This window comes from Undibacterium pigrum, assembly GCF_003201815.1.
In the GTDB taxonomy this organism is placed as follows: Bacteria; Pseudomonadota; Gammaproteobacteria; order Burkholderiales; family Burkholderiaceae_D; genus Undibacterium; species Undibacterium pigrum.
In genome coordinates this window covers 1-47485 of sequence record NZ_QJKB01000022.1, presented here as the reverse complement: position 1 = coordinate 47485, position 47485 = coordinate 1, and the positions used below count along the sequence as shown (strand labels likewise).

The 47485-nt window shown below is 48.9% G+C and carries 43 protein-coding genes, 1 tRNA gene and 2 pseudogenes; 25 read left to right on the top strand and 21 right to left on the bottom strand.

The annotated features are described in order from the left end of the window. Positions 1 to 247: 247 nt before the first annotated feature. Together alkB and DFR42_RS27835 are read left to right on the top strand one after the other, a co-directional pair. Positions 248 to 901 (top strand): DNA oxidative demethylase AlkB, encoded by a 654-nt coding sequence (gene alkB, locus DFR42_RS27840; RefSeq protein ID WP_110258339.1) that lies wholly within the window; start codon positions 248 to 250, stop codon positions 899 to 901. A gap of 48 nt (positions 902 to 949) precedes the next feature. After that, entirely contained in the window at positions 950 to 1855 is a 906-nt protein-coding gene (locus DFR42_RS27835) for a 5'-nucleotidase (protein WP_110258338.1), read from the top strand. Between the two features lie 64 nt (positions 1856 to 1919). On the opposite strand, the gene DFR42_RS27830 is transcribed toward DFR42_RS27835, so the two are convergent. Beyond that, complete coding sequence (locus DFR42_RS27830) at positions 1920 to 4229, bottom strand: NADP-dependent malic enzyme (protein ID WP_110258337.1); 2310 nt, start codon at positions 4227 to 4229, stop codon at positions 1920 to 1922. Positions 4230 to 4500: 271 nt separating this feature from the next. On the opposite strand from DFR42_RS27830, the gene DFR42_RS27825 reads away from it, so the two are divergent. The 5 genes from DFR42_RS27825 to DFR42_RS27805 all read left to right on the top strand — a co-directional run bounded on the left by DFR42_RS27825 (position 4501) and on the right by DFR42_RS27805 (position 7943). Next, a complete protein-coding gene (locus DFR42_RS27825; protein ID WP_110258336.1) occupies positions 4501 to 4980 on the top strand; it encodes a rubrerythrin family protein in 480 nt (159 codons plus the stop codon). A gap of 39 nt (positions 4981 to 5019) precedes the next feature. After that, on the top strand, positions 5020 to 5184 hold the full coding sequence (locus tag DFR42_RS27820) for a rubredoxin (RefSeq protein ID WP_110258335.1): 165 nt from the start codon (positions 5020 to 5022) through the stop codon (positions 5182 to 5184). Positions 5185 to 5191: 7 nt separating this feature from the next. Then, positions 5192 to 6379 (top strand): NAD(P)/FAD-dependent oxidoreductase, encoded by a 1188-nt coding sequence (locus DFR42_RS27815; RefSeq protein ID WP_110258334.1) that lies wholly within the window; start codon positions 5192 to 5194, stop codon positions 6377 to 6379. Between the two features lie 74 nt (positions 6380 to 6453). Then, the gene (gene thiL / locus DFR42_RS27810) at positions 6454 to 7422 is read left to right on the top strand and encodes a thiamine-phosphate kinase (protein ID WP_110258333.1); all 969 of its coding nucleotides are present in this window, start codon (positions 6454 to 6456) and stop codon (positions 7420 to 7422) included. Further along, entirely contained in the window at positions 7419 to 7943 is a 525-nt protein-coding gene (locus tag DFR42_RS27805) for a phosphatidylglycerophosphatase A family protein (RefSeq protein ID WP_245937118.1), read from the top strand. The genes thiL and DFR42_RS27805 overlap by 4 nt, the downstream gene beginning before the upstream one ends. A 62-nt stretch (positions 7944 to 8005) precedes the next feature. Here the strand turns inward: DFR42_RS27805 and ntrC are convergent, their stop codons facing one another. The 4 genes from ntrC to glnA form a co-directional block, all read right to left on the bottom strand. Continuing rightward, the gene (gene ntrC / locus DFR42_RS27800) at positions 8006 to 9520 is read right to left on the bottom strand and encodes a nitrogen regulation protein NR(I) (protein ID WP_110258332.1); all 1515 of its coding nucleotides are present in this window, start codon (positions 9518 to 9520) and stop codon (positions 8006 to 8008) included. A gap of 77 nt (positions 9521 to 9597) precedes the next feature. Beyond that, a complete protein-coding gene (gene glnL / locus DFR42_RS27795; RefSeq protein WP_110258331.1) occupies positions 9598 to 10671 on the bottom strand; it encodes a nitrogen regulation protein NR(II) in 1074 nt (357 codons plus the stop codon). Between the two features lie 86 nt (positions 10672 to 10757). After that, a complete protein-coding gene (locus tag DFR42_RS27790) occupies positions 10758 to 11249 on the bottom strand; it encodes a DUF4124 domain-containing protein (protein ID WP_110258330.1) in 492 nt (163 codons plus the stop codon). 128 nt (positions 11250 to 11377) lie between these two features. Beyond that, the gene (gene glnA / locus DFR42_RS27785; protein ID WP_110258329.1) at positions 11378 to 12793 is read right to left on the bottom strand and encodes a type I glutamate--ammonia ligase; all 1416 of its coding nucleotides are present in this window, start codon (positions 12791 to 12793) and stop codon (positions 11378 to 11380) included. 604 nt (positions 12794 to 13397) lie between these two features. On the opposite strand from glnA, the gene DFR42_RS27780 reads away from it, so the two are divergent. The 9 genes and pseudogenes from DFR42_RS27780 (at position 13398) to DFR42_RS27735 (ending at position 23140) form a co-directional block, all read left to right on the top strand. Next, the gene (locus DFR42_RS27780) at positions 13398 to 16322 is read left to right on the top strand and encodes an EAL domain-containing protein (protein ID WP_110258328.1); all 2925 of its coding nucleotides are present in this window, start codon (positions 13398 to 13400) and stop codon (positions 16320 to 16322) included. 68 nt (positions 16323 to 16390) lie between these two features. Further along, positions 16391 to 16855, top strand: a complete 465-nt coding sequence (locus DFR42_RS27775) for a rhodanese-like domain-containing protein (protein WP_110258327.1) — start codon at positions 16391 to 16393, stop codon at positions 16853 to 16855. A gap of 108 nt (positions 16856 to 16963) precedes the next feature. Beyond that, positions 16964 to 17053, top strand: a tRNA-Ser gene (locus DFR42_RS27770). Positions 17054 to 17655: 602 nt separating this feature from the next. Beyond that, a complete protein-coding gene (locus DFR42_RS27765) occupies positions 17656 to 19149 on the top strand; it encodes a PIN-like domain-containing protein (RefSeq protein WP_110258326.1) in 1494 nt (497 codons plus the stop codon). 29 nt (positions 19150 to 19178) lie between these two features. Further along, positions 19179 to 19409: pseudogene (locus tag DFR42_RS30045) on the top strand (DUF2716 domain-containing protein); the annotation flags it as partial. Positions 19410 to 19892: 483 nt separating this feature from the next. Next, positions 19893 to 20060, top strand: a complete 168-nt coding sequence (locus DFR42_RS29410) for a hypothetical protein (protein ID WP_170133722.1) — start codon at positions 19893 to 19895, stop codon at positions 20058 to 20060. A gap of 104 nt (positions 20061 to 20164) precedes the next feature. After that, positions 20165 to 20284, top strand: a pseudogene (locus DFR42_RS30040) (DUF4113 domain-containing protein); the annotation flags it as partial. Between the two features lie 258 nt (positions 20285 to 20542). Beyond that, on the top strand, positions 20543 to 22537 hold the full coding sequence (locus DFR42_RS27740) for an NACHT domain-containing protein (RefSeq protein WP_110258322.1): 1995 nt from the start codon (positions 20543 to 20545) through the stop codon (positions 22535 to 22537). 303 nt (positions 22538 to 22840) lie between these two features. After that, the gene (locus DFR42_RS27735; protein WP_110258321.1) at positions 22841 to 23140 is read left to right on the top strand and encodes a hypothetical protein; all 300 of its coding nucleotides are present in this window, start codon (positions 22841 to 22843) and stop codon (positions 23138 to 23140) included. Positions 23141 to 23232: 92 nt separating this feature from the next. Here the strand turns inward: DFR42_RS27735 and DFR42_RS27730 are convergent, their stop codons facing one another. The 3 genes from DFR42_RS27730 to DFR42_RS27720 are packed head-to-tail and all read right to left on the bottom strand — an operon-like array spanning position 23233 to position 25305. Beyond that, positions 23233 to 23667, bottom strand: a complete 435-nt coding sequence (locus tag DFR42_RS27730; RefSeq protein WP_110258320.1) for a riboflavin biosynthesis intermediates N-glycosidase — start codon at positions 23665 to 23667, stop codon at positions 23233 to 23235. 31 nt (positions 23668 to 23698) lie between these two features. Beyond that, positions 23699 to 24664, bottom strand: a complete 966-nt coding sequence (locus tag DFR42_RS27725) for a threo-3-hydroxy-L-aspartate ammonia-lyase (protein WP_110258319.1) — start codon at positions 24662 to 24664, stop codon at positions 23699 to 23701. Then, the gene (locus DFR42_RS27720; protein WP_110258344.1) at positions 24661 to 25305 is read right to left on the bottom strand and encodes a helix-turn-helix transcriptional regulator; all 645 of its coding nucleotides are present in this window, start codon (positions 25303 to 25305) and stop codon (positions 24661 to 24663) included. The genes DFR42_RS27725 and DFR42_RS27720 overlap by 4 nt, the downstream gene beginning before the upstream one ends. 156 nt (positions 25306 to 25461) lie before the next feature. Here DFR42_RS27720 and DFR42_RS27715 point away from each other — a divergent pair, with 156 nt between their 5' ends. Continuing rightward, positions 25462 to 26412: an amino acid ABC transporter substrate-binding protein gene (locus DFR42_RS27715; RefSeq protein ID WP_110258318.1), complete on the top strand. Its 951-nt coding sequence runs from the start codon at positions 25462 to 25464 to the stop codon at positions 26410 to 26412. 53 nt (positions 26413 to 26465) lie between these two features. On the opposite strand, the gene DFR42_RS27710 is transcribed toward DFR42_RS27715, so the two are convergent. Beyond that, positions 26466 to 26900, bottom strand: coding sequence for a hypothetical protein (locus tag DFR42_RS27710; protein ID WP_110258317.1), 435 nt, complete (start codon positions 26898 to 26900; stop codon positions 26466 to 26468). 291 nt (positions 26901 to 27191) lie between these two features. On the opposite strand from DFR42_RS27710, the gene DFR42_RS27705 reads away from it, so the two are divergent. Continuing rightward, positions 27192 to 28907, top strand: coding sequence for a cation:proton antiporter (locus DFR42_RS27705; RefSeq protein WP_110258316.1), 1716 nt, complete (start codon positions 27192 to 27194; stop codon positions 28905 to 28907). A 92-nt stretch (positions 28908 to 28999) separates the two neighbouring features. Here DFR42_RS27705 and DFR42_RS27700 read toward each other — a convergent pair whose 3' ends face one another. The 7 genes from DFR42_RS27700 to DFR42_RS27670 form a co-directional block, all read right to left on the bottom strand. Further along, positions 29000 to 30097: an alpha/beta hydrolase family protein gene (locus tag DFR42_RS27700; RefSeq protein WP_110258315.1), complete on the bottom strand. Its 1098-nt coding sequence runs from the start codon at positions 30095 to 30097 to the stop codon at positions 29000 to 29002. A gap of 100 nt (positions 30098 to 30197) precedes the next feature. After that, positions 30198 to 31148 (bottom strand): AraC family transcriptional regulator, encoded by a 951-nt coding sequence (locus DFR42_RS27695; RefSeq protein WP_110258314.1) that lies wholly within the window; start codon positions 31146 to 31148, stop codon positions 30198 to 30200. A 2-nt stretch (positions 31149 to 31150) separates the two neighbouring features. Next, complete coding sequence (locus DFR42_RS27690) at positions 31151 to 31630, bottom strand: GNAT family N-acetyltransferase (RefSeq protein ID WP_110258313.1); 480 nt, start codon at positions 31628 to 31630, stop codon at positions 31151 to 31153. Between the two features lie 95 nt (positions 31631 to 31725). Then, positions 31726 to 32043, bottom strand: coding sequence for a 4Fe-4S dicluster domain-containing protein (locus DFR42_RS27685; protein ID WP_245937117.1), 318 nt, complete (start codon positions 32041 to 32043; stop codon positions 31726 to 31728). After that, the gene (locus DFR42_RS27680; RefSeq protein WP_245937116.1) at positions 32024 to 32425 is read right to left on the bottom strand and encodes a hypothetical protein; all 402 of its coding nucleotides are present in this window, start codon (positions 32423 to 32425) and stop codon (positions 32024 to 32026) included. Before DFR42_RS27680 ends, DFR42_RS27685 begins: the two co-directional genes overlap by 20 nt. A 12-nt stretch (positions 32426 to 32437) precedes the next feature. Then, on the bottom strand, positions 32438 to 33010 hold the full coding sequence (locus DFR42_RS27675; protein ID WP_110258312.1) for an RNA polymerase sigma factor: 573 nt from the start codon (positions 33008 to 33010) through the stop codon (positions 32438 to 32440). Between the two features lie 136 nt (positions 33011 to 33146). Beyond that, the gene (locus tag DFR42_RS27670; RefSeq protein WP_110258311.1) at positions 33147 to 35894 is read right to left on the bottom strand and encodes a PAS domain S-box protein; all 2748 of its coding nucleotides are present in this window, start codon (positions 35892 to 35894) and stop codon (positions 33147 to 33149) included. A 254-nt stretch (positions 35895 to 36148) separates the two neighbouring features. On the opposite strand from DFR42_RS27670, the gene DFR42_RS27665 reads away from it, so the two are divergent. Continuing rightward, positions 36149 to 36799: a response regulator gene (locus DFR42_RS27665; RefSeq protein WP_146218995.1), complete on the top strand. Its 651-nt coding sequence runs from the start codon at positions 36149 to 36151 to the stop codon at positions 36797 to 36799. 149 nt (positions 36800 to 36948) lie between these two features. Here the strand turns inward: DFR42_RS27665 and maiA are convergent, their stop codons facing one another. Together maiA and DFR42_RS27655 are read right to left on the bottom strand one after the other, a co-directional pair. Next, a complete protein-coding gene (maiA, locus tag DFR42_RS27660) occupies positions 36949 to 37605 on the bottom strand; it encodes a maleylacetoacetate isomerase (RefSeq protein ID WP_110258342.1) in 657 nt (218 codons plus the stop codon). A gap of 8 nt (positions 37606 to 37613) precedes the next feature. Beyond that, positions 37614 to 38309 (bottom strand): fumarylacetoacetate hydrolase family protein, encoded by a 696-nt coding sequence (locus DFR42_RS27655; protein ID WP_110258309.1) that lies wholly within the window; start codon positions 38307 to 38309, stop codon positions 37614 to 37616. Between the two features lie 147 nt (positions 38310 to 38456). Between DFR42_RS27655 and DFR42_RS27650 the strand changes: the two genes are divergently transcribed. From DFR42_RS27650 to DFR42_RS27640, 3 genes are all read left to right on the top strand, one after another. Beyond that, positions 38457 to 39764, top strand: a complete 1308-nt coding sequence (locus tag DFR42_RS27650; protein WP_110258308.1) for a TRZ/ATZ family hydrolase — start codon at positions 38457 to 38459, stop codon at positions 39762 to 39764. A 37-nt stretch (positions 39765 to 39801) separates the two neighbouring features. After that, the gene (locus tag DFR42_RS27645; protein ID WP_245937115.1) at positions 39802 to 41601 is read left to right on the top strand and encodes a M14 family metallopeptidase; all 1800 of its coding nucleotides are present in this window, start codon (positions 39802 to 39804) and stop codon (positions 41599 to 41601) included. Between the two features lie 244 nt (positions 41602 to 41845). Continuing rightward, a complete protein-coding gene (locus DFR42_RS27640) occupies positions 41846 to 42292 on the top strand; it encodes a hypothetical protein (RefSeq protein ID WP_110258306.1) in 447 nt (148 codons plus the stop codon). On the opposite strand, the gene DFR42_RS27635 is transcribed toward DFR42_RS27640, so the two are convergent. After that, positions 42289 to 42903 carry a DUF1345 domain-containing protein gene (locus tag DFR42_RS27635; RefSeq protein WP_245937114.1) on the bottom strand — a complete coding sequence of 205 codons (615 nt, stop codon included), beginning with the start codon at positions 42901 to 42903 and terminating at the stop codon, positions 42289 to 42291. The two genes, DFR42_RS27640 and DFR42_RS27635, sit on opposite strands and share 4 nt — an antisense overlap. Before the next feature lie 341 nt (positions 42904 to 43244). On the opposite strand from DFR42_RS27635, the gene DFR42_RS27630 reads away from it, so the two are divergent. Genes DFR42_RS27630 through DFR42_RS27620 form a run of 3 tightly spaced genes read left to right on the top strand, consistent with a single transcriptional unit; the run spans position 43245 to position 45440 of the window. Next, a complete protein-coding gene (locus tag DFR42_RS27630; RefSeq protein ID WP_110258304.1) occupies positions 43245 to 43565 on the top strand; it encodes a hypothetical protein in 321 nt (106 codons plus the stop codon). Next, positions 43562 to 44416 (top strand): HDOD domain-containing protein, encoded by an 855-nt coding sequence (locus DFR42_RS27625; protein WP_110258303.1) that lies wholly within the window; start codon positions 43562 to 43564, stop codon positions 44414 to 44416. Before DFR42_RS27630 ends, DFR42_RS27625 begins: the two co-directional genes overlap by 4 nt. A 19-nt stretch (positions 44417 to 44435) precedes the next feature. Further along, a complete protein-coding gene (locus DFR42_RS27620; RefSeq protein ID WP_245937113.1) occupies positions 44436 to 45440 on the top strand; it encodes a GGDEF domain-containing protein in 1005 nt (334 codons plus the stop codon). Positions 45441 to 45532: 92 nt separating this feature from the next. Here the strand turns inward: DFR42_RS27620 and DFR42_RS27615 are convergent, their stop codons facing one another. After that, on the bottom strand, positions 45533 to 46786 hold the full coding sequence (locus DFR42_RS27615; RefSeq protein WP_110258302.1) for a tetratricopeptide repeat protein: 1254 nt from the start codon (positions 46784 to 46786) through the stop codon (positions 45533 to 45535). A 170-nt stretch (positions 46787 to 46956) separates the two neighbouring features. Continuing rightward, a complete protein-coding gene (locus tag DFR42_RS27610) occupies positions 46957 to 47385 on the bottom strand; it encodes an ExbD/TolR family protein (RefSeq protein ID WP_211324440.1) in 429 nt (142 codons plus the stop codon). Positions 47386 to 47485: the final 100 nt, after the last annotated feature.

Below are 47485 nucleotides of genomic sequence, written 5' to 3'. Positions count from 1 at the left end.
TGTTGTTCGGTGTTCACAGTTGCCAGTTTTTTCTGCAATTTGTTCAATCGCGCATTTCACCAGCTTTGTTACTTTGCTTCCATTCTCTTCCCGCTCTTCAGCGGGAGGCGAACTATAGCAAATTTACGGGGGGCTTTGCAAGAGAAATTTACTTAGGCCGCCAAACTTATAAAAAATGAATTAGGCTTATATATAAATATTAATCATGAATCTATAAAATGAAGATACGTAAGAAAAAAGCCTCGCAATGAACTATTCACTCTTTGATGATGCAAGTGACGTACAGCCCTGGACGGAAGCCATCTGCGAAGGCGCGCTGATACTGAGGCATTTTTCAATACCTCACGAAACTGCATTGCTGGATGGCATACAGCAAATATCAAGCAAACACCCTTTCCGGCATTTGCGTACCCCCAATGGCCATCGCATGTCAGTCGCAATGACTTGCTGTGGTGAAGTGGGCTGGGTTTCTGATAGTGAAGGTTATCGCTATAGCGCATACGACCCGGAAAATGGTGAGCACTGGCCAACCATGCCTGACAGTTTTTATTCGCTAGCGGTGCAAGCAGCAGACGAAGCTGGCTTTCCCGGCTTCAAGCCTGATAGCTGCCTGATCAATCAATATCAGGAAAGGTCACGCCTTAGCCTTCATCAGGATAAGGATGAAAAAAATTTGGGGGCACCTATCGTGTCGTTCTCATTAGGGATACCAGCGACATTTCTTTTTGGAGGCATGCAGCGCACCGATCCCGTCCAGCGTTACTATCTTGCACATGGTGATGTGGTGGTCTGGGGTGGCCCGGCGAGATTGCGTTACCATGGTGTCGCACTAATCAAAGAAGCAGCGCATCCATTACTGGGACCGCAAAGAATTAATCTGACATTTCGCCAGGCTACATAAACAGAGCACGGATTTTCAATCGCCAAATAACAAGACAAGCAATTCACTATGCCATTTTCGCTAGACAATCTTTTAGTTATAGGAATTTCTTCCCGCGCCCTGTTTGATCTGGAAGCGGAAGAAGCAATTTTTCAGGAACAAGGCCTGGATGCCTATCGCCAGCATCAGCTTAAGGAAGAAACCAGCATATTAAAACCAGGGGCAGCTTTTGCCCTGGTCAAGGCTTTATTGAAACTCAATGATCTGACGCCTGGTCACAGACTGGTAGAAGTAGTCATCATGTCGCGCAATTCATCCGAGACTTCTCTGCGTATATTTAACTCGATTGCGCATTATGGTCTGGATATTACGCGTGCGGCCTTGTCTGGCGGCTCGCCATTGGCGCCCTACTTGCTGGCTTTTAATGTCAGCCTGTTTTTATCGCTGCATGAAGATGATGTGCAAGCGGCCATCAATTCTGGTGTGGCATCGGCGATGTTATATCGCCTGCCAGAAAATGCCGCAGACCCCGAACAAATCCGCATTGCCTTTGATGGCGATGCAGTCATTTTCTCCGATGAATCAGAACGAATTTACCAGGAACAAGGTGTGGAAGCCTTTGAGCAGCATGAAAGAGAAAATGCCTTGAAGCCTCTACCAGAAGGACCTTTTGCGAGACTGTTGCTTGCATTATCTTATTTGCAGAATAATTTCAAAACTCCGGATGGTCGCGCCTTCCCTTTACGTACCGCCCTGGTGACAGCAAGAGCTTCACCAGCACACGAGCGAGTGATACGTACACTACGCGCCTGGAATATCGCGATTGATGAAACCTTCTTCATGGGTGGCGTCAACAAGTCGGCTGTACTGGCCGCTTTCAAACCGCATATGTTTTTTGATGACCAGCATGGCCATTGCCTGCATGCGTCGAATGTCGTGCCAACTGGCCGCGTGCCAGTCAAACAAGGAAAATAAATCGACGCAAAATAAAAAAAGCCAGCCTGATTTATCAGGCTGGCTTTTTACATCTGATGGCAGATTAACGCTGCGCTACCGCGTCAACTACACACAAAGCAGTCATATTGACGATACGGCGCACCGTTGCCGATGGTGTCAAAATATGTACAGGCTTGGCGCAACCCAACAAGATAGGGCCAATCGCAACATTATTGCCTGCAGTTGTTTTCAACAGGTTATACGCGATATTTGCTGCGTCGATATTTGGCATGACGAGCAAATTGGCATCACTCTTCAATGTCGAATCCGGCATCATTTTCTTGCGGTAAGCGGTATCGAGCGCGGTGTCACCATGCATTTCACCATCGACTTCAAGGTCAGGCGCATCGCGCTGGATAAGCGCCAGAGCAGCACGCATTTTTTGTGCCGATTCGCTATTGCTGGAACCAAAATTTGAATGCGACAACAAGGCAGCTTTAGGCATCAAACCAAAGCGGCGCATTTCTTCTGCCGCCAGAATCGTGATCTCGGCGATTTGTTCTGCCGTCGGGTTCTCATTGACATGTGTATCGACCAGCACAACCTGACGGTCAGGCAAGACCAGACCATTCATGGCGGCATAGACATTCACGCCTTCGCGCTTGCCCAACACTTGATTGATGTAATTCAGATGCAGGCCAGTTGTACCAAAAGTGCCGCAGATCATGCCATCTGCATCACCTTTATGGATCATCATGGCACCGATCAAGGAATGACGGCGGCGCATTTCCAGTTTTGCATATTGCTCGGTAACACCTTTGCGGGCAGTCATCTGATGATAAGTCTGCCAGTAATCGCGATAGCGGTCATCTTGCTCAGGGTTGATCACCTGGAAGTCTTGACCCGCCTTGAGACGCAAGCCAAATTTTTCTATGCGCTGGTCAAGAATGTGTGGACGGCCCACCAGGATAGGTGTCGCCAGTTTTTCATCAACGATGACCTGTACCGCACGCAAGACTTTTTCTTCTTCGCCTTCCGCATAGACAATACGTTTGCGATCATCCGGTGCTTTTTTGGCGATCTGGAACAGTGGCTTCATGAAAGTACCACTGTGGTAAACGAATTGCTGCAGCTTTTCTACGTAAGCCTGCATATCCTGAATAGGACGTGCAGCCACACCACACTGCTCTGCTGCTCTTGCCACTGCCGGAGCAATCTTGATCATCAAGCGCGGATCAAAAGGTTTAGGTATCAGGTACTCAGGACCAAAAGACAGATTACTGATGCCATAGGCAGAAGCAACGACGTCTGATTGCTCAGCTTGCGCCAGGTCAGCAATTGCATGCACAACCGCGATTTCCATTTCACGTGTGATGGTGGTTGCACCGCAATCCAGAGCGCCACGGAAAATATACGGGAAGCACAAAACATTATTGACTTGATTCGGGAAGTCGGAGCGGCCAGTCGCCATGATGGCGTCATTGCGCACAGCCTTGACTTCTTCAGGCAGGATTTCTGGTGTAGGGTTAGCCAAAGCCAGAATCAAGGGATTTGGCGCCATCAGCTTGACCATATCCTGCTTGAGCACACCGGCAGCCGACAAGCCGAGGAAAATATCGGCGTCAGGCATAACATCACGCAGGCTACGAGCTGAAGTTTCTTGCGCAAAACGCTCTTTGTCCGGGTCCATTAATTCGACGCGGCCTTTATAGACCACGCCAGCCAGATCGGTGACGAAAATATTTTCCAGCGGGAAGCCAAGGTCCACGATCAAATCCAGGCAAGCCAAGGCCGCAGCGCCAGCGCCAGAAACAACCAGCTTGGTGTTCCTGATTGTTTTACCGACGACTTTCAAACCATTCAGGATGGCTGCACCAACGATGATTGCAGTACCGTGCTGGTCATCATGGAAGACCGGTATCTTCATGCGCTCACGCAGTTTGCGTTCTATATAGAAGCATTCCGGTGCTTTGATATCTTCGAGATTGATACCGCCAAATGTAGGCTCCAGAGAAGCGATGATATCAACCAGCTTGTCGGGGTCAGATTCACTGATTTCGATATCGAATACATCAATACCGGCGAATTTCTTGAAAAGAACGCCCTTGCCTTCCATGACTGGCTTAGATGCCAGTGGTCCAATATTACCCAGACCCAGCACCGCAGTGCCGTTGGTAATGACACCCACGAGGTTGCCGCGGGCAGTGTATTTAAATGCCGCAGTCGGATCGGCGACGATTTCTTCACAAGGGGCAGCGACACCAGGGGAATACGCCAAAGCCAGATCACGTTGATTCGTCAATTGCTTGGTTGCAGTGACACTGATTTTGCCTGGCGTTGGGAATTCATGATATTCCAGCGCAGCCTGGCGCAATTGTTGACGTATTTGCTCTTTTTGATCTGACGAATCCATGTGCTTGGCCTTCTTTCTATTTTTGCTTACGGAAATCTTACTGGTAGAGATTCTAGCAGAGGGAACCCTCTAACTTTATACGTATTTGTACGACTCTTATGCTTTTCTAGCATAACCAAATGCAATTTATTCTGCTAAGCAAGATTCCATAGCCTTTAACTATTGAATTAATAAAATCAATTGTCTTTGAATGTTGATTATTAAAATCTATTATAGATCCCACGTTGATAGCAAATGCAAACAACATCCGCAAATAACCAAGGAGAGCATTATGAGCACCCAGGCAAACCCATCCGTCACCATCCAGAACCTTGAATCCGCTTTTGCTGGCGAATCCATGGCCCATATCAAATACCGCTATTTCGCCAAACTGGCGCGTGAAGCAGGGGCGATCGACATTGCAGAAGCATTTGAAGCAACCGCTGATCAAGAAGTCATGCATGCCTTTGGCCATCTGGATTTGCTCTACCCCAAAAGCCAGTTGACACCACAGCGTGCCCTGGAAATTGCTATTGAAGGTGAGACCTATGAATATACCGAAATGTACCCAAAATTCCGCCATCTCGCTGTGGAAGAAGGCAACCATGCTGCTGTCGCTGAGTACGATGAGCAAATCACAGAATCTAAGGAACACGCTGAAAACTTTAAGCGGACTTTAGAAATTGCAGCGAAGCGCTTTGCCGCGCTGGCAAAAGTGGAAGAGCGCCACGCCAATCATTACCGCGCCGTGCTGGAAGCCAATCAGGCCTGAGCCCCAAAAAACATTTCATTAAAAAATACAGAGGACACCATGAAAACTTACCAATGCATCGTATGCGGTTTTATCTATGAAGAATCCAAAGGCTTGCCAGAAGAAGGCATCGCCGCTGGTACACGCTGGGATGATATTCCAGCAGACTGGGAATGCCCAGATTGCGGCGTCGCCAAAGCTGATTTTGATATGATAGAAATCTGAGGCAGTCATGAAACCCATCGCCATCATCGGTTCGGGCCTGGCTGGTTATACAGTCGCCAGAGAATTCCGCAAGCTTGATAAAACCACGCCCTTGCTGATCTTCACTGGCGATGATGGTAGCTTTTACTCCAAGCCCATGCTATCGAATGCTTTTGCCATGAGCAAGCAGCCACAGCAATTGCAAAGTAAAACGGCAGATCAGATGGCGGCAGAGCTGAATGCCACTATCCTGACTAAAACTCAGGTAAGTGGCATCAATACTGCAACGCAGACCATACAAACCAGGACGGGTGATTTTGAGTATGCCCAACTGGTGCTGGCGCTTGGTGCACAAGCCATACGACTGCCTATCGCTGGCAACGCAGCTGATAAGGTCTTGTCCGTCAACAACCTGGATGATTATGCAGTCTTTCGCGACAAACTGGCGCAAGCCGGTGACAAGGCCAGAGTCACTATACTGGGCGCAGGTTTGATAGGTTGTGAATTCAGCGATGATCTGGCCAGCGCAGGGCATGAAGTCACCTTGATAGACCCGAACGCACTGCCACTTGCAGCTCTGGCACCAACTGCTATTTCACAAGGCTTGCATGCAGCCTTGAGTGAAAAAGGTGTACGACTCAAACTGGGCACCACTGCCAGCCAGATTGATGTGCTGGGGAATGCCTTACAGGTAAGACTGTCCAATGGCGAGAGCTTTGATGCCGATGTCGTCTTGTCAGCAGTCGGCCTGCGTGCAGATATACGCCTCGCGCAGGCAGCACAATTGCAAACGGATCGCGGCATTATTATCAATGAATATGGCCAGACCAGTGTGCCCGGCATATTTGCACTTGGTGATTGCGCGCAGTACAAACAAGCAGATGGCAGCCATAGCCTGATGCCCTATGTCGCCCCCATCATGACTGCTGCGCGGGCGATTGCACTGAGCCTGAGCGGTCAGTTGACGACTATAGACATGAAACTGGCTGCGGTTCTGGTCAAAACGCCCAGTTACCCGGTTGCGCTGATACCACCTGCGTTTGCTGTCAGCAAATCAGGTGTCTGGGAGTCGGACCATGTGGACGGCATCACCACCAGCCGCTACTTTGACGAGGGCAAAAAATTACGTGGCTTTGCAATCGCCCCGCACGATGCCAAATCGAGAAATGCACTGCTTGCGGAATTAACAGAAGCACAAGCAGCACGCATTATCTGAATCAGCCAGACACGCAGTACCGAGGGTGCAGGGGTTTATCTTGAATCCTGAGCTACCTTAGGTACAATGCGCGCATGCTTTCCGAATTCGATCTCATCAAGCGCTACTTTGCGCAACACAGTATTCAAGACAGCCGCGTCGCCCTGGGCATAGGGGATGACTGCGCCCTGCTCAACCCCAGCGCTGGCATGCAGATGGCCATTTCCAGTGACATGCTGGTATCTGGCCATCACTTTTTCCCGGATGCTGATCCTTACAAGCTGGGTCATAAATGCCTGGCCGTAAATTTATCAGACCTTGCAGCCATGGGCGCAGAACCGCTGGGCTTTACCCTGGCGTTGTCACTCCCTGAAGCCAATCCAGACTGGCTGGCAGCGTTTTCACGCGGCTTGCTGACACTGGCAAATGAATATGGCTGTCACCTGATTGGTGGCGATACCACCAAGGGGCCGCTGAATATCTGCATCACTATCTTTGGCGAACTACCACCGGGCACCGCCCTGCGCCGTGATGCTGCAAAAATTGGTGACGATATCTGGGTGTCCGGTACTTTGGGCGATGCACGGCTGGCATTGGCAAACTACTGGAAAGAAGTCACGCTCACAGAAACTGATCACGAACTGGCCGCAACCCGCATGCATCAGCCCAGTCCACGTATTGCATTGGGTGCAGCTCTGCGTGGCATTGCCCATGCAGCACTGGATATTTCTGATGGCCTGGCTGGCGATCTTGGCCACATCCTGGAAAAATCAGCCGTTGGTGCCACTATTTTTATTGATCGCCTGCCTGCTGGCCCTGTATTGCAAACGCAATCGCCAGATTTACGCAGACAATTTACTTTGAATGGCGGTGACGATTATGAATTGTGTTTCACTGCACCGGCAAGTCGCAGGCAAGATGTACTGGCAGCAGCTGCAAAAGCCAATACCGCCATCACACATATAGGCCAGATCGTGGCAGAGACTGGCTTGCGCTTGCTGGATGAACGGGGCCAGGCAGTCTCCCTGCAATATAAATCCTTTGATCATTTCGCCCATCCATGACTACCATAGAAAACAAGCAGACGGCCATCATCCACAAACCGGACTGGCGCTTCATGTTGCGCCACCCTGCGCATATATTGTCGCAAGGCTTTGGCAGTGGCTTGTCGCCTGTCATGCCAGGCACGTCCGGCACCTTGTTTGCGTGGTTAAGTTTTTATGTATTTTCCAGCCGCTGGCCAGATGTATTTACGACGACCACCTGGGCCGTCATCATCGTGATTGGTTTTGCTATTGGTGTCTGGGCTTGTGATGTCACGGGTAAAAACCTGGGTGTCGCTGACCATGGCAGCATGGTCTGGGATGAAATCATCGCCTTCTGGCTGGTATTGATTTTTATCGTACCAGCAAACTGGCAAACCCAGTTGTGGGCATTTATAGGCTTTCGATTTTTTGACATGGTCAAGCCACCGCCGATAGGTTATTTTGACCGCCACCTCAAAGGCGGCTTTGGCGTTATGTGGGATGATATTGTTGCGGCTTTCTTTTGCCTGTTGGCCTTTGCCTTATGGCGTAGCTTTTAAAAAGTAATGGCTGCTCATTTATATTAAGCAGCCATTATTCTTTTACTTCTTTATTTTAAAAACTACTCGTCCTTCACTCCATCTATCCCCAGCTCCTGAATCTTGCGGGTGATGGTATTCCGGCCTATACCCAGGCGTATTGCCGCATCATTCTTGCGGCCATGGGTATGGCGCAATGCCGCCTTGATGACGACAGACTCAAAACAACGCCCCAGCTTGTCAATCACTTCAGACTGACCTTCTGCCAGCATGGCAGTTGCCTCAGCTTCAAGCAAAGAAACCCAGCTTTCACCGCTGCGGTACACGGTCTTTTCAGTAAACGCGTTCCCATTGATTTGTGCTGGCGCGCCAGATAAATACTCGCTACTTCTATTGATCTGATCATTTGAATTAGCTGCCGCCTGTGCCTGAACCGCTACGGCAGCAATAGGTATCAAGTCTTGCGGCAAATCTGGTATCTCTACCGTTTGTCCGGGCGCCATGACGGTGATCCAGTTACACAGGTTTTCCAGCTGTCTGACATTGCCAGGAAAATCCAGGCTGGACAGAAATTGCAGCGCCGGTTCTGACATGCGTTTGACATCCACGCCCAGTTGCTTGGCACTCTGGTTCAGGAAGTATTTTGTCAGCAGCGGGATATCTTCTCGGCGCTCACGCAAGCTTGGCAGGCGCAGGCGGATAACGTTCAGGCGATGATACAAGTCTTCGCGGAACAAGCCATCTTTAACACGGGTTTCAAGATTCTGGTGAGTCGCGGCGATGACGCGTACATTCGCCTTCATGGGCTGGTGCCCGCCAACACGATAGAAATGCCCGTCTGACAAAACCCGCAACAAGCGTGTTTGCAAATCAAAAGGCATGTCACCAATTTCATCGAGGAACAACGTACCGCCCTCAGCCTGCTCGAAGCGGCCACGGCGCGTGGTCTGCGCGCCAGTAAAGGCACCGCGCTCATGACCGAATAATTCTGATTCCAGCAAATCCTTGGGGATAGCCGCCGTATTCAAGGCGATGAAAGGCTGTGATGCACGTGGGCTATGCTTGTGCAAGGCACGCGCCACTAACTCTTTACCGCTGCCTGATTCACCGGTAATCAACACCGTCACGTTCGATTGCGATAAACGACCAATGGCGCGAAACACATCTTGCATGGCAGGTGCCTGGCCCAGTATCTCCGGTGTTTCAGAGATGCTTTGCTCAACACTGGATTCGCGCAGGCTTTCATCCAGCGCGCGTCGTATCAACTCAACTGCCTTGTCGAGATCAAAAGGCTTGGCCATATATTCAAAAGCCCCGCCCTGAAAAGCAGCCACTGCAGATTCCAGATCAGAAAACGCTGTCATGATAATCACAGGCAAGCCAGGATATTTGGCTTTGACGGTTTGCAAGAGTTCAAGGCCGGATGCTCCGTGCATGCGTATGTCAGACACCAGCACTTGCGGCGTATCACTTTGCAAGGCATTCATCGCATCTCTTGCATTGGTGAAGCTGCGGGTTGCCAGGTTTTCTCTCGCCAGCGCTTTTTCCAGCACCCAGCGAATTGAATCATCGTCGTCCACTATCCAGATTGGTTTCATATTGTCGTTTTGCAGTCTGTGTTAAGCATATCGATAGAAGGAGCACTTTTGGTGCAGCCACTTTGCCACACCTTTATTTAAGGGAGTGGTATCAGTATCCGGAAATCCGTACATCCCGGCCGGCTCTCACATTCGATGACACCCATATGTTGTTCAACGAAAGTTTGTGCCAGCGTCAGACCCAGACCGCTACCGCCTTCCTTGCCCGACACCAGGGGATAGAAAATGCGATTGCGAATCTCAGGTGGGATGCCCGGACCGTTATCAATGATATGCAAGTCTAATGCCAGCCTGTAACGTACCTTGGCCAAAGTGATCTGGCGCACCACGCGCGACTTGAAAGTCAGCACGGCATCGCCCTGCCGGATACGCTCGCTCAGTGCTTGCGCCGCATTGTGGGCAATGTTCAGGACTGTCTGTATCAGCTGTTCTTTGTCGCCACGAAATTCTGGTATCGATAAATCATAGTCGCGCTTGATACTCAGACCCTGCGGGAATTCAGCGACGATCAGGCTGCGCACGCGCTCACAAACCTCATGGATATTGACGTCACCAACTATATGCGGCAGGCGATGAGGTGCCAGCAAACGGTCCACCAGAGTCTGCAACCTGTCGGCCTCCTTGATGATGACCTGGGTATATTCGCGCAATTCACGCAAGTGCCGCTCGGGCAACTCCAGCTCCAGCAATTGTGCTGCGCCACGTATGCCACCCAGGGGATTCTTGATTTCATGCGCCAGATTACGTATCAGCTCCTTGTTGGCCTTGCTCTGGTCGAGCATGCGCTCTTCCCTGTCGAGCTTGAGTTGCTGTACGTTCTCGCGCAACTCTATCAGGACGGGCGTATCAGGGTTATCCAGTGCCGTAACTATGCTGTGTACATGCAAGGGCTCACGCCCTGCCCGCTCCAGTGTCAGGTCCTGTCGTTTGTCGGCAAACTGATGGGCTACTGCCTGATGGAAAACGGCGGTCAATTCCTGGCCGTTCAGGAAAAGATCGGTCAGTTTCAAATGCGTCAGTGATTTGAAGGAAGAATCGAGCAGGTTTTCAGCAGCTGCGTTGGCAAATAAAATGCTGCCCTCAGCATCCAGCACGATCACTGCTGAAGTCAGCAAATCCAGGCCAGCAAATAAGGTAAGTGGAGTTTTCAAAACTTGTCCATAAAAAAAGGCCGCACAGAGCGACCTTTACGCAAGCATCATGCCCGAACAGCATTTTGCATTTTCACACTGGCAACTTATTTTGCGTTGGCAATTTCACGTTTTAGTGCTTCTATGTTCTTTTCGGTGCGCGCGATCTCTTCTTTCATCAAATTGGTGCGTTCCTGATATTTGGCGAAATTTCTTTCATCACCACGACGCTCAGGCTCACCATTATTGTATTCTTTCTTCAGATTGGCGAGCTTTTGCTCTTCTGTCTTCAACTCATCCTGCAAAATCTGCTTGCGGTCAGAATCCCTGGCTTTTTGTGTGCTGTCATCCACCTTGGGAAAATCACTAGGGCTGCTAGCCGGTTTGCCGCCTTGCGGCTTTTTACCTGGTGCCGGTAAAGTTGGCGCAGGAACAACGGTAATGCCTTGCAATTCTACTTTTTTGCAACCTTTGACAGCGCCTGTGTTTTTGTATTCTTTTTTACCATTATCGTCCACACACAGGAAGACATCGCCCTGCGCATAGGCAAGCGTCTGCACACCAATAAAGAGAATAAGGCCTGACAAGAGACGGTTCATAGGAAAGCAATAGTCATTAACAGACTGATAGTGTATGTCATGCAGCGCTGCAACACAATTACAGACAAATTAGCATTTGTAACAAAAAAAGCGAGGTTACCCTCGCTTTTTTTGTCTATTTGCTCAGATTACAGAGAGTAATACATGTCAAATTCCACTGGATGCGTGGTCATGCGGAAGCGTTGTACTTCTTGCATTTTCAAGTCGATGTAGGCGTCGATCATGCTGTCGCTGAATACACCACCGCGTGTCAGGAACTCGCGGTCTTTGTTCAATGCTTCCAGAGCTTCTTCCAGAGATGCGCAAACTGTTGGGATCAATGCATCTTCTTCTGGTGGCAAATGGTACAGATCTTTGCTGGCTGCTTCGCCAGGATGGATCTTGTTCTGTACGCCGTCCAGACCTGCCATCATCAATGCAGCAAAGCACAGGTATGGGTTAGCCAGTGGATCAGGGAAACGTGTTTCGATACGACGGCCTTTTGGATTGGCAACGTAAGGAATACGGATGGAAGCAGAACGGTTACGTGCAGAGTAAGCCAGTTTAACCGGAGCTTCATAACCTGGAACCAGACGCTTGTAGGAGTTGGTACCTGGGTTAGTGATCGCATTCAATGCTTTTGCATGCTTGATGATACCGCCGATGTAGTACAGGGCGAAATCAGACAAACCAGCATAGCCGTCGCCAGCAAACAGGTTTTTGCCATCTTTCCAGATGGATTGATGCACGTGCATGCCAGAACCGTTGTCGCCAACGATAGGTTTAGGCATGAAAGTGGCTGTCTTGCCATAGGTGTGAGCAACATTCCAGACCACGTATTTCAGGTTTTGTGTCCAGTCAGCGCGCTCTACCAGAGTAGAGAACTTGGTGCCGATTTCATTTTGACCAGCGCCAGCCACTTCATGGTGATGCACTTCAACCGGGATACCCAGGGATTCCAGGATCAGGCACATTTCAGAACGCATGTCCTGGAAGCTGTCGACCGGAGGGACTGGGAAGTAACCGCCCTTAACCGTTGGACGGTGGCCAGTATTGCCGCCTTCCAGTTTTTCGCCTGTCGTCCAGGAAGCTTCGTCAGAATCAATCTTGACGAAACAGCCAGACATATCCACTTTCCAGCGTACGCTGTCAAAAATGAAGAATTCTGGTTCTGGACCAAAGTAAGCTGTATCACCAATGCCAGAGGATTTCAGGTAAGCTTCAGCACGTTTCGCGATGGAACGTGGGTCACGGTCATAGCCCTTGCCGTCAGATGGCTCGATTACGTCACATTGCATGAACAATGTGGTTTCTTCAAAGAATGGATCAATATTGGCAGTAGATGGATCTGGCATCAGCAACATGTCAGATGCTTCAATACCTTTCCAGCCAGCGATGGACGAGCCGTCAAATGCGTGGCCAGATTCGAATTTATCGATGTCGAACTGGGAAATTGGAACAGTTACGTGCTGTTCTTTGCCTCGGGTATCAGCAAAGCGAAAATCAACGAATTTGACTTCGTTATCTTTCGCCATTTTCAAGACTTCTGCGGCTGTCATTGCCATGTGAAACTCCTCTGAGAGCTAAAAAATAAATTCGGAAATTGCTGAGTGTTGCGCCTGCCAGTTTTGTGCAATATTGACCAATAGACAAACCTTGTCTTATTGCCCTGATATACAACTTACCTATCACATCCACCCGGCGGCTCAACTCACCGGGGATAATAGCAGAAACCATGCCATCATCCAGATCGTGTATATATAAATACGAAAATTGTTAAATGCTTGTTTTTGTGGCGTTTTCTTGTTCAAAACGAGAACTGCACGGGATGGTGCAAAAGTACAGCGTCGCACTAAAATGATGCAAACCTCTTAAAAATTACCATTTTGGTGCATTTTTCTAAAAATGGCATCATCACGCTGCATTTTGGTGCGCCAATAAAATCCCTTTCCGCATCCTTAGCCAGGTGCTCGCCATCAAAGTAGACACAGCTTAAAAAAATGCAAAATTAACAATATTGATCAAAATCAACAAGCCTTGGTTTTGTGCTGCGCCCGGCTCGCTGTCATTTAGACTGTTTTGTATTTTCCAGACACCAATGCCCCTCCCGTCTATCTTGCCCTGATTGAACTCAAGCATGGGTGTTGGCAGCTACATCTATAGTTAACTATGTCGCCACCCCCTTATTTGCCCAGATATCTGCCCAGGCCCATTCTGTTTGCCACACTGACTTTTGTGCTGGCAATGCTGGCCAGCACTGTCATCATAATGAAACTGGATGACAGCGCCATTAAAGAAGAAAACCTGCTTGCCTACGACCTGGCCCGCGCGCAGGCCAATGCCTTGCAAAACAATATGCACAAGGCGATATCTTCTACCTATGCCCTTGCAGGCATGGTGGCAGACAATAGTGGCCGCATCCGTAACTTTGAACGCTTTGCCGACAAGATACTGCAATATCACCCGCAGATCGCCGCCCTGTACCTGGCACCGCAAGGCATTACTACTGAAGTCGCACCGGCAGAATGGCGCGATCATGGCCTGGGCATCAATTTACTGACTGATCCTGTTCGCAAGACCGAAGCCTTGCTGGCGCGTGACAGCCACCAACTGACGCTGGCAGGGCCACTACCGCTGACCCGTGGCGGTACAGGCATCATCGCCCGCCTGCCGGTTTATCTGGATGACGCTATTGATGCCAGCAAACCCGCAGAATTCTGGGGCCTGATCTCAGCAGTCATTGATTTGCAAGGCGTGCTGAAGGATGCAGAATTATCCAAGCTGGTCGCCCGTGGTTATGAATACCAATTGTGGCGCATCGATCCCAATACCAGTGCTCAGCTCATCATACAAAAATCCCCTGGCTTCAAGTCTGGCCGCAACATCCTTTATGCCTTCAAATTACCCAATGTTGAGTGGACACTGGAACTGGTCCCCAAGCATACAAACGTCTTTAGCAAAACCCATTTACTCAATTGCACTATCGGCTTTTTATTCAGCCTGATGCTGGCCTACCTGGTCAGGCTCTTGCTGGAAGCAAGTGAACAAAGAAAAAACCTGAAAAACATCATCAGCAAAAGAACTGCTGAACTAAGCCAGCGCGAAACCGACTTGCGACGCGCCCAAAGAATTTCAAAAACCGGCAGCTGGAGCACAGGCGACGACGGGCAAACATGGCGCTACTCTGAAGAAGCAAGCCGCATACTTGGTTACCCACCAGACAGCAAGCTCGATTGCCCCAGCTTGCTGCAACGCATACACCCTGATGACGTGGAAGCCGTACAAAATTTCTGGAGCCAGGTACAAGCCTGCACCGATGCCAGCATAGAACACCGCATACTTATCCAGGGAGAAGTGCGCTGGTTGCATTCGCAATATGATGCGCAAAGCGCAAGGCATATGGGCACGGTGCAAGACATTACAGAACGCAAGCGTGCAGAAGAAGATTTGCGTATCGCCGCCATCGCCTTTGAAGGCCAGGAAGGCATGGTCATCACCGACGAGCACCGCAGTATCTTGCGCGTCAACCAGGCATTTACCCGCATCACCGGTTACAGCCGTGAAGAAGCGCTAGGCAAGCAAACCAGCCTGCTCAAATCCGGCCTGCATGGTGCCAGCTATTATGAAGACATGGGCAAACAGCTTGCCGCCAACGCCTACTGGCAAGGCGAAATCTGGAACCGCAGAAAAAATGGCGAAGTCTATCCAGAATGGCTAACCATCACTGCAGTCAAAAACACCAGCGGCAAAGTCGTCAACTATGTCGCCACCATGCTTGACATCACACAGAGGAAAGCGACAGAGGCCAAGCTCGAACACCTGGCCTACCACGACCCGCTGACTGGCCTCGCCAACCGTCGCCTGTTAATTGATCGCCTGCAACACAGCCTGCTGGCAAAAAGCCGCAGCAATCACTATGGTGCGGTACTCTTCCTTGATCTTGATGACTTCAAAACCATCAATGACAGCAGTGGCCACGGCAGGGGCGACATGCTCTTGCAAGTCGTCGCGAAACGCCTGGAACACAGCATACGCAAAGGCGATACCCTGGCCCGTTATGGCGGCGATGAATTTGTCTTGCTGCTTGAAGAACTCAGCGACAACATCCGCGAAACCGCCATAGAAACCCAGATGATCGCCACCAAGATACTGGCCGACCTGCGTGCGCCCTATGACCTTGAACACATTGAATATCACAGCAGCGCCAGCATAGGCATCACCCTGTTCGACAAACAAAATACCTCGGCAGAAGAATTATTGAAACAGGTGGAAGTTGCCATGTATGAAGCCAAGGCCAGCGGTGGCAACAGTTTCCGCTTCTTTGATAAAGACATGCTCGACATCGTCAACACCCGCGCAGCCCTTGAAGCAGATATGCGCCACGGCCTGCAACAGGAACAATTCGTTTTATATTATCAGCCGCAGGTCAATAGCGCGGGCGTGGTCACAGGTGCAGAGGCGCTGGTGCGCTGGCAGCATCCACAAAAAGGCCTGGTGCCACCATCCGACTTCATCCCACTGGCAGAAGAATCTGGCCTCATCCTCAGCCTGGGTGCCTGGATACTGGATACCGCCTGCGCCAAACTGGCAGAATGGCAAAGCAGCGAAGATACAAAAAACCGCACCCTGGCCGTCAATGTCAGCGCTCGCCAGTTCAGGCAAAATGATTTTGTCGCGCAAGTGCTGGACAACATCGCCCGCCATCATATCGATGCCAGCAAACTCAAACTGGAATTAACCGAAAGCCTGCTGGTCGACAATGTAGAAGCCACCATAGATAAGATGAACCAGCTAAAAACCAGAGGCGTAGGATTTTCACTGGATGACTTTGGCACCGGCTATTCATCCCTCTCTTACCTCAAACGCCTGCCGCTGGACCAGCTCAAGATAGACCAGTCCTTTGTGCGCGACATCCTCAGCAATAACAATGACGCCGTCATCACCAGAACCATCATCGCCCTGGGTCAAAGCCTTGGCCTGGCCGTGATTGCCGAGGGCGTGGAAACCATAGGCCAGCGCGATTTCCTGCAGCAGCAAGGCTGCCTTTCCTATCAGGGTTATCTGTATGGCAAACCCAGCGCCGATTTGCGATAAACTACTGGACAAGTTTCACGTACTATTCACTTACTATGCTGCCAACGATACCAAGCCCAGGAGCCGCCATGTCTACCGATCAAACCCTGCAAACAGCCCGCCAGCGCGGCCAGGAACAAGCACTGCCCTATGCCGGCGCAGTCACCCCGCAAGAAGCCTATGCCCTCCTGCAAAATGATAGCAAGGTAGTACTCATCGACGTGCGCACCAATGCTGAACGCGACTGGGTAGGCAGAGTCAACATCAATCCAGAACAACACCTGGCCGTACAATGGAGCCTCTACCCCGGCGGCACACCCAACCCAGACTTCCTGGCACAACTGCAAGCCAGTGCAGCAGACAAGGACAGCATCATCCTCTTTCTCTGCCGCTCAGGCGTACGCTCCCGCCACGGCGCCAAGCTGGCAACAGAAAACGGCTACGCCAACTGCTTTGACATCCTGCAAGGTTTTGAAGGCGACAAGGACGAGCAAGGCCACAGAAAAACCCTAGGTGGCTGGTGCCAGCACGGCCTGCCCTGGCTGGGCGCTTAACTTAATGCAAAAGCAAGATTTACAAAAAACAAGAAAAAAGCTTCCATATTGAAGTTTGCTTTGCTAGAATAGCGGACTTCGCTGTTACGGCAAGTTAAAGCGAATGCAGGAGAGGTGGATGAGTGGTTTAAGTCACACGCCTGGAAAGCGTGCGTAGGTTTATCCCTACCGGGGGTTCGAATCCCCCCTTCTCCGCCATGAATATAAAAGCCCTTGGATGATTCCAAGGGCTTTTTTTTTGGTGCACTTGTTACGAAACACGGGCTAAATGACACAAAAAATGTCCTATAAATAAATGCTGAACGCCCCACCATCAAATAAGCTGGTACTCCGCTACGTATCGCAGGCAAGTCATTCCATGCCAGACAATACCGACACAACCTACATGCAACACTACAAATGCAACAACCTGCTTGCAAAATAACAGGTACATTCCAAACTACACAGACGATGCAAGGCGACGTTACCGCGCAAGCAACGCAAAAGAGACAACGTGCAGGAAATAGGTTTTTCTATGACCGCTTAACCTGTATTGCGCAGCTGCATCTAGAGTAGCTACGGGACAAGGTTGTCTCGGGTCGTGTCATCTTTTTTAGAAAAAGAACCTCAGTCGGATAAACAAAAGTGCATACCAAAATCGTAATTCACATACTGCAACTACGCACGCATAGCTAGTTTAATAGTTAGTCACCAGCATATTTTTCAAAATTAAAGGCTGACAGTTGTTTTATTTGCAGTTAATACTTAAGATTGTTGAAGTCAATAAATAATTGCGAATTTAATACATCAAGCGAATTCAAATGAAAAAATCCTTTTCAGGTTTCTACGCGCCAAGCCAAGCAGAATTTGAGAAGCTTTGGGATGAAGGCACGATCATTTTTGATGCAAATGTTTTACTTGATCTATACAGGTATCCGAAAAATGCACGAGATGAATTTATAGCTGTTTTGGAGAAGTTGAGCGCCAGATTCTGGATTCCACATCATGTTGCGCTTGAATTTCAACGTAACCGCCTGACAGTCATCGCAGGCGAAAAAAAATCAACAGAAGATGCCTACAAATTCGCTAGTACTTTAATTGCCAACGTTAAATCGAAAATAGATGAACTTCAGATTGATAAGCGCGGTTTAAATATTTCTGCTGAAAGGCTAATAAATAGTCTAAATGAAGCAAACATTCAATTTATTGAAGCTGCAAAAGCCGCCCATGATCAGCAGTTAGAAGTTTCGTCTTCTGATCCAATCAGAGAAAAAATTGACGACTTATTTGCGGAGAAAGTTGGACCATGCCCTGCAAATCAAGAAGAATTAATTAGATTAACGCATGATGGAGAAGGTCGATACGCTTCGAAAATTCCGCCAGGCTATAAGGATGATGCCAAAGGGAAAAATCCAAGCGACGCAACATTCATTTTTAATAAATTGAAATACGAGCGAAAATTTGGTGATCTTATTTTCTGGCGACAGTTGATCAACTACGCAAAAGAAAATAACGTGAAAAGCATAATGCTCGTTACTGCTGACGGTAAAGATGATTGGTGGCAAAATGAATTTGGTCGAACCATTGGCCCACACCCAGAATTGACACATGAAATCATGAGCGAAGCGAATGTGGAAATTTTTTGGATGTACTCACCCTCCCAATTTTTCAAGCATGCTAGCACACGCCTTGATGCAAAAGTCTCCGATTCCTCGGTCAAAGAAATTGAAGATATCTCGTTAACTGCTGTTGAAAACCTATCAAACATACCCACTGCGACAATTAGCCCCCAAGAAATGTTGAAATTCAGCGGCGATCTTTCTAAATGGATGTGGAAAACGAGAAAAACTGTTACTCAGAATCCGAAGCGAGAACAACTGCATTGGTATCATGAAGATGATTTGACAGATAGTATTGTCACTACGAACAGTGAGAAAATAAGTCACTTTAAAACATACATGTTTCTAGAAAAAATATTTGGAAACATTAGATTTAATGAAGAGCCTTTTCCAAAATTTGTTTCCTTTAATAAATCAAGAGACCTCGGCATTGAAATTATTTTAAAAGACGATCTATTTGGACTTTTGTATGATGAAGATACGCATAATCAAATCAATACTATGAGAAAGCAATTTTGGGGAGACAAATTATCTATTGTTTTTCTTGCGGAAAAAAACCATGCTGAGTATCGCAATAAAAGTTTTCTATCGCTTTTAGAAGAAGAGATAAATTCAATCGCAGAAAGACATGACTATGCGTCCATTCTGGTCGCAATTAAGTATGATAGCCAAATAGAGTTACTTGCAAGCACTTGAAAATGACTGGATAAAATAGTTTTTCTGATGGAGACTACGCGATATTTTTATCGAAAGATATGCGCATTAGCAATTTTAAAGACCCGTGGGAATATAGCATTTGTATTTTTGGCGAGATTTTTGCAAAAACCATCATTAAACGAAAACCCGCGATGCTTGAGAAAGTCATCAGAAACGCTGTTGGTTATGGATTTGAAAAGCTAAAACGAAGTATTTGTAAATGTGGAGATGAGAATTGCGCAGCACAGGGAGTGGCTTAAAAATGAATCTGATCCGCCATTGATTTATGCAGCTGCGATGGGAGACTTGAAATGCTAGGCAGAAGCTAATAAAAAAGAATATCCGCCGCCAGCAGTGGAGGTCATACAAGATATCGAAAGCCTTTTAATATATGCGCACCAATTAGCGTATAACATTAAATCAAAACAAGGTTTCAACAGACATAGGCACGACATCGTCGTCTTTAACACAGGTAAGCGCACCAGTTTATACCCTGAAGTCTCATCCATGAATTGGTATGGAGATGTTCCGGAGGATGGAAGCGCTGAGTAAATATATAACAGAGAATCAGACACCATCCAGCCAGGGTAGCCGTTTACTCAAGCCAGCGCAGATGCGAATAGCCCACGTATTCGCACACAAAATTTTAAGGTGGATATCGATATCTTTCGGTCTCGACATGCGTGCGATTACGTTACACTAATCGCACCTACGCGTTGGCCCACTTTGTCAGCATGCTGCAGGTGTTTATCCAAACCAATCGCTTCAGAACCAAGCTGCCGCAATATAACCCGGCAATTACGATCCCTCTGATACAGGCCACCTCAAACACCATCACCCTGCAGCGCTATGCAGTGGCCGGGCTGGAACAGATGTTCAGGCCAGGGTACGAGTACAAAAGGCTGGCGTGATCCTGAGCGAGATCTACCTGGCATCGATGCACCAGGGAGACATGTTTTCTGGTCACGTTGAGAAGCCGGCGCTGAAGGATGTGCTTGACTAGGTCAATAAGCGCTATGGAAAGGACACGCTGAAGCTAAGCCAGGATAGGAGCCGGCACTCCTGGAAGATGCAAATGGAAGCGAAGTCACCGTGCTACAAGACTGACTGGGATGAATTACCCGTTTGCAGGTAATTTACAAAGAGAGAAATTCGGCCAACCACGCAAATCAGGCAGTCGATGCAACAGGCAATAAAGGCCGCCAGTTTTTTTGTCATGCAAGTCCTAACATGACATTAAAAGAATTATGAAACTCTCTAAATGATATCAGTCCTGTCGTAACTCCCTCAGTTATACATTGCAAATTAAATAAAAAACAACACACCGATTTGCCTTTAGATTTAGCAACTATACTAACATGACAATATACCAATTACTCATGTAAGGCATTTTATGATTGACCCTATTTCAGCGGCACTGGCGACTGTAGCGGCAAAAGAAATTACAAGCGCCATAATTAAGCCAATATTCAATTTGGCATTTCAAGGGAGTAAGAAACTCACCGAAAATGTTCGGGATATCTTTGCAAATAAGTTTGCTGATTATGTTGGTAGGCAAATCGATCGTCATTCACATCTCAACACATTGGTATTTCAAAATCCAATGTCGCTGGAAGAGCTTTACTTGCCATTAACGCTTTCGCCTAGTATGAAAAATTCTGACATGAAGGAAATATTGGTCAACAAATTTCCGGAAAAGTTACTTCAAGAAACAAAAAGAATACTAATTACAGATACTGCAGGAATGGGAAAATCCACCCTCATGAAATACATGCTCATTCACTGTATTCGCTCAAATTTTTCCGTTCCAATTTTCGTCGAACTCCGCCATCTATCACGCGCCAGGACACTCAAAGTACTTCTAGAGGAAGAACTAAACGGTTTAGATTCGGATAATGATCACAAATTCGAACAAGATGATTTAAATAGCGTATTAAAAAAAGGGCAATTTGTGTTCTTTTTGGATGGCTATGACGAAATTTCGTTTGTTGACCGTGAGGAGGTCACTAAAAGCATTAAGACATTCATCGACTCGTTCCCAAACAATTATTTCATAATAACGTCCCGTCCAGAGACGGCGTTAGTATCGTTTTCATCATTTGAAAAATATCATATTCGCCCTCTGAAAAAGGCAGAGTCGTTCGAGCTAATTCGGAGATATGACAGAAATGGGCAAAGAGCAGAAACTTTGATTGCTCGACTTATGGGAAAAGAGTTACGATCAGTTCATGAATTCTTAGTTAATCCGTTATTAACAACCTTGTTATACCGATGTTTTGAATATAAACAAAGCCTACCGGAAAAGAAACACGTTTTTTATCGCCAAGTATTTGATGCCTTATATGACTGGCACGATGCTAGTAAAGACGGTTACAACACACGAGAAAAAAAATCTAAACTTGACTTAGATAGTTTTCATCGTGTTCTAAAAGTGATGGGCTTTATTTCGACGATGTCTGGCGAAATCGAGGGCGACAAAGACAAAGTTTTGAAATGGATCAACGATGCGAAAAATCTTTGTTACGGGCTGACCTTTTCAGAAAATGCTTTCTTAGAAGATATTACTCAGGCTGTGCCAGTGTTTGCAAGAGATGGGCTCGCGTACAAATGGGCTCATAAATCTCTCGCAGAATATTTTGCAGCACAATACATCTGCACAGAAGGAAAATATCAGCAAGAAGACATCTTTAAGCATATTACCCAAGTTTTTCAGATCGCGAAGTTTGTTAACGTTCTGGATCAGATATATGACGTCGACCAAGCGGCATTTAGAAAGTATATTTCACTTCCTTTTGCAAGATCATTCATTATCCATCGCGAGCATAGTTACAAAAATATGAGTCCATTGATCCCCGCCGAAGAGCTGGAATTACGACGTTCAATTACGTTCGGTAGCTCGTACTTTCTGGCACGGGATGTGAATGTTGCTTCGAATAATTCGCCTGCGGTAGAACCTTACGTCGTGGCTTCGGTAGATGATGATACTGATTTACAACATCAACGTATTTCCATCGCAAAAATATCAAATTTAAAAGGTAGTATATTTGTAATTAAAGTCCTTACCACGAATGGCATTATCGGCGCTATATTAAAAAGCAAACGAGATCCTCTAGTACGTGCAGCAAATATAGCTGACAACACAAAAAAACCAATAGCGATATATGGTCTCAAAACAAAGAAGACTATAAAAATAGATGACAGAACAGATGACATTACAAACAACAACAGAAATTTCTCAAACATCACGCGTTTGTTGATTCGAGAGATGGAACCCACATCAGTGTCATTTGAAAACTGTCAAGCTTTCTGCAATTCGTTCGATGACGATCAGTCGAGAACAAGTTTCACAGAGAAGATTATGGCGATTACTAAAGAAGCAAATAAATGATTTCGGAAAAAAAATGCCCCTCAATAGAAGTAGCTCAACACGAAATTCAAGTCGTATTTTTATAAAATTTCATTTCGAAGAAAGGTTGAGTCAACAACCTCTCTAAATGCCTACTGGTTTTGGTAAAGTATTTTCACCAAACGAAACTCCCAGTCTTAATGCTGATCAGGCATATGAGACACAGCACTATGCAAGTGCGAATAATCCCGAGTATTCGCACTTACGATTTTACGTGCCAAGAACGATTGAAAATAAAGCAATTCCATGCCACTATCCTCGCTCGATTATTTTCAGGAATGCAGCATGAGTAATATTATTGAGACCATCCAGGTATCAGGTTTCGACGCTGAAGGTGAGCCAGAGATTCATATCCACGAAGATAAAACCATACTTCTTGAATTTTCTTTTATGCCGCCTTCAGATGTGGAAACTGAAGAGGATGAAGCTCTATACGAAGATTTTGATGAACAGATCGAAGCAGCTATCTATACGCCCGTCATCTGGGAAGATCGTGAGCGGTTCATCATTGAATCACCAGCTGAAAATACCGTTGAGTTATTACAGAAATTTCTTGCCACTTATCGTGCGAATAAAGATCAGTAATAAACTTTGGAATTCAAAACACAAATTGAAAACACATACGGCGGGAGCTTAGGAATGTTCGCGGCTAAAACAGCTCCTACAACAGCGCTTTCCTACCTGCTTTCATCCCTTACCTGCATCAACAAATGCCCCAGGCGATTCTTGCCTTTGCCGTTGGGGCCTATGCCCCAGTAGCTATCGTAAGGGGAATTTTCTACCAGCAGTTTTTTGGCTGTGCCCAGCAGCAATTGCTTTAATTCCGGATTTTGAAATTTTGCGCGCAGGCCGGTGAGCATGATGGATTCTTTGACTTCATCCCAGTCTCTTCTTATGGGGATGTCTCTGTTTTGGCCAAGGTCTTTGGCTTGTTTGGGTGAGCCGCAATTCAGTATCTTTTCGAAATGAGATGTTCCCTCGAATTTCTTTGCCTGGAAATAATGCTCCATCGTGCGCCAGTGGTGGCCATCAAGCTCGAAACCAAATCCGGCAAAATTTGAGAGTTCGTAATACTGATCATCGCGGTCAAAGAAGAATATTATTTTCGCCATACGTTTGATTCAATTAATTTCTGCTGGTTTATTACATGCTGATCAGTGAAGCAAAGCGTGCCAGGTCAACATTGCCGCCAGAAATGACGACACCGACTTTTTTACCCTGCAAATTAAGTTGCCCGCCAAACAGGGCAGCGGCGCTGAGGCAGCCGGTGGGTTCTACGACGAGTTTCATACGGTTGGCGTAGAACTTCATTGCTTCTATCAGTTGTGCATCTTCGACGGCGAGTATGTCATCGACCTTGTCTTTGATGACGGCGAAAGGCTGCACGCCCAGGTACTGGGATTGCGCGCCATCGGCGATGGTGTCAGGTGTGCTGATATGAACGATTTCGCCAGAGCGCAGGCTTTGCTGGCCATCGTTGCCTGCCTGTGGTTCTACACCATAGACGCGGCAATTTGGCTGCATGGCTTTGGCAGCGGTGACGCAGCCGGATAGCAAGCCACCACCACCCAGCGGCACCAGCAAGACATCAAGGCTGCCCACTTCTTCTATCAATTCTTTGGCGAGTGTGCCCTGCCCGGCCATGATATGGGGATGATCAAAAGGCGGGATGAAGGTGAGGCCACGTTCTTCGCTGAGTTGGCGACCTATGGCTGCGCGGTCTTCTTTGTAGCGGTCATACAAAATGACTTCTGCACCGTAGGCACGGGTGGCAGAGATTTTGACGGCAGGCGCATCACTGGGCATGACGACGACGGCTGGCATGTTCAACAGGGAGGCCGACAGGGCTATGCCTTGGGCATGATTGCCAGAAGAAAAGGTAACGACACCGCGCTGACGTTGCTCAGCATTAAACTGCAACAAGGCATTGTAGGCACCACGAAACTTGAAGGAGCCTGAACGCTGGAAGTTTTCGCATTTGAAAAAAACCTGGGCACCTGTCAGCACATTGGCCATGCGCGAAGTCAGCACTGGTGTGCGCTGCGCAACAGCAGAGATGCGGCCATGGGCGGCTGCAATATCTTCAAAACTGATGGGCAACTGGCTCATGTCGCGCTCCCTTTCTGTGGCAGATAGGTGTACACGGTCGAGCGGGCAATGCCCAGGGTATTAGCAACGATGGTCTGGGCATTTTTTAAGTCCATCAGCCCTGCCTGCGACAACTTAAGTATGGCAGCGCGCCTTTGCGCTGGTGTCAGCATACGTGGCGTTGTGTTGAGACTGGAGGCGTACTGCTCCAGCGTGCTGCGTATGACGTCAAGGCTGGGTGAGACAAGATTCTCTCTGATGTCGACCGGTGGCGATTCAGTTTGTACCAGTTGCTGCAGGCTGGACGCAGCTGCACTCAGTAAAGACACATCGATATTGAGGCAAATCGCCATGACATATTCGCCATCGCCATTTTTTATACCTATCGAAGTGCTCTTGGCGGGCCGTCCATCAGGGAATTGATTTGGGTAGCTTTGCAAGACTTCAGGGAAACTGGGATCGCTGATGCGCGCCAGGCCAATTTCAGTCGTGCTGGCACCGACACTGCGGCCAGACAAGTTGTTGGAAATGGCAACCACATGATGCTCATCAACGGTGAGATCGTGCAGCACGACCTCTACCAGCGGGAAGAAAGTCTTGCCCAGCGCATCAACGATTTTTTTGCCTTCTCTCAGCAGTAATTGATTTTCAGTAAGCTTCATGACTGACATTATGTCACATTACAACAAGTTGTCAATATTTGACATTTGTGGTTAGAATGGCGCTCTTTTTTCAAAAGCCGGGGAAATTTCTACAAAATTTCAACCCGTTTTTGATACTTTTTTTAAACAAGTACGCAAAGTACATCAGGAGACAGCGTGAAATTATTGGTAGCGACAGCATGGCTGCTAGGCAGCATCGTCATCAGCACTGGCAGCACACAGGCCGAAGAATTAACTGGCACTTTAAAGAAAATCAAGGAGAGTGGCGTAATTACCCTGGGGGTACGCGATTCATCCGTGCCCTTCTCTTTTATCGACGACAAGCAGGTATATCAGGGTTACTCGGTAGACTTGTGCAAGAAAGTCGTCATTGCTGTGCAAAAGCATTTGGGCCTTGCCAGTCTCAAGACTGAGTTCAACCCCGTTACTTCAGCCAGCAGATTGCCCTTGATGGCAAATGGGACGATAGATCTGGAATGTGGATCAACGACAAACAATCTGGAACGCCAGAAGCAAGTGGCATTTGCTCCTACCATGTTCCTGGCTGCTGGCCGTTTGATGTACAAGAAATCGTCAGCCATACAAAGCCTGGCAGACTTGCGCGGAAAAACCGTAGTCTCGACGGCGGGCACAGCCAATCTCAAGCAATTGACGATCATGAATGGCGAACAAAACCTGGGCCTGAATATAGTTGCGGCGGCAGACCATGCAGAAGCATTTCTGATGCTGGAAACCGGACGTGCAAGCGCCTTTGCACTGGATGACATACTGATGGCCAGCCTGGCAGCAAGTTCAAAAAACCCTGCTGACTATGAAATGAGCAAAGAGCCACTGTCGCTGGAGCCTTATGGCATCATGTTGCGCCGTGAAGATGCCGCTTTCAAAAAAGTGGTGGATACTGCCATCAGCACGATCTATACCTCTGGTGAAATCAATGGCATCTATGCGAAATGGTTTAACAGCAGCATAGCCCCTAAAGGCATCAACCTGCGCTTCCCGGTGTCGCCACAATTGCAAATCGCTTTTGCAAAACCGTCTGACTCAGGTGGCCCAGCCACTTATGCTGCAGTACCTGAAGCACAGAAAAATCTGCTCAAGAAAAAATAAATCTCTCTTTATGTTGGCCTGTCATTGACGCACGTTGACGCCGATGGCATGACTTATTTCAACAGATCAGCATACTCAGCCCAGGCAAATTGATGTGGTGTATCTGCCCTGACTACTTCAGCGCGCACAACCTGCATCGCCTGCACCAGTTTGGCTCGCTTGCGTGGCGCTTTCAAGGCGGCGGGCAAGCGGCTCAGCCAATGGCCATTGGGGCCGACAGGTGCATTGCGCAGGTTCGATAAATATCGCGTGGTCGGCAATGGTTTGCTGGCCAGCACGGCAATAAAATGATCAAGTTGCGCCGGTGAGCTGAAGAGCAGCTCATGCTTCTCAAATTCCACATGCAAAAATACATAACCCCTGTGCGGTATGCAGGGTGGCGATGGTGGGTCCCATACATCTGGCTGATCTGGCACGGGCAAGTGCACCCAGTATGCAAGCGGGCTGCGCCAATGATCTTCAAAACTAAAATGATAGCTTGTCGTCATGCTGGTTTGCTTTGAGTGTTATCCGTTTTTAATGTGTTTTTAACGTACTTGTAGCTGCGAAAATAGCATAAGAAATGCGCTGCCATTACGCAGCATGCTGAATTACTATCATGCTGCATCAATTTCTGGACGGGCTTGATTTTCATCAGCACTGGCGATACCGGCTACGGCTATCTTGATGGGCCAGCCAGGCAAATTCCCCCTAAAAAGAGATACGCATCTTTGGTGTATTGAGGGCGTTTTGATGTTATATGTAATGCTTACAGGTATAGTTTACACTCAGGGAGCCGAATGGACCACAGCATTTCTTTGATCACCACTGTCGCAACCGCTTTTGCCGGAGCACTCGTCTTCGGCTTCATTGCCGAAAAAATTAAAATCCCCGCGCTAGTTGGTTACTTACTGGCCGGCATCGTCATCGGCCCAACTACCCCGGGCTTTGTGGCGGATGTACATATTGCATCGCAGTTGTCAGAAATAGGCGTGATGCTGCTGATGTTTGGCGTAGGTTTGCATTTCTCCCCCAGTGACTTGCTGGCAGTGAGGCGGATTGCCGTACCTGGCGCTGTTTTGCAGATGGGTATAACTACTGCGATTGGGATGGCCGTTGCATCCTGGTGGACATGGAGTATAGGCGGCTCTTTGATTTTTGGCTTGTCACTGGCCTGTGCCAGTACGGTAGTGCTGCTGAAATCACTGGAAGCACGCAATCTCCTGAACAGCATGAATGGCCGCATTGCAGTAGGCTGGCTGGTGGTGCAGGACCTGGTCACTGTACTGGTACTGGTTTTACTGCCACCGCTGGCGGGCGTGTTAGGCAGCACGACAGCCGTTGTTGCAAGCACGACACCGCTGTGGATTACCATAGGTAAGACCTTGTTGCAGGTATCTGCATTTATTGTCTTGATGCTGGTGGTTGGTCGCCGCGCCCTGCCCTGGTTGCTGTGGCAGGTGGCGCGCACTGGTTCGCGCGAACTGTTCACCTTGTCGGTGGTAGCATCGGCGATTGGTATTGCGTATGGCGCTTCACTGGTATTCAGTGTTTCATTTGCACTGGGTGCCTTCTTTGCGGGTACGGTGATGCGTGAATCTGAATTCAGCCATCGTGCAGCGGAAGAATCATTGCCTTTACGGGATGCGTTTTCAGTTTTGTTTTTTGTATCAGTGGGCATGGTGTTTGACCCTGCGATTTTGATCGCACAACCTTTGCGTGTGCTTGGCGTGGTCGCTATTGTCATCGTTGGTAACTTTTTTACCTCTTCTGCCCTGGTGCTTATCTTGCGCTACCCGCTTAATACTGCGCTCTCCATAGGTGCCAGCCTGGGGCAAATTGGTGAGTTCTCTATCATCCTGGCAGGCCTGGGCTTGTCGCTGGGCTTGTTGCCGCAAGAAGGTATGAGCCTGATACTTGCTGGTGTATTGATTTCGATAGGCTTGAATTCTTTCCTGTTCACGCTGATAGGGCCAATCAGGAAATGGGCCTTGTCGCATTCTGACCTGGCGCGGGAACTGGACCAGAGACAAGACCCGTATGCAGAACTGCCTATGAGTACCGATAGAAAATATCTGGAGGGCCAGGTCGTCCTGATTGGTTATGGTAGGGTTGGCCGCCGCATTGCACAGGCCATGGATGAACGCGGCATACCCTATGTCATCGCTGAACAAAATCGCGAAATAGTAGAAGACATGCGCAAGCGTGGCATAGCCGCGGTATCGGGCAATGCGGCAGATCCTGCGGTATTGATACAGGCGCATATAGCCAACGCTGCCATGCTGGTGGTTGCCACGCCAGATACACTTAACGTCAGGCATATGGCGGAAACCGCCAGGGCGCTCAATCCCAATATCGAAATTTTACTGCGCACGCATAGTGAAGATGAATCCATCATGTTGCGCAAGGAAGAAATTGGCGATGTCTTTTATGGGGAAGAAGAACTGGCAAAAGGCATGGCCAGCCATGTATTGAATCGTTTTAAGCCTGATGATGATAAACACCCGCATGCATAATGCGTGAGCATGGTATTGCATGAAAGATTCGCTGTGTCTTGCCAAAGCAAAGGCACAACGAATCTCAATATGCTGACTATTCAATGCAAATGTCAACGCAAATGAACTGCAAAAAATTTCAGAGCATCTGCCACCACCTGCTGGTGCAATGCTCTACGATCCACACCTGCCGGGTCTGCGCAAATCTGAGGCACAGCCATTTTACCGAACGCAGTACACTCAGCCAAAAAACCATAGTGCGTGACTGCTGGTAATATCTGCATCGTGCTGCCAGCGATGTTTGCAGCATATATCCGGGCATTAAACTCGGGTATGGCCTGATCATCATCAGCACCCACCACAATGCGCACCGGCGCCTTGATATTTTGCATGCTGTCTTTTGTCACTACCCTGCCCATGACGGGTGCAATGGAATAAGCAGCGCGTATGCGGGCATCACTATATGATGCGCCGGATACCGCTATGGCATCCTTGACGCGCTGGTTTTCCTTGAGCAGTGTCTGTAATTCTGCCTGGCTGAATTTGGCTTCTGGCGGCAATACGCAATTTGGATTGCTGGCATGTTTGCCGCAAAATTCTTCCCATTGCGCATAGCTGATGCGGGCACCCACGCTTGCCAGTGCAGTGTATCCACCTATGGAAAAACCGGCCACGGCAATACGCTGCGCATCTATCCTGCTGCCAAAGACAGGATCAGCCAGCAGTCTGTCTATCACTATGGAGATATCCCTGGGCCTGTCCCACCAGACCACAAAAGCTTCAAGACGGGTCTTTTCCTCATAGCCTGTATTGCCATGATGATTGACTGCCGCCACGATGTATCCATGTGCTGCCAGGCTTTCAGCCAGCCAGGCCATGGATGCCGCAGAACCGCCCGTGCCATGGGACAATAAAATCAGGGGCAGCTTTTGGGGTGTTGATGACATGACGGCCCCCATCGCATTCGAGCCTGCTTTAAATATGGAAACATTCCATTCTTTTTCTACTGTGCCAGCCTGGGCTGGATACCAGATGGTAGTTGCCAGTGGGCGTGGTTTGCTGGCCGTCCAGTCGAGGCGACTGGCATCTTCATACTGCAGCATCTGCATGCCTACCGGATGTGGTCTGTCTGCCGTCTCAGCAGATACGGCACAATTTGCCAGCGCCAACAAACTGGCAGACATAATCAAATTGCGAATAATAGAAATCATGGAAGCCTACTCTTTAAAATGATGGGCGCTAGCAGGCAATGGCGCGGCGTATGCCTGCGCGCATGTCCATGCAAGTAAGATTTAAATTAGAACTATGTGTTCAGAGAGGTACGACGGGAATGCAGATGTCGCAATCAAAGACGCCAGTCTCAGGATCAAAGCAGGAATTGGTTGAGTAATATTCAAAGCAGGGCCGGGCATCGAGTTGATAGCCGCTGGAAGGTAACCAGTCGCGCAAGATGGCTGTCCAGGCTGCCCCTATTTCTGCGTTGGTCCCTTCAAAACTGAGGGCAGCGTATTCACCACCCGGTATGCTGGTCAGCAAAGCATTGCCAGGGACATCGGCATTACCTGGCAACTCAACCGCGGCATCATAACGGCATAGCGCAGGTTCGGTGATACTGGGGTCATCATGGCTGATGCCGTAGCGCGCCCTGCCAAAGAGATCATGCATGGCCATCCAGGGTACAACAGTGTCGGCCCAGAACTGGCCTACTGATGCACCATAGGGGCCGATGTGGCACAGATAGGCGATCCTGACTTCAGCTCTGTGTATTAATTTAACGTCCATGCTGTTAACCTGTTTCAAGTTGGCAGAGATTCCATTATGGAAGGAAGCATAGGATAGCAATTGATCATTCTTGCTCAAGACTTGATTAATCTTGCTATTTGCGCGGTGCAGCTCTACTTGATATTGCCGCCAGGCAGCAGGTGTATAGGCAAACCTGTCCTTGAATGCCCTGGTAAAGGCTTCTGCTGAACCAAAACCGACAGACAAGGCAATGTCCAGCACTGGCGTGCCAGCTTGCGCAAACAAACGAAATGCGGCCACTTCAAGACGCCGGCGGCGCACATAGTCGCCCAAGCGCTCGCCCATCCAGGCAGCAAACAGTCGATGAAAATGAAATGGAGAAAAATGCGCGACCCCGGCCAGCACCTCCAGATCAAGTGACTGATCGAGATGGCGGTCTATATGCTCCAGCACCCTGTGCATACGGGCCTGGTAGTGGGATTGGTACTGTGAAGGCTTGTCCGGTCTGAGGTCGCTCATGCCTATACCCCTGGGTTGACTTCCCATTCCATGTACTGACTGGATGGCTCAAAACCTTCAGACGCATATAGGGCCTGACCGTCTTCAGTCGCATGCAACCAGATTTTTGCAAAACCTTGCTCATGCGCATAACGCATGGCGTGCTGCAATATCTGTCTGGCCAGGCCTTGCTTACGGTATTCTGCCAGCGTATACATATTGAGCAAATAGGCATCCCTGCCTGCTACATTACCCGGATACGGAGGGCGCACAAAGATCGCGAGCGAACCGCAGGCGACGATGTGTTCCCCGGTTTGCGCTACCCAGGTTTTGCACGCGCCGTTTTGAAAAGCTTCACGGAAATAAGTGCGCGTAGACTGCAACAGATCATCATCTACAGCCTTGCCATGATTAAAATCGACAAGCTTGTCGAACAGGCGCATGCGCAGTTGCACGATTTGTTCAAGATCATCTGACACTGCCTCACGAACTACGATAGTCATCAATGCTCCTTTGCGGGTAACAGTGCTCACAATATGAGCGCAAATGACTATTTTAAAACATCAACATAATATCCATGTAAATAAGCATGGAGTTCTTATGTTGAGCGCCGTAAGCTGATGGCCTTTTCTGGACAGGCTGTCACGCACAAACCACAAGCCCGGCAGGCATCTGCCAGCGGGGTGTAGGCCACCTTCATGCCATGGACTCGCAGTTTGAGTTGCGCCAGCAAGCCCAGTTGCTTATAGTCTTTGTCGTCGATACGACGAACTTCAAAGACGTTTTCCGGGCAAACTGGCACGCAATCGGCCTTACCTTCGCATTTGCTGAAGTTGACGAAAGGGATGATGACGCCAGCTTCCTCTTTGCATAACACCTCTTTTGCTGGCGACATATCAGGCTCGCTCTTGCTCATTACTTTGATGATTGCTTTGATGATTACTCTGGTGATTATCATGGCTGCCATGGTGATGGCCATGCTTTTCATCCCTGTGCCTTCTGCGGCCAAACATGCCATGCTTGAATTTCTCACGCTCTTCTGGCGTCAGTTTTTCCCAGCGACGATGGTGGCAATGATGATCATGGTGCCTGTGCCAGCCGCCATGACCGCGCATGCCGCCAAACAGGATTTTACTCAACACCAGCAAGCCCAGTGACTGTAAAAAATCTATGCTGCGGGCACCGACAAACAAGGCAGGCATGAGCCAGTTCCACAGCATCATGACTACCCAGCTCAAGGCGCTGATGCCAGCAACGACCAATACCATTATTTTCAATACTCTCAATCTCATTAACATATGAAACTCCACTTAATTAAATTCATCCAGTAAGTCTTGCAGGCGGGTTCGCAAGTGCAAGACTGCATAGCGTTTGCGCGCCAGCAGGGTGTTCACACCCAGGCCAGTGGCGGCAGACATTTCTTTAAAACTCAGGCCTTCGATTTCATGGCCTATGAAGGCATCGCGCTGCTCTTCTGGCAATTCATCGAGTGCCTCATACAATTCTTCCAGCATGACATTGCGGGCGTAGGCAGCTTCTGGCCCCTCATCACTGGATGGCAAGACTTTATCCAGCCATGCTTCATCTTCACTACCCTCCTCCAGATCAGGCAGGGCAACTTCCTTTTTCTTGCGGAAGCGGTCTATGATGCGGTTGCGTGCCACCCTGAACAGCCAGGCACCGACCTGTTCTATAGGTTCGGGCAGGCGGTAAGCTTCGACCAGCTCATAAAACACATCTTGCAATATGTCCTCCGCCTCGCTGGCATCGGCGACACGCTTGCGTATGAAACTACCCAGCCGCCCGCGTTCGCGCCTGACCGTTTCGGTGATGTGATTATCCTGATCAGTCATCAGCTCGTGTGGGTTATGTGTAGTCTCCATACCTGTGTAGACGCACAGTCACAGAGAATATTGCATCTGAATGGAAAATAATTGTGGCAGCTTGCCGTATTATTTTGATGCAGGCTGATATTGCCATAAAATCATTGGCTAGTGCCAAGATACCGGCCAGGCAATGTCATGCCTTCTTGCTATTGTCGGCCTGCAATTGTGGCGCTACCAGCGGGATGATGAGCGTGAAGCTGGTCCCATCGCCTGGTTTGCTATCCAGTTGTATGCTGCCGCCCAACACACCAGTCACCAGGTTATAGACGATATTCATGCCCAGGCCAGACCCGCCCTGCCCCAGCTTGGTGGTGAAGAAAGGATCAAATACCCGCTTTTGTATTTGCTCGCTCATGCCTGAGCCATTGTCAGTAAACACGATTTGTACCTGGTCCCCCTCCAGCAACTGCGTATTCAGGCGCATCTCACCGCTGTCATGGTGTTCAAATGCATGGGTCAGTGCATTGGTCATGAAGTTGGTGATGATTTGCCCTATCGGTCCCGGGTAACTGTCCATCATGATGCCAGGAGCAAGTTCAGTCACCAGTGCATAGGGCGTGCTTTTATACATGGGTGCCAGGGTAACGATGAGTTCTTCCAGCGCTATCCGCAAATCAAATTGCCGCCTGTGGCTGCTGGACTGATCGACAGCTACCTGCTTGAAGCTGCGTATCAATTCACGCGCCATGCCGAGGGTGCGCATCAGCAGGGCTGTTCCTGCTTCTGCATTTTCAAGATAGCTTTCCAGGGCAGATCGCTTGAGCTTGCCTTCCTTAAAATCCCGCAGCATATCCGTGGTCTTGTCTTGCAGGGTACTCGCCACCGTGACGCTATTACCTATCGGGGTATTGAGTTCATGCGCCACGCCAGCCACGAGTGAACCCAGTGCTGCCATTTTTTCAGAACGTACCAGTTCATCCTGGGTATGACGCAAGGATTCCATTGCCGCAGCCAGTTCAGCATTGGCTTGTTGCAGGTTCAAAGTACGCAATCTGACACGCTCTTCAAGCTGTGTCGTCATCTCGCGAATTTCCTGCTCTATTTGTACCTGCCGGGTGACGTTCAGCAAAGAGAAAATGCACATGGGCTTGCCATGCATTCTGATCAGCCTGGCCGACAACAGGAAAATCATTTCCTGGCCAGTTGATGCCTTGATGCGAACCTCAAGCTGGTCGACTTTCTTGTCGCGCCCAAGGTCGTCATTAAATTTTTGCCTTTCCTCGGCTTGAGCAACAAATCCCATTTCCATGGTGGTGCGGCCAAGAATATCTTCGCGTTGATAGGAAAATTCCTTGAGCCAGACATCATTGACTTCTACCATGGTATCCGTCTGCACATCCACCAGACCCAAAGGTATGGGGGATAACTGGAACAAGGTGGAATATTTTTGTTCATTTTCGCGCAGCAGGGATTCAACTTGCAAGCGCGCAGCTTCTGCACTGAGTTCCTGATCTATATTGTGCGAAGACAGCAGCAGATAGGATTCATTGCCTGCCTCGAACTGTGATCCCGAAACCATGCACTGACTGATATAACCCTGCTTGTGCCGGAATGCGATTTGCATATTATGGACTTCACCATCCTGACGTATGCGGCTGATGAGTTCATCACGTTGTTCAGGCTGATGCCACAATTTGATATCGTTGGAAGTACGGCCCAGGACTTCGTCGCGGGTGTAGCCGGAAATAGGTTCCCAGTTGCGGTTGACTTCAATATATTCACCGGTGCTCATTTTGGTGATGGTCAGAGTATCGGGAACAAGCTGAAAGACAGTTGACAATAATTTTTCGCGCTCCTGCAACTCACGCTCTGCCTGCTCCTGCAATTGCTCTACCTTGCGCAATGCCGAGATGTCTTGCATGGCATAGGCAATATACGGTTCACCACCAACATCAAAACGCGTGCCAGAAATCAGTACATTGTAGGTATGGCCTTGCTTATGTCTGTAGACGCCCTCAAAATTATTGACTTCACCATCGCGTCCTAATATCTCCAGCATTTCTGCGCGCAGATCGACATCCACCCATAAGTTTAATTCCAGTGAATAACGCCCCAGAGTTTCATCCCTGGCATAACCTGTAATGGTTTCCCAATGGCGATTCACTTCCAGGTAGCGTCCATCCTTTTCACGGCAGATAGTCAGCACATCTGGCACCATCTGAAATACTTTTTCGAACAGGGTTTCCCGCTCTTTGGAGAGGCGCTCTATGTTTTTGCGCTCTTCCATCTCCTGCTTCAGGTCGTGGTTAACGCGCTCGACATCATCCTGTTGCCGCAACAAGGCAGCTACCAAAAAAAGCATGCCTATGGCAAGGTCAAGGAAGGCACTTATTTCATAACCGAGCGCTGCATATTCAGGGCGCTCACGCAAAAAGGGCAAGTCCAGCAAATGCAGGCCACGCAAAAATAGCAGCGTCCCCAGCAAGATAAAACCCAGCTTATGCTTTTCATTGCGAACGCGCCAAAAGCAGCTTGCCGCCCACATCAGGACAACACCTGAAACGACATACACTGGCAGCATGCGCCACAATGGCTGCACCGCCGTCAGGAAAGCCATCAACAGCCACAGGGCAGCAATCGCAAAACCCAGCATGACGGGCATCACATACACAGTCACGCCATGGAATATCCTAATACCCGCCCACAGGTAACAGATATAAGCCAGCAAAAAAATGTCTGCGATGAGATTCAATACCGGTGCCTGGATATCACCAAGAAAAATGCAGGCCTGTTTCAATACCAGACAAGCATAAGCCAGTGCCCAGCAACGCGTTGCTCTTGCGTGCACGTGTAAATGCTGTACATAAAACAGCACCAGCATGGTCAGGAAAGAAGTGACCAGAGAAGAGATAATGGCAGCAGGAAGATAGACAGTAGGCATTGACTATAACTTGGACGACCGCACAGAAAAAGCTTGCAGCAACTCACCTGCCCCTGATTCAGGTTTGCTGTTCCTGATGAATAGTAGCATTGAAAATCGAGGCAATTAGCGACATATATCAATAATCATAGAGAGTAAGTGTTGCAATAATCATTATTTAACACTTTCCAAATTTTTTGGTCTTGATTATGCTGTCTGCTTCACATAAGATTGAATTGAAGCTAGGCAAAATTCAAGCAACAGGGAGCACACTGATGAAGAACCAACACAGTAGGATACCCGGCTTGTTACAAAGTGATCTTTACGTTGGCAAAATGGCTGTTGAAATTTTGTCAAAAAACGAACGATCACCGGGTTTGGGAAGATACTCTTATTGGGGTAATGCAGCTATTTCTGACGGCGTATTAGGTGCTGACCAGGATGATGACATCATCGACTTTATAGAAGAAGATGAAGACAGCCTGCAACCAAAACTGGATTTACATCCCTGGAAAATATTGATTGCTGACGACGACAGCAATGTCCATGACACTACACTCCTTGCTTTGAGCGGCGTAAAAATTCATGACCGCCCACTGGAATTCATACACGCCTATTCTGCCAAAGAAGCGCGCGCTGTCATCAGCGCCAACCCTGATATTGCACTGGTCTTGCTGGATGTGGTGATGGAAACCGTTGATGCAGGTTTGAAACTGGTGAATATCATCCGCAATGAAATGGCACTGACCAATCTGCGCATCGTATTACGTACCGGACAACCAGGCTATGCACCTGAACAGCAAGTCAGTGAAGAGTTCGCCATTGACGGTTATACGACCAAATCAAAATTGACACGCTCTCTGCTGATTTCTGTGCTCAACGATACGCTGGCAAGTAGCCACGACAATACTGATCTGCCGAATTGAGAAATTTTAAGACTTACGATATGAAGACTTAGCGATATTTTTGCTTATGCAGCGGGAAATGCCAGGGGCCAGTTTTCGGGCCCCTTTTTTTGTCTGTCGCATGCTATGGATAATCGAATGCCATCGCATGCAGACAATTTAACGAACAGCTATTCTGCGTCAGGCTGATTGGCAGGTGCTGCCTTGATGAAGGCCGGGTGCTCAATGCAAGCCTGATTAATACGCATGAGCGTAGGCATACCGCTCAAATCGCACTTAAAACGCTGGGCATTGTAAATTTGCGGGACCAGAAAGCAATCGGCAAAACCTGGTGTATCACCAAAACAAAAACGTCCGGTGCGCTTATCAGTTGCCAGCTTTTGCTCCAGTATAGCCAGGCCAGTTTCACACCAGTGACGATACCAGGCATTTTTTTGTTCATCCGTGACTTGCAGAGTAGCTGACAGATACTTCAGCACCCGCAGATTATTGACGGGATGGATTTCGCAGGCAATAGACAGCGCCAAAGACCTGACGTAAGCACGATCTATAGCTTGCGCTGGCAATAAGGCAACGTCTGGATAAACTTCATCGAGGTATTCGATAATTGCCATCGACTGTGTGAGTGTCGCCGCTTCCCCATCGAGCTCATCCTGAAGAACAGGCACCAGCGCATCCGGATTAAGCGCCCGAAAAGCCGGGGCAAGTTGTTCGCCGCCGTTTTTTACCAGATGTACTGATGTCTGCTCATAGTCCAGGCCCTTGAGATTGAGGGCTAACCTGACCCGGTAAGAAGCCGAACTGCGGAAATAACCATAAAGTTTCATCATTGCGCTTACACCATTTTTATTTTCAAATCACTCAAACCAGAGATCGACGCCTCAAGCACATCGCCACGCTGCACTGCGGCCACACCGGCTGGTGTACCTGTAAAAATCAGGTCACCAGGCTGCAAAGTATACAGCTCGGACAAACAGGCAATGATCTCGGCCAGGCTCCAGATCAATTTGCTGGTGTCGCTGTCTTGCCTGCTTTGGCCATTCACATGCAGACTGATACTGGCTTGCCCTATGCCTTGCACAGTGTCAGCCCTGTGGATTTGCCCTATAGGTGCAGAAAAATCAAAGCCCTTGGCGGTACACCATGGCCGGCCCTGGTCCTTGGCTTCGGCCTGCAAGTCGCGACGCGTCATGTCCAGGCCCACGGCATAACCCCAGATATAGCTGAGTGCTTCTTCACTTGTTATATTCTTGCCGCCCCTGCCTATGGCAACCACCAGTTCGACTTCGTGATGCAAATTGACTGTCATTGGTGGATAAGGCATTTCACCTACAGTACCAGCCAGCACGGGCAATACCGCATCTGCAGGTTTCATGAAGAAAAATGGTGGCTCACGGCCTGTCCATCCCATTTCTTTGGCATGTTCAACATAATTGCGACCTACACAGTAAATCCTGTGTACCGGGAAATAAGCAGTCCCGCCAGCGATGGGGACAGCGGCCTGCTGTAGCGGGGGGAACAGGTAATCCATATTTACTCCTGAAATTCTGATGCCAGGCCCTATTATGGCACTTTCAAATATGCTCTGTCATACACTCTCATCACTTGATTGTGAGCGATGGACTCATGATTTAATTTCACTGGTTATAATGCCAGATCAATTGCGGAGCCAAAAAAAATGAAAACTTGCCTACATCCCAAATATCTTATCCCTATCGAGCCACGCGCTACCGTGCTTGGCGATCATGCCCTGGTCATGCAGGATGAAAAAATTCTCGCCATCCTGAGCAGTGCAGAGGCACGTCAGCAGCACCCGGATGCACAGCATATAGAGCTGCCTGAACACGCGGTAATGCCCGGCATGATCAATCTGCACGGTCACTCTGCCATGACATTGTTGCGTGGCCTGGCAGATGACCTGAGCCTGATGGACTGGCTGCACAATCATATCTGGCCAGCGGAAAAACAGCATGTATCAGAAGAATTTGTTTTCGATGGCAGTGTCTATGCAATGGCAGAAATGCTGCGCGGTGGTACTACCACCATCAATGACATGTATTTCTACAACGACGATGTGGCACGCGCTGGCTTGCATACCGGCATGCGTACTGTCGTCGGTTGCAGTGTGCTGGAATTTCCTACCGGTTATGCGGCAGATGCTGATGGTTACTTACAGAAAGCACTGGCATCGCACCAGGCATTTCAGGGGCAAAGCGGGGTTTCTTTCCGCCTGGCCCCGCATGCGCCTTACACTGTCTCTGATGCGACTTTCAAGAAGATAGTCGCTTTGGCAGAAAAACATGACATGGGCATACACTGCCACATCCATGAAACTATGGATGAAGTCAATGACAGTATCAGGGACCATGGCATGCGCCCCTTGCAGCGCCTGCACAATTTGGGCTTGTTATCACCTCGCCTGATTGCCGCGCACATGGTGCATGCGAATGAAGAAGAAATCGCACTACTGGCACAACAAGGCGTGCATATTGCGCATAATCCGGCCAGCAATCTCAAGTTGGCCTCCGGCTTTGCCCCGATTCACGCCATGCAAACCGCCGGTGTGAATGTGGGCATAGGTACGGATGGTGCGGCCAGTAATAACAAGCTTGATTTACTGGGTGACTTGCGCATGGCAGCCTTGCTGGCAAAAGCTGTCTCCAGCAATCCGACAGCACTGAATGCTGGTAATGCGCTGGAAATGGCCACCCTCGCTGGTGCCAAAGCTCTGGGCATGGATCAGCAAATCGGCAGTCTGGTTGCAGGCAAATTTGCGGACGTGATTGCGATTGATCTGTCAGCACTGGAAACCCTGCCCTTGTTTGATCCCGCTTCACAAATCGTGTATGCCGCCGGACGTGAGCAAGTCAGTCATGTCTGGGTACATGGCCGCTGCCTGATGGCAGAACGCAAATTGCAGACTTTGGATGAAGCACAGCTCAAGGACAAGGCAACCTGGTGGCATCAAAAGATTGCTGCAGCTTAATCCACTCTCGTCAACTCATTCAACTCAATACTCCATCATGCGTATGAAACCAGCATACTCACTATCCAGATTAAGTCTTATCAGTGCATTGATTGCCAGCAGCAGCCTGCTGTTGGTTCCGGCTCAGGCGGCAAGCGACTTAAGCACGATCGCCGAGCAAAGTGGTTTTAAGAAAACGGGGCGCTATGATGAAGTCGAAAAACTGTGTCTGGTCTTTCAAAAAAATTACCCCAAAGAAGTGCGTTGCCTGGAATTTGGACGTACACCTGAAAACCGCCCCATGCTGGCCTTGCTGGTGACACGTAGCGGCCTGTTCACACCGGCGCAACTGGTAGAAAAGCAGTTGCCTGTGACATTGATACAGGGTGGTATTCATGCTGGTGAAATTGATGGCAAGGATGCTGGTTTTCAGGCCATACGGGACATCCTTGAGAACAAGGCGGCGTCACATGCGCTGGACAAGCAAGCACTATTGTTTGTGCCGGTTTTCAATGTTGACGGGCATGAGCGTTTTCGCGCCTGGAACCGGCCAAACCAGCGCGGTCCGGAAGAAATGGGCTGGCGCACCACCGCACAAAATTTCAATCTGAACCGTGATTATGTGAAAGCTGATGCGCCAGAAATGCAGGCAATGTTGAAGCTGTTCAACACCTGGGACCCGCTGGCAGTGATCGATTTGCATGTGACCGATGGTGCCAAATTCGAGCATGATATTTCTATACAGGTTGAGCCTGTCAATTCTGGCGATGCTGCCTTACGTGAAGCAGGCAAAACCTTGCGTGACAATGTCATTGCTGACCTGGCCAAACAAGGCTCGCTACCGCAAGCATTCTATATGTCATTTGTAGTCGAGGATGACCCAATGTCAGGCTTTGTTGACAGTGTCCCTACACCACGTTTTTCCAGTGGTTACCCGGTACTGCGCAACCGATTTGGCATGCTGGTAGAAACTCATTCGTGGAAAGATTATGCCACCCGTGTACGCATCACCCGCAACACGGTTATTTCGGTACTGGAGCAAGTGGCTACTCATGGCGAGCAATGGCTGAAAGCGGTCAAAGCTGCAGACCAACGCGCCATGCAACTGGCTGGACAGTCTCTGCCCTTGACTTATAAGACTACGGAAAAATCCAGGGAGATAAACTTCAGAGGCTATGCCTATACACGTAGCATGTCGGATATTTCTGGTGCACTGATGACGCGCTATGATGAACGCAAGCCGCAGATCTGGACAGTCAAACTGCGCGACGAAATCGTCCCTGATGCACAAGTCAGCTTGCCCAAAGGGGGATATCTGGTTCCTGCCGCTTATAGCAAGGCTGTCGCAGAAAAATTGCAGCAACATGGCATCTTGTTCCGTGCTATTCATGCTGATTTGAATGCTGCCACAACCGACCAGTTTCTCGCCACTGCGATGACATCGCAGGCAAAATCATTTGAAGGACGGCAAGCCATGAAGCTGCAAGGTCAATGGCAGAACCAGAAGCAAAATGTGCGTAAGGGCGCTTTATTCATCCCTATTAACCAGCCCAAGGCACGCCTGGTAGCAGGCTTGTTTGAACCACAAGCGCCAGATGCCCTGGTCAACTGGGGCTGGTTCAACGGTGCATTTGAACGCAAGGAATACATGGAAGCCTATGTGGCTGAAGAAGTAGCCCGTGAACAATTGGCGAGTGACCCGCAATTAAGAGCCGTCTTTGACAAGAAAATTGCAGAAGACCCGGAGTTTGCTAAAAGCCCTTCGGCACGTCTGGATTTTTTTGCACAACGTCATGCATCGTGGGATCAGCGTCATCAAATCTATCCGGTCTTGCGCCTGGATTTTATTCCCAAATAGTTTGGCATATATGCGGGATAAATGGCGTCGCCTGATATGAGTGTTCAGGCGACGCTCTCCATTTCAATAGATATACATATGGGCTGACATCTTGGCTGCTGGCAAGCCTGCTGCCATAGAGCAATAGTCTGCTGTAACATCTGCTTGCAGATTGATATGTGTTTATACAAACTCATGTCAGCCTGTCCTTGCCGGGCTGCGTTATAGAGATATCAAAACGACGAATTGCGAAGGAATTGATATCATGAAACCCAGTCAACTTCTCAAAGGCCTGTTGGCAGCCCTGCTGATTTGCAGCGCCAGCGCAAGTACGGTGTTTGCCCATGATAGCTACGTCAGGGACCATCGCTGGCACCCAGCACCACCAGTCCATCATGTCACACGTAACTACAATTACGTCTACTACCCTTCGCATCAGGTGTATTACGCACCTGCGCAAGGTAACTGGTACTGGGCCAATGGACGTGGCTGGGAAGTTGGCAGCCGCCTGCCCTATGGTGTGAATATTGATATGCGCGTGGGTGGCGTGCCTATCGTCTTAAGCTCGCCAAGACCATATGTTGAACACGTGTATGTTGAACAAAATTATGGCCGTCCATGGCGCGACCGCCACGACTGGCGTCATGACAGACGCCATGAGAGAGAGTGGCGCGAACGTCATCATGGTCACCATGGATATTACGGGCGTTAATTTCCTACCAGGCCCGCTGCAATATTGATGGAAAAACCAACGACGGCCACGTTGAAAAAGAAACTGAGTATGGATTGCGCAAGCACAGTCTTGCGCACCTGCCGGTTCATCACCATGACGTCCGAGGTTTGCGCAGCGACGGCGATAGTGAACGAAAAATACAAAAAATCCCAGAAGTCAGGCATGTCTTCCTCTTCAGGAAAGCGCAAGGCAGGCTTGCCTGAGGGTGAGTTATAAAATAGCAAGGCATAGTGAAAACAAAAAATCACTCCCAGCAATAACCACGACCCCAGTACCGTGCTGGCGGCAAACAGGTATTTCATGGCCCGGGCTTCACTGGTAGCGTTCGCCAAGCCAGACAGTTCATGAATGATGGCCAGCACACTGAGAGCTGCTGCCAGCGACAGCAAGACCAATACCGCCACCGCACTTTCATCCTCTTGCTGCGCCATCTTGCGTACAGCATGCTTATCTGCCAGCAGCATCAGCCAGGCCATCAATAAAAGATAGGTCCAGACAGCCACATTCCAGCCGCATAGAGCACGGGTAATCAGAGAGGTCGATTCGGGCAAGGCAATCGCAGTTAACAGCCCCAGGCCCAGGGTTAGCAAGAGACGTGGGCGGCGTTGAATTATTTGTTTGATGATGCAACCTGATTAAATAATAAAGCGGTTAATAATGCTTAATAAATTTGCACTAATGCTGGTTTTGCCACTATAAATTGTGGCTGTTTTGTGACTGACAACAGAATCAAACTACAGATACGAACAGGTGTAGTATATTCAATATCAATTGATATTCTGTCATAGCCAGCTCTCTATGAACAGCTTAGCAGTCTCACTGGAATTTAGCATCTTAATGAAAAGCAATTTTCTTTTACGTAATTTTTTATTACACTGAAACCACCCAATGCTGCGAGTTCTGGTGTGGTGTCATTCAGCGAGGCAGTGCCATGAACAAACATTACCGCTATTTGCCCCTTTCCAAGGTCACGCCAGGTACTGTGCTGGCTGATGACTTGCTGGATAAAGTCGGCCATGTATTACTACCTGCAGGCACTACTCTGACTGAGCGCATGCTACAGGCCATCGCCCATCACGACATACATCAATTGCCAGTTGAAAGCGATATGTCTGACGCAGAGGATGACACTGAAAATCTGGCGACCCGTCTGGAGCGCATAGAGAAAATTTTCCGCGATATTGGCGACAGCGAACCAGCCTGCATGTTGAAGTCCTATGTCATTAATTACCGCAAAGGTGAATACAAATGACTGATAACACTGAGTTCAAGGTCCAGCTGGACGACATCGTGAAAAAGATCAAGGACTTGCCCACCCTGCCTGAAGTAGCCATGGAAATGCTGCAAAATCTTGAAGATGAAGAAAGCAGTCTCGACATGGTCACTGAAAAGATCGCCATGGATCACTCCATTACGGCAAAACTACTGAGGCTGGCCAATTCATCTTACTATGGCAACAACTCCAAAGTGGTCACCCTGCAGCAGGCGACTGCCATGCTGGGCGTCAAGAATGTCAAGAACCTCATCCGCCTGACAACCCTGGCCAACAAATTCCCCACGGCTAACTGCCCCGCATTTAATTTCAAGGCATTCTGGCGTCACAGCATCGCCACGGCCGTCTGTGCAGAGCAGATATCCCGCACTTTGCACATGAAGCATGATTTTGCTTTTACCGCAGGTCTGTTACATGACATCGGTCGCCTGGTGCTGGTAACCTGTTACCCGGCAAATTACGATAAAGTCTTGCGTTATCAGGCAAATACCGATTGCCACTTGCTTGATGCCGAACGCAGCATCATGCATATTGATCATGTGGACGCAGGCCTGACACTGGCGATACACTGGAATTTTTCTGAGGCAGTCTGTGATGCCATACGCGGTCATCATCACCCAGAGCAGGAAAACCTCAATGCCCTGGCCTCTGTTGTTCATATTGCCAATGCCATTGTGCACGCACTTGACCTGTCTCAGGATGAAAAAGACAGGCTACCCTTGCTGTCGCAGGCAGCTTGGGATACGCTAGGGCTCGATGAAGCTGACTATGTGAGCATTTTTCACGAAACTGAAATGCGCTTCGATGCTTTGAATCAGATCGTACTTTGACATTTTTTATTTTTGCCTCATGTATCTGGATAAAACGATTTTGGAACAACTGACGCTTTTCAGGGCAACAAACTACCGTCTGGAAAATATTCATCTTTTCCGCGACATTACAGAGGAAAACCGGGCACTGATTGCCGACATTATCAAGGATTGCCTGGTCGTCAGGGCGCGCGCTGGCCAAGTTGTTCTGGATGCCAATAGCTCAGGTGCCAGATTATTTGTAGTGCTGCAAGGTGCTCTCGGCGTCACCCGCCTGACTGAAGAAAGCAATCAGCTGGAAAATACCATCACCCAGTATTTACCAGGTGAGTGTGTTGGTGAAATCTCAGTGCTGGATGAAGAAATCCATTCCGCCACTATCTCGGCCATCAGTGACAGCGAATTACTCTTGATAGAAGCTGAGACCCTGTGGCGACTGATCGATGAATCGAATGGCGTAGCCCGCAATCTTTTGCAGCTATTGTCTTTCCGTATCCGCGCGGCCAATGCACAAATACGCAGCCGTCAAAAAGTCGGGGAATTTTACCGGCAACTATCCATGGTCGATGGCCTGACCGGCCTGCACAATCGCGCCTGGCTGAATGCGCAGCTACCCGGCATGGTGCAACATGCCCAGGCCACTGGTGCCGCCCTGAGCATCATCATGGTGGACCTGGACCATTTCAAACGTTTTAATGATGAGCATGGCCATTTGCTAGGGGACGATGCCCTGCAAACTGCCGCAAAAGTGTTGAACGCAGGCTTGCGGCCCAGCGACTTTGCTGCACGCTATGGCGGTGAAGAAATGATGGTCATACTCCCCGGTGCCAATCATAAGTCAGCAATGGGTGTGGCACAAAGACTATGTAATCGCCTGGCCAAAACCAAGGTCTTCGTTGACCGGCATAAGCCTTTGCCACATATCACAGGCTCATTTGGTGTTGCCACTTTAAGTGATGAACAGGATAGCAATGCATTGATCAGCGCTGCCGATGCGGCACTGTATCGCGCCAAAGACAATGGACGCAACCAGGTCGCTAGCTGAACAAATCCTGTCAATCAAAAAACACAAGGGCGCTTTATGCGCCCTTGTGTTTTACATTTACAACTGACTCAGCAAAATCTAACTGCGGTCAATTACTTGCCTGACTGATTTGCATAGATGATCCAGTAACGCGCCAGATCGGCAGTACCGTCAGTGCCACGTACTGTTTTCAGAGTCTTGATGGCATTGGCTTTCTTGCCAGCTTGCAATTGAGCGACGCCCAGATGCAATTTGGCATCTTCTTCCTGCTTGAGGCCGCCTTTGGCAATACCTTCTTCCATCATGGCCAGACCTTTATCAACCTGACCGCCAGTCACATAGCCATAACCGATATTAACCAGACCATTACCATCCTTGGCTGCCTTGGCTTCTGCCTCACTTGCTGCCAGGCCACTTTGGGTTTCTGTCTGTGTTTTGTTGGCCATGTCACGCAAACGCTTGTGGCGGTCTGCGTCTTTGCCTTCACCCAAGGCACCTGCCTTATAGCCGGCATCGATCACTTTGATCGCTTCAGCTGGATAACCAGCCTGGATGGCGAACAAGGACATGTCCATGTAATCAGAAGTTTTGGTGATTTGGCCCAGGGCCAATTTCAGGCGCATCAGATCCAGTTTCAAACGCTCGGAATAACCAGGTTTTCTCTCGATATTATTCAGCAGATTGACCCAGAATTCTTTTTTGCCGTGGAAAGACACCATCTTTTCCAGCGCACTGGAATAGGTTGCCATGTCTTTGCGCTTCAAGGCATCATTGGCCAGGTATTCCAGATTAGTCAGGCTGGGTGTACGGCCAGATTTTTCATCTGCGGCCAGCTCAGCATTAATCTCTTTCATTGCCTTGGCACTGTCACCACTTTGTGACATAGCCTGTATCAGATAAGGGCGCAGGGACTGATCAGTACCGCCATCAGCATAGTAACGGTTATACCATTGTGCAGCTTTGCCGAAGTTACCTGCCTTGAAATAGGCATTCGCCAGAACCTGTATCATTTGCAACTGCTCTTTACCACCCAGTTTATTTGCAGAAACAATGGTTTCAGCAGAGCGGATCACGGTGTCGTTGTCGCCAGCAGCAGAGGCGATGGACAGGCGCATGCGCTCTATCGTGAAATTTTCATTGACTGTCTTGCCGCCAACGCTGTCGGCTTCATGAATCTTGGACAGCGCTTCTCTGAATTTTTTCGCTCTGTACAGCTCACCAGCAGCTTGTACGATGCGGCCAATTTCAGGGCGCATGGATTCTTGAGCATAAGCTTGATTTGCGGCGATATTCGTTAATTCCGGAGCGGCTGCGAAGCCAATAGCTGCAAACAATACAGCAATACGAGACAAGCGAAGTTGCTTCATATGTTGATCTCTCAATCAATAAATTTAATAAACTTTGGGACTGCAGCTTTAGAAAAGACCAAGGCTCAACCCGTGAATATGAAAAATGGCAGGGTTAACCCTGCCAATTTTCTATCATACCTTAATAAGTCAGCATTGTTGCGCCGAAAACATCTTGAAATGCTTATTTATCATTTCAAGAATTGTTCGTTGCCGACCATACCAATCTTGGTGACATTGAGACGCTGTGCTGCCGCCATCACTGCCGCTACCGATTTGTAAGGTACAACTGCAACCGGACGCAAATGTATTTCTGGCTGATCAGGCTGTGCTGCAGCTGCTGCCAGCTTGACATCCAGCTCTTGCGGGTTGACTGCCACGCCATTCCAGGACACTGTACCATCAAAGTCCACATCAATATTCACTACTACTGGTTCAGTAGGAGGTGGGTTAGAAGGGCCTTGCGGCATATTCAGATTCACAGCATGATTCTGAATAGGAATCGTGATAATCAACATGATGATCAGCACCAGCATGACGTCGATCAGCGGCGTCATGTTCATTTCTATCATTACTTCTGGATCGGCTGAGCCACCGCCTGAACCTATTTGCATACCCATAATGATTCCTTTACTTAGTTCCGCGGTGGCGGTTCGATGACGAAACCGACCTTGGCGATGCCAGCACGCTGTGCCGTCAGAATGCTCTTGCCGACAAACT

Coding starts and splice junctions, on each gene's coding strand:
- alkB (WP_110258339.1), top strand. CDS start 248: ATGAACTATTCACTCTTTGATGATGCAAGTGACGTACAGCCCTGGACG.
- DFR42_RS27835 (WP_110258338.1), top strand. CDS start 950: ATGCCATTTTCGCTAGACAATCTTTTAGTTATAGGAATTTCTTCCCGC.
- DFR42_RS27830 (WP_110258337.1), bottom strand. CDS start 4,229: ATGGATTCGTCAGATCAAAAAGAGCAAATACGTCAACAATTGCGCCAG.
- DFR42_RS27825 (WP_110258336.1), top strand. CDS start 4,501: ATGAGCACCCAGGCAAACCCATCCGTCACCATCCAGAACCTTGAATCC.
- DFR42_RS27820 (WP_110258335.1), top strand. CDS start 5,020: ATGAAAACTTACCAATGCATCGTATGCGGTTTTATCTATGAAGAATCC.
- DFR42_RS27815 (WP_110258334.1), top strand. CDS start 5,192: ATGAAACCCATCGCCATCATCGGTTCGGGCCTGGCTGGTTATACAGTC.
- thiL (WP_110258333.1), top strand. CDS start 6,454: ATGCTTTCCGAATTCGATCTCATCAAGCGCTACTTTGCGCAACACAGT.
- DFR42_RS27805 (WP_245937118.1), top strand. CDS start 7,419: ATGACTACCATAGAAAACAAGCAGACGGCCATCATCCACAAACCGGAC.
- ntrC (WP_110258332.1), bottom strand. CDS start 9,520: ATGAAACCAATCTGGATAGTGGACGACGATGATTCAATTCGCTGGGTG.
- DFR42_RS27790 (WP_110258330.1), bottom strand. CDS start 11,249: ATGAACCGTCTCTTGTCAGGCCTTATTCTCTTTATTGGTGTGCAGACG.
- glnA (WP_110258329.1), bottom strand. CDS start 12,793: ATGGCAATGACAGCCGCAGAAGTCTTGAAAATGGCGAAAGATAACGAA.
- DFR42_RS27780 (WP_110258328.1), top strand. CDS start 13,398: ATGTCGCCACCCCCTTATTTGCCCAGATATCTGCCCAGGCCCATTCTG.
- DFR42_RS27775 (WP_110258327.1), top strand. CDS start 16,391: ATGTCTACCGATCAAACCCTGCAAACAGCCCGCCAGCGCGGCCAGGAA.
- DFR42_RS27765 (WP_110258326.1), top strand. CDS start 17,656: ATGAAAAAATCCTTTTCAGGTTTCTACGCGCCAAGCCAAGCAGAATTT.
- DFR42_RS27740 (WP_110258322.1), top strand. CDS start 20,543: ATGATTGACCCTATTTCAGCGGCACTGGCGACTGTAGCGGCAAAAGAA.
- DFR42_RS27735 (WP_110258321.1), top strand. CDS start 22,841: ATGAGTAATATTATTGAGACCATCCAGGTATCAGGTTTCGACGCTGAA.
- DFR42_RS27730 (WP_110258320.1), bottom strand. CDS start 23,667: ATGGCGAAAATAATATTCTTCTTTGACCGCGATGATCAGTATTACGAA.
- DFR42_RS27725 (WP_110258319.1), bottom strand. CDS start 24,664: ATGAGCCAGTTGCCCATCAGTTTTGAAGATATTGCAGCCGCCCATGGC.
- DFR42_RS27720 (WP_110258344.1), bottom strand. CDS start 25,305: ATGAAGCTTACTGAAAATCAATTACTGCTGAGAGAAGGCAAAAAAATC.
- DFR42_RS27710 (WP_110258317.1), bottom strand. CDS start 26,900: ATGACGACAAGCTATCATTTTAGTTTTGAAGATCATTGGCGCAGCCCG.
- DFR42_RS27705 (WP_110258316.1), top strand. CDS start 27,192: ATGGACCACAGCATTTCTTTGATCACCACTGTCGCAACCGCTTTTGCC.
- DFR42_RS27700 (WP_110258315.1), bottom strand. CDS start 30,097: ATGATTTCTATTATTCGCAATTTGATTATGTCTGCCAGTTTGTTGGCG.
- DFR42_RS27695 (WP_110258314.1), bottom strand. CDS start 31,148: ATGAGCGACCTCAGACCGGACAAGCCTTCACAGTACCAATCCCACTAC.
- DFR42_RS27690 (WP_110258313.1), bottom strand. CDS start 31,630: ATGACTATCGTAGTTCGTGAGGCAGTGTCAGATGATCTTGAACAAATC.
- DFR42_RS27685 (WP_245937117.1), bottom strand. CDS start 32,043: ATGAGCAAGAGCGAGCCTGATATGTCGCCAGCAAAAGAGGTGTTATGC.
- DFR42_RS27680 (WP_245937116.1), bottom strand. CDS start 32,425: ATGTTAATGAGATTGAGAGTATTGAAAATAATGGTATTGGTCGTTGCT.
- DFR42_RS27675 (WP_110258312.1), bottom strand. CDS start 33,010: ATGGAGACTACACATAACCCACACGAGCTGATGACTGATCAGGATAAT.
- DFR42_RS27670 (WP_110258311.1), bottom strand. CDS start 35,894: ATGCCTACTGTCTATCTTCCTGCTGCCATTATCTCTTCTCTGGTCACT.
- DFR42_RS27665 (WP_146218995.1), top strand. CDS start 36,149: ATGAAGAACCAACACAGTAGGATACCCGGCTTGTTACAAAGTGATCTT.
- maiA (WP_110258342.1), bottom strand. CDS start 37,605: ATGAAACTTTATGGTTATTTCCGCAGTTCGGCTTCTTACCGGGTCAGG.
- DFR42_RS27655 (WP_110258309.1), bottom strand. CDS start 38,309: ATGGATTACCTGTTCCCCCCGCTACAGCAGGCCGCTGTCCCCATCGCT.
- DFR42_RS27650 (WP_110258308.1), top strand. CDS start 38,457: ATGAAAACTTGCCTACATCCCAAATATCTTATCCCTATCGAGCCACGC.
- DFR42_RS27645 (WP_245937115.1), top strand. CDS start 39,802: ATGCGTATGAAACCAGCATACTCACTATCCAGATTAAGTCTTATCAGT.
- DFR42_RS27640 (WP_110258306.1), top strand. CDS start 41,846: ATGAAACCCAGTCAACTTCTCAAAGGCCTGTTGGCAGCCCTGCTGATT.
- DFR42_RS27630 (WP_110258304.1), top strand. CDS start 43,245: ATGAACAAACATTACCGCTATTTGCCCCTTTCCAAGGTCACGCCAGGT.
- DFR42_RS27625 (WP_110258303.1), top strand. CDS start 43,562: ATGACTGATAACACTGAGTTCAAGGTCCAGCTGGACGACATCGTGAAA.
- DFR42_RS27620 (WP_245937113.1), top strand. CDS start 44,436: ATGTATCTGGATAAAACGATTTTGGAACAACTGACGCTTTTCAGGGCA.
- DFR42_RS27615 (WP_110258302.1), bottom strand. CDS start 46,786: ATGAAGCAACTTCGCTTGTCTCGTATTGCTGTATTGTTTGCAGCTATT.
- DFR42_RS27610 (WP_211324440.1), bottom strand. CDS start 47,385: ATGGGTATGCAAATAGGTTCAGGCGGTGGCTCAGCCGATCCAGAAGTA.